The following is a 57,671-nucleotide window of genomic DNA, read 5'->3' as shown; positions in this document are numbered from 1 at the left end:
TGGGGTGGTCGAAGATCAGCGTGGCGGGCAGCCGCAGGCCGGTGGCGGCGGTGAGCCGGTTGCGCAGGTCCACGGCGGTCAGCGAGTCGAACCCGAGGTCCTTGAACGCCCGGTCGGGGTCGACCTGGTCGGCGTCGGCGTGGCCGAGCACCGCGGCGACCTCGGCGCGGACCAGCCGGGACAGCAACCGGGCCCGCTCGGCGGGGTCCAGCCCGGCCAGCCTGCCGGTCAGGCCGGTGGCGTCGGTGCTGGTCGCCGCGCTGCGCCGGGGCCGGGAGGGGCGCAGCGCGGGCACGCTCCGCGCGTCGAGGTCGGCGGCCACCAGCACTGGCCGCCCGTCCGCCAGCGCGGCGTCGAGCAGGGCGAGGCCCGCCGCGTCGGTCAGCGGCCGTACGCCGTGCCGGGCGGCCCGCGACCGGTCCCGCGCGTCGAGGTGCCGGGTGATCCCGGTCTCCCGCTCCCACAGTCCCCACGCGACAGAGGTGCCGGGGCGTCCCCGCGCCGCGCGGTGCTGGGCCAGGGCGTCGAGGTAGGCGTTCGCCGCCGCGTAGTTGCCCTGCCCGGCGCTGCCGAGCGTGCCGGCGACCGAGGAGTAGAGCACGAACGCGGCGAGCGGCAGGTCCGCGGTGGCCTGGTGCAGGTGCCACGCCCCGGCCACCTTCGGTGCCAGCACCCGGTCCAGCTGCGCTCCGCTGAGGGTGTGCAGCGGCGCGTCGTCGACCATGCCGGCGGTGTGGAAGACGGCGGTGAGGGGGTGCCCGGCGGAGATCCCGGCGAGCAGGGCGGTCACCGCCGCCGGGTCGGTGACGTCGCAGGCCGCCACGGTCACCTCGGCGCCGGTCTCGGCCAGCCGGGCGGCCAGCGCGTCGGCGCCGGGCGCCGCCGGGCCCTGCCGGCTGGCCAGCAGCAGCCGCCGGGCCCGCCCGGTCGCGGCGAGATGGCCGGCCAGCAGCGCGCCCAGTCCGCCCGTGCCGCCGGTGATCAGGACCGTACCCTCGGGGTCCAGGCCGGTGTCGGGACGCTCGCCGGGCAGCGTCCGGACGAGTCGCGGCCGCAGCGCGGCGCCCTCGCGCAGGGCCAGCTCCGGTTCGCCGCTGGCGACGGCGGCCGGCAGGGCGGCCCGGCTGGCCGGGGTGGCGTCCCAGTCGACGAGGACGAGGCGTCCCGGGTGCTCGGCCTGCGCCGCGCGGACCAGCCCCCGCGCGGCCGCGGCGGCCAGGTCGGCGACCTCGTCGTGCGGTGCCGCGGCGACCGCGCCGCTGGTCAGCACCACCAGGCGGCCGGCGGCGCACCGGTCGTCGGCCAGCCAGCGGCGCAGCAGCGCCAACGTCTCGGCGGTGAGCGCCGCGACGCCGTCGGGCCCGTCCGGGCCGCTGACGGCCAGGACGACGACCTCGTCGGGTGCGGCGTCCGCGGCGAGCAGCCGGTCGAGTCCCGCCGGGTCCAGGATCGGGTACGCCGGTGCCGCGCCGGCCGGGGTCACGTCGAGGGCGGCCCATTCCACCGTGAACAGGCCGGCCACGTCGCGGTGGCCGCCCTGCGGCAGCGGCCGGAGGGTGAGCGACTCGATGTCGATGACCGGCGCGCCGGCCGGGTCGGTGGCGTGCACGCTCACCACGTCGGCGCCGACCTGCCGGAACCGGACCCGCAGGGTGGTGGCGTCGGTGGCGTGCAGGGCGACGCCGGCCCAGGCGAACGGCAGGCGGGTCCCGCCGTCCCCGGCGGTGAGGGCGAGCGGGTGCAGGGCGGCGTCGAGGAGCGCGGGGTGGATGCCGTACCCGCTGCTGCTGACCTCGTCGGGGAGCCGGACCTCGGCGTGCACGGTGTCGCCGGCCCGCCACGCGGCGCGCAGACCCTGGAAGGCGGGCCCGTAGTCGACGCCCGCCTCGGCCAGCGTCGCGTACAGGTCGGAGACGTCCACGGCGGTGGCGTCGGCGGGCGGCCACGGCGCGGGCTCGCGCTCGGCGGCCGGTCCGCCCCGGGCGGTCAGGGTGCCGGTGGCGATCACCCGCCAGGTCGGGTCGGCGCCGTACCGGGTCCGGAAGGTGACGGCCCGCCGGTTGTCCCGGTCGGGGGCGTCGACGTGCACCTGTAGCGGTACGTGGCTGCCGGCGTCGAGGGCGAGCGGTGCCTCGATGGTGAGGTCGTCCAGGTACGGCTGTCCGGTCTCGTGCCCGGCGTGCAGGGCGAGGTCGACGAACGCGGTGCCGGGGAGCAGGACGGCGCCGGCGATGGCGTGGTCGCGCAGCCACGGATGGGCGTCGACGCTCAGCTGGGTGGTGTAGAGGTGGCCCTGGTCGTTGGGGAGTTCGATGGCGGCGCCGAGGAGCGGGTGCCCGGCCTGGCTCAACCCCAGGTCCGCCGCCTCGGTCGGGCCGGTCCCGTGGTGCAGCCAGTAGCGGCGGCGCTGGAACGGGTAGGTGGGCAGCGGTTCGGCCGGGGCGGGGGTGGCGGGGAGCAGCGGTGTCCAGTCGACGTCGACGCCGGTGGTGTGGGCGGTGGCGAGGGCGGTGAGCAGGGTGGTGGTGCCGTCGTGTCCGCGGTGTTGGGTGGGGATGGCGGTGCCGTCGGTGAGGGTTTCCCGGGTGAGGGTGCTCAGGGTGGCGTCGGGTCCGACTTCGAGGTAGTGGGTGACGCCGAGGGTGTGCAACGTTTCGGTGCCGGCGGCGTAGGCCACGGTGTCGCGGATGTGGCGTGCCCAGTAGTCGGGGTCGGCGAGTTGTTCGTCGGTGGCGAGTTGTCCGGTCAGGTTGGACACGATCGGCAGGGTCGCGGGCCGGTAGGTGAGCTGTGCTGCGGCGGTGCGGAAGTCGTCGAGGATCGCCTCGGTGTGCGCGGAGTGGAAGGCGTGCGCGACGTGCAGCTTGCGGGCCCGGATGCCCTCGTCGGCCAGTTGGGCGGCTAGTGCCTCGATGGTGTCGGTGTCGCCGGCCAGGACGAGTGAGGTGGGGCTGTTGTGTCCGGCGAGGCTCACGTCGGGGTGCGCGTCGAGCAGCGGTTGTATCCGGTCGACGGATGCGGTGATGGCGAGCATGGCGCCGGCCGGCATGGTGTTCATGAGCCGGGCCCGGGTGGTGACCAGCTTGGCGGCGTCGGGCAGGTCCAGCACCCCGGCGATGTGGGCGGCGCTCAGTTCCCCGATGGAGTGCCCGATCAGGTAGTCGGGTCGGATCCCGAAGCTGTCCAGCAGCCGCACCATGGCGACCTCGGCCGCGAACAGCGCCGGCTGGGTGTAGAGGGTCTGCCCGAGTAGGTCGGTGTGTGCGCCGGACATGACCTCGCGCAGCGGGTGGTCGAGGTGCGGGTCGAGGGCCGCGCACACCTCATCCAGCGCGGTCGCGTAGGCGGGGAAGCGGGCGGACAGGTCGGCGGTCATGCCGGGGTGTTGGGCGCCCTGGCCGGTGAACAGGAACGCCAGTTTCCCGTCCCGCACCGACCCCTGCACCAGGCCGGGGTGCGCCGCACCGGCCGCGAGGGCGTGCAGCGCGGCGATCAGGTCCGCCGTGGTGTGCGGTTCACCGTCCGGGTCGTCCACCGGCGGGATGATCGCCGCCCGGTGGTCGAACGCGGTCCGGGTGGTGGCCAGCGCGTGCGCGACCCGGGCCGGCGCCAGGTCCGGCCGCTCGTCCAGCACCTCCACCAGCCGGGCCGCCTGGTCGCGCAGCGCCGCCGGGGTCTTCGCCGACAGCAGCCAGGGCAGCGGCACGGCGGATTGGGCGTCGGTGGCGGACTCCGATCCGGCCGGCTCCTCCGGGGCCGGGTCCTGGCCGGCAGGGTCGGGGGCTTGTTCGATGATGACGTGGGCGTTGGTGCCGCTGATGCCGAAGGAGGAGACGGCGGCGCGGCGGGGTCGGTCGTGGTCGGGCCATGGGGTGGTGTGGGTCAGTAGGGAGACCGCGCCGGAGGTCCAGTCGACGTGGGTGGAGGGGGCGTCGACGTGCAGGGTTTTGGGCAGGGTGCCGTGGTGGATGGCTTGGACCATTTTGATGATGCCGGCGACGCCGGCGGCGGCCTGGGTGTGGCCGATGTTGGATTTGATCGAGCCGAGCCAGAGGGGCTGTGAGCGGTGCTGGCCGTAGGTGGCGAGCAGGGCCTGGGCTTCGATGGGGTCGCCGAGGGTGGTGCCGGTGCCGTGGGCTTCGACGGCGTCGACGTCGGTGGGGTTCAGGCGGGCGTTGGCGAGGGCTTGGCGGATGACGCGTTGTTGGGAGGGTCCGTTGGGGGCGGTGAGGCCGTTGCTGGCGCCGTCCTGGTTGACCGCGGAGCCGCGGATCACGGCGAGGACGGGGTGGCCGTTGCGTTGGGCGTCGGAGAGCCGCTCCAGCAGGATCAGACCGACCCCCTCGCCCCACCCGGTGCCGTCCGCCGACTCCGCGAACGACTTGCACCGCCCATCGGCGGACAGGCCCCGCTGCCGGGCGAACTCCACGAAGATCTTCGGGGTCGCCATCACCGTGGCGCCCCCGGCGAGCGCCAGCGTGCACTCGCCGTTGCGCAGCGCCTGCATGGCCAGGTGAGTGGCGACCAGCGACGACGAGCAGGCGGTGTCCACGGTCAGCGCCGGCCCCTCGAGGCCGAGCGCGTAGGCGAGCCGGCCCGACGCGACGCTGGTGGTGTTGCCGGTCAGCAGGTAGCCGGCGACCTCCGCGGGCGGCGCCAGAGTGGCCGGGGCGTACTCCTGGGAGACGACGCCCGCGAACACGCCGGTGGCCGTGCCGCGCAGCCGGGTGGGATCGATGCCGGCCCGCTCCAGGACCTCCCAGGCGGTCTCCAGCAGCAGCCGCTGCTGCGGGTCGGTCGCCAGCGCCTCCCGCGGGCTGATCCCGAAGAACTCGGCGTCGAACAGGCCGGCGTCGCCGAGGAAACCACCCTCCCGGGCGTACGTGGTGCCGGGCCGGTCGGGGTCGGGATCGTGCAGCGTCGCGAGGTCCCAGCCCCGGTCGGTGGGGAAACCGGCCATCGCGTCGACACCACCGCGGACCAGCTGCCACAGCCGCTCCGGCGAGTCGACGCCACCGGGGAACCGGCAGGCCATGCCGACGATGGCGATCGGCTCGTCGGCCACCGCCGGCACGGCGGTGGCCGGGGCCGGCGCGGGCGTCGCCGGCGCGGACAGGTGGGTGTCGAGGTGCCGGGCCAGCGCGAGCGGCGTCGGGTGGTCGAACACCAGCGTGGTGGGCAGCTTCCAGCCGGTCAGGGCGGTGAGCCGGTTGCGTAGCTCGACGGCGGTGACCGATTCGAGGCCCAGCTCCTTGAACGGCTGCTGCGCCGGCACGGCGGCGGCGTCGGCGTGCCCGAGCACGACGGCGACCTGGGCCCGGACCAGGTCCAGCAGGCGCGCGTGCCGCTCGTCAGCGGTCAGGCCGGCCAGCCGGTGCAGGAGCCCGGCCGCGCCGTCGAGGCCCGCCACCGGCCGGGCGGGCGCTGGGGCCAGGCCGCGCAGCAGCGCCGGCAGGGTGCCCGCCTCGGCCTGCGCGCGCAGCGCCGGACGGTGCCACCGCGTCGGTACGACGGTCGGGGCGGTCCCGGCGAGCGCGCGGTCCAGCATGGCCAGCGCCTCGCCGGTGGGCAGCGGCAGCAGCCCGGCCCGGGCCAGCCGCTCCCGGTCGGCGTCGCCGAGGTGCCCGGTCATGCCGCTGGCCTGCGCCCAGAAGCCCCAGGCCAGGCTGAGCGCGCGCCGGCCCTGCGCGACGCGGTGCTGGGCGAGCGCGTCGAGGAAACTGTTCGCCGCCGCGTAGTTGGCCTGCCCGGCGGCGCCGAGCGTGCCGGCGATCGACGAGTAGAGCACGAACGCGGACAGGTCGAGGTGCGCGGTGGCGCGGTGCAGGTGCCAGGCCGCGTCCACCTTGGGCCGGAGCACGGTGTGCACCTGCTCGGCGGCGAGACCGGTGAGCACCCCGTCGTCGAGGACGCCGGCGGTGTGGAACACGGCGGTGAGCGGACGCGCCGCCGGGATCCCGTCGACCAACGCGGCGACCGCCTCGGCGTCGGCGGTGTCGCACGCCACCACGGTGGCCTCGGCGCCCAACTCCCGCAGCCGGGCCACCAGCTCGGCCGCGCCCGGGGCGTCGGCGCCGCGCCGGCCGGCCAGCAGCAGGTGCCGGGCCTGCCCGGTGGTCGCCAGCTCGGTGGCGAGCAGGCCGCCCAGGGTCCCCGTACCCCCGGTGATGAGGACCGTGCCGTCCGGGTCGAGCGGCACCGCGGGGTGATCCGGCACCGGCGCGACCGGTGCCACGCGCGGGGCCAGCAGCCGGCCGTCGCGGAGCGCGAGCTGCGGTTCGCCGCAGCCCAGCGCGGCGGCGAGCGCGTCCTCGCTCGCCGCCGTCCCGTCGCTGTCGACCAGCACGAACCGGTCGGCGTGTTCGGTCTGGGCGGACCGCAGCAGCCCCCACAGCGCGGCGGCCGGCAGGTCGGTCACGTCCTCGCCGTCGCCGGCGGCGACCGCGTTGCGGGTGAGCACCACCAGGCGGCAGCCGTCGAGGTCGGGCTCGCGCAGCCAGCTCTGCAGGGTGGCCACCATCCGGGCCACCGCGTCGTGCGTACCGGCCACCGGATCGCCGCCCGTCGCCGGTGAGTAGACCACCACGTCGGGGGCGTTCATCGAGGTACGCAGCAGGTCGGCCAGCCCGTCGTCGTCGACCGCCTCGTACCCGTCGACAATGTCGGCGGTGGCCGCGACGGGCTCCCAGACCACCCGGTGCAACGGGGCGGCCCGCAGCGCGGCGACGTCCAGCGGCCGGGTGTCGAGCCGTTCGACGTCCAGGACCGGAACGCCCTGCGGCGTCGTGGCCCGTACGCTGACCGCCCCCGCGCCGGTGCGGGTCAGCGTGACGCGCAACGCGGTCGGCCCCGCGGCGTGCACCGTGACGCCCGCGAACGCGAACGGCACCTCCACGGTGTCCCCGGTACGCAGCGCGGCCCCGACGTGGAGCGCCGCGTCCAGCAGCGCCGGGTGGAGGCCGTAGCCGGCGGCGTCGACGTCCGGGTCCAGCGCGACGTCGGCGTGCACGGCCTCCCCGTCCCGCCACGCCCGGACCACGTTGCGGAACGCGGGGCCGTAGTGCAGGCCCAGGTCGTCCAGACCGGCGTAGAACGCCGCCACGTCGACCGGTTCCCCGGGGGGCGACGGCACCGGCGAGACCGGGCTGGGCGCCGGGCCCGGCGCGGCGGTGAGCAGGCCGCTGACGTGCCGGGTCCACGGCTCGTCCGGTTGTCCCTCCGGCCGGCTGCTGACGGTGATGGCGCTGCCGTCCTCCGCCGGCCGGCCCACCTCGACCCGCAGGTGCAGCGGCTCGGTCTCCGGCAGGGTCAGCGGCGCGTGGATGGTCAGCTCCCGCAGGTGCCGCCGGCCGGCGAAGGTGCCGCAGTGCAGGGCCAGGTCGACCAGGGCCGCAGCCGGCAGGATCGGCTGCCCGCCCACCGCGTGGTCGCTCGTCCACGGGTGACCGTCCACGGTGAGCCGGCCGGTGAAGACGTGCGTGCCGTCCTCGGTGGTGATCGTCGCGGCGAGCAGCGGATGCCCCGCCGGGCTTTGGCCGTGGTGGGCCGGCGTCGACGCCACCGGCACCGGGTCGAGCCAGTAGCGCTGGTGTTGGAAGGGATAGGTCGGCAGGGGCAGGTGTCGGGCCGGGGCGGGGAGGTGCCAGTTGATGGTGAGGCCGTGGGTGTGGGCGGTGGCGAGGGCGTGCAGGAACTGGCGGTGGCTGTCGTGGTCTCGCCTCAGGGTGGCGAGGGCGTGGGGCTCGTCGACGCCGTCCCAGGCCTCGAAGGTTTGTTGCAGGGTGGGGGTGAGGATCGGGTGGGGGGTGGCCTCGATGTAGGTGTGGTGCCCGTCGGTGAGCAGGGCTTGGGTGGCGGTGTGCAGTTGGACGGGTTGGCGGAGGTTGTCGTACCAGTAGTCGGCGGTGAGGTGGCTGGTGTCGATCTCGGTGCCGGTGACGGTGGAGTAGAAGGCCGTTGTCGAGGTTTGGGGGGTGATGGTGCCGAGGGTGGTGAGGAGCGCCTCGTGGAGGGGTTCGATGTGGGGGGTGTGGGAGGCGTAGTTGACGGCGATGAGGCGGGCGCGGATGTCGCGGGCCTGGAGGGTGTCGACCAGGGTCTGGACCTGGTCCGGGTTGCCGGCGATGACGGTGGTGGTGGGGCTGTTGTGGGCGGCGATGTGCAGGTCGGTGTGTTCGGTCAGCAGGGGGGTGACTTGGTCGGGGGGTAGGGGGATGGAGGCCATGGTGCCGGTGCCGTGCAGGGTGGTGATGGCGGTGGCGCGGGCGGTGGTGATGGTGATGGCGTCGTGGAGGCTGAGGGCGCCGGCGTGGTAGGCGGCGGCGATTTCGCCTTGGGAGTGGCCGAGGACGGCGTCGGGGGTGATGCCGTGGTGGTGCCAGAGGGTGGCGAGGCCGGTCATGACGGCGAAGAGGGTGATCTGGGTGATGTCGTCGCGGTCGAGCTCCCGGCCGTGGCGCAGGGTGTCTTCGATGGACCAGTCGAGGCCGAGGTTGGCGAGTTCGGTGTCGCAGGCGTGGATGTGGTCGGCGAAGACGGGATGGGTGAGCAGTTCCTTCGCCATGGCGGGGTGTTGGGAGCCTTGGCCGGCGAAGACGAGGGCGATGCGGCCGGGGTCGGTGGCGTGACCGGTGATCAGGTCGGGGTGTGGCTGGTCGCTCGCGAGGTGGTGGAGCGCGTCGAGGGCGTGCGCCGGGGAGTTGGTGATGATGACGGCGCGGTGGTCGAGGTGGGCGCGCTGGTGGGCCAGCGCCCCGGCGAGGTCGGCGAGCGCGAGGTCGGGGTGGGCGGTCAGGTGCGCGGCGAGGCGGGCGGCCTGCTGACGTAGCGCGCCGGCGGTCTTGCCGGACAGCAGCAACGGCACGGGGGCGGTGTCGGTGGCGTCCTCGGCTGGCGGGACGTCCGGTGCCTGGCGGGTGTGGTCCGTGCTTGCGGCTCGGGCCCTGGTTGCGCGCGCGGTGTCCATCCCGCTTCGGTCCGTGGAGGCGGCTGCGGTCGCGGCCCCGGGCTTGGCCCCGGCGTCGGTCCGGTTTGCGACGGTGGTGGCGGCGTCGGGGTGAGCGGCCCCGCCGGCTTCGCCCGTGGCGGCGGCACCGCCGGGCGCGGTGCTGTGGGTGGGTGCTTCTTCGAGGATGAGGTGGGCGTTGGTGCCGGAGAGGCCGAAGGAGGAGATGCCGGCGCGGCGGGGTCGGTCGGGGTGGGCGGGCCAGGGTTGGGCTTCGGTGAGTAGGGCGACGGCGGCCGGGTCCCAGGTGACGTGGCTGCTGGGGGTGTCGATGTGCAGGGTTTTGGGGAGTAGGTCGTGGTGCAGGGCTTGGATCATTTTGATGATGGCGGCGACGCCGGCGGCGGCTTGGGTGTGGCCGAGGTTGGATTTGATGGAGCCGAGCCAGAGGGGTTGGTGGTGGCGGTTGCGGCCGTAGGTGGCGTGGAGGGCTTGGGCTTCGATGGGGTCGCCGAGGGTGGTGCCGGTGCCGTGGGCTTCGACGGCGTCGATGTCGGTGGGGGTGAGGCCGGCGTTGGTGAGGGCGTGGCGGATGACGCGTTGTTGGGCGGGTCCGTTGGGGGCGGTGAGTTGGCTGCTGGCGCCGTCCTGGTTGATGGCGGATCCGGCGATGACGGCGTGGATGGGCAGGTGGTGTTGTTGGGCGTGGGACAGGCGGGTGAGGAGGAGCAGGCCGACGCCTTCGCCCCAGACGGTGCCGTCGGCCGAGTCCGCGAACGCCCGACACCGGCCACTCGGGGAGAGCGCCCGCTGCCGACTGAACTCCACGAAGGAGCCGGGGGTGGCCATCACGGTCGCGCCGCCGGCCAGGGCCATGTCGCACTCGCCCTTGCGCAGTGACTGGGCCGCCAGGTGCACCGCCACCAGGGACGACGAGCACGCCGTGTCGACGGTGATCGCCGGCCCTTCGAGGCCGAACGTGTAGGCCACCCGGCCCGAGGCGATGCTCGGCGCGCTGCCGCTGCCCACCAGGCCCTCGAAGCCGGCGGGGATGTCCGGGAGCAGGCGGAACCCGTAGTCCGCCACCATGATCCCGGCGAAGACGCCGGTGCTGCTGCCGCGTACCGCCGTCGGGTCGAGGCCGGCCCGCTCGAACGCCTCCCAGGCGGTCTCCAGCAGCAGCCGCTGCTGGGGGTCCATGGTCATCGCCTCGCGCGGGCTGATGCCGAACAGTTCCGGGTCGAACTCCCCGGCCGCGTCGACGAACCCGCCCTCGCGCACGTACGTGTGGCCGGCCGCGTCCGGGTCCGGGTCGTACAACGCCGCCACGTCCCAGCCCCGATCCGTCGGGAACTCCGAGATCGCGTCCCGACCCTCGGCCAGCAGCCGCCACAGCTCCTCCGGCGACCGCACCCCACCGGGCAACCGGCACGCCATGCCGACCACCGCGATCGGCTCCCGCGCCACCGCCTCCACATCGACCAGACGCTGCCGCGTCTGCTGCAACTCCGCGGTGGCCCGCCGCAGATACGCCCGCAGCCTTTCCTCATTCGCGGTACCGTTCGCCGGCGCGCCCTGGCTCATTGCGGGATCGCTCCTCACCGTTGGCGTCATGGAACGTCGATGTGCGGGGCGGGCGGGACATCGGGACCGCCGCCGCCGACAGCACGCCAACCTCGGACCCGACAATTTCTGTCGCAGCTAACGATCGCCTTATTCACCACTAAAGCTATTCGGGCGGACCGGGCGGCAACGGTCCCGATCGGCACGCTTCGGCCACCGGCCGGACCGGTCCGGGCACGACGGCCGGCCCGCCGGCGACGGGGCCGGCGGGCGCGCAGGTCGGGTCGGTCAGGCGGCCAGCTCCCGGGCGATGCTCATCACGTACCGGCCGTAGTTGGAGTTCGCCATCGTCGCGCCGAGCGCGTGGCAGGCCTCGGCGTCGATGAAGCCCATCCGCAGGGCGATCTCCTCCAGGCAGGCGATCCGGACGCCCTGGCGCTCCTCCAGCGTGCGCACGTACTGGCCGGCCTGCAGCAGCGCCTCCGGGGTGCCGGTGTCCAGCCAGGCGAAACCGCGCCCGAGGTCGACCAGCCGGGCCCGGCCCCGGCTCAGGTAGACGTTGTTGACGTCGGTGATCTCCAGCTCGCCCCGGCCCGAGGGGCGCAGGTTCTTGGCGATGTCCACCGCGTCGCGGTCGTAGAAGTACAGGCCGGTGATGGCCCGGTTGGAGCGGGGCTGGCTGGGCTTCTCGTCGATCGCGACCAGCCGGCCCTCGGCGTCGGTCACCCCGATGCCGTACCGCTGCGGGTCGTTGACCCGGTAGCCGAACAGGGTGCAGCCGGACAGCTGCCGCGACTCGCGGTGCAGCAGCTGGGAGAAGGCGTTGCCGTGGAAGATGTTGTCGCCCAGGATCAGGGCGCAGTCGTCGCCGTCGATGTGGCCGGCCCCGATGAGCAGCGCCTCGGCGATGCCGCGGGGCTGGGGCTGCTCGGCGTACGTGATGTGCATGCCCCACTGCGCGCCGTCGTGCAGCAGGGTCCGGAACATCGGCAGGTCCGCCGGGCGGGCGATCACCAGCACCTCCCGGATGCCGGCGAACATCAGCACCGACAGCGGGTAGTAGATCATCGGCTTGTCGCCGACCGGGAGCAACTGCTTGGAGACCGGGATGGTGATCGGGTGCAGCCGGGTCCCGGAGCCGCCGGCCAGGATGATCCCCTTCACGACGGTGTCCGGTGTTCGGCGGGAACAGCAAACCGCATGGCATCCCCCGGGGCGCTCGGGCCAGGTATGTTCACCCGGACCCTACCGACGAAAACGGTACGCGCAACCCCGCGCGACAATGGGCGGGGCGATTGTTTGGAGCCTCTTTAGGGCTGCCTTGTAATTGCTTCAGAGAATCGCCGGGAAATGTCACCGAATCGATTCTTCCGGGGCGTGGAAAGCGTAGCGGCCGGTAGGATGCGGGGCATGACGAGGATGCTGGTCACCGGCGGCGCCGGCTTCATCGGGGCGAACTTCGTCCACTACACCGTGCGGCACTATCCCGAGTACCGGATCCGGGTCCTCGACGCGCTGACCTACGCCGGCAACCGCGCCAGCCTGGCGCCGGTCGACGACCGGGTGGCGTTCGTGCCCGGCGACATCTGCGACGCGGCCCTGGTGGACTCACTGGTCGCCGACGCCGACGTGGTGGTGCACTTCGCCGCCGAGTCGCACGTGGACAACTCGCTGCGCGACCCGGAGCCGTTCGTCCGGACCAACCTGATCGGCACCTTCACCCTGCTGGAGGCGGTACGCCGGCACGGCGTCCGGTTTCACCACATCTCCACCGACGAGGTCTTCGGTGACCTGCCGCTGGACGCGACCGGGAAGTTCACCGAGCAGACCGCCTACGACCCGTCCAGCCCGTACTCCGCCACCAAGGCCGGCTCGGACCTGCTGGTGCGCGCCTGGGTGCGCTCGTACGGGGTGGCGGCCACGCTGTCCAACTGCGCCAACAACTACGGCCCGTTCCAGCACGTGGAGAAGTTCATCCCCCGTCAGGTCACCAACGTGCTGACCGGCGAGCGACCGAAGCTGTACGGCACGGGTGTCAACGTCCGCGAGTGGACGCACGTGGACGACCACAACGCGGCCGTGCACCTGATCCTGCGGCAGGGCCGGATCGGCGAGACGTACCTGATCGGCTCCGGCGACGAGCGCAGCAACCGCGAGATCGTCGAGCTGATCCTCGCCCTCATGGACCGGCCCACCGACGGGTACGACCACGTGCCGGACCGGCCCGGCCACGACCTGCGCTACGCCAACGACTCCACCAGGCTGCGCACCGAACTGGGCTGGCGGCCGCGGTTCGACTCCTTCCGGGACGGGCTCGCGGCCACCATCGACTGGTACCGGGCCAACGAGTGGTGGTGGAAGCCGCAGAAGCAGGCGACCGAGGAGAGCTACCGGCGCCTCGGCCGCTGACGCTCTCGCACGCCCGCCGAGCCGGCGGACGTCCCCACGGCGTCACGGTGAGCGGACTTCGCCTCGGCGGCCGGTGACGGGCGGTTGACGCGACCTCGGACAGGGTCGCAGCACGAGTCCCGCCCCGGCCGTCCGAGGAGACTTCATGATCAGGACGATGCTCCGGCTCCGTGTGCGTGCGGGGTGCGAACCCGCCGTGACGGCCGCCTGGCGGGCGCACGCCGGGCAGCTCGCGGCGGCGGCCGGCAGCCTGCGCCAGGAACTGCTGCACGACGCCACCGATCCGCGGACGTTCGTCCTGATCACCGAGTGGACCGACGAGGCGGCCGGGCGCCGGTACGCCCGGGGGCCGCTGGCGGCCGCGCTCGCCGACACGGTCCGCCCGCTCTGCGTGGCGTACCCGACCGACGGCCCCCGGCTGATGACCGACCGGCCGGGCGCCGCGACGCCGATCTTCGTCGACGTCGAGCTGACCGTGCCGGCCGAGCGCCGCGCCGAGTTCGACCGCGGCTACGTCGAGGTCCTCGCCCGGGTGGCGGCGGTCCCCGGCTACCTGCGGGAGGACCTGCTGCGCGAGCCCGGGACCGACGTGCACCACATCTTCGCCGAGTGGCGCAGCGCGGCGGAGTTCCACCGCTGGATCGGCGACCCGGCGCACGCCTCCCAGGAGGCCGGGCCGATCGCCCCGTTCCTGCTCGACATCCGCCGCCGGCTCTTCCACCCGGTGGCCGAGCCGGCAGAGCACCGACAACCGCGTACGGGCAGGGAGGCCGACGTGCACAGGACAACGGACGTACTCGTGGTCGGGGCGGGACCCACCGGGTTGACCGCCGCCGTCGAGTTGGCCCGGCGGGGCGTGGACTGCCGGGTGATCGACAAGCTGGACACCCCGGCCGGGCAGGCCGACAAGGCGATCGGCGTGCACTGCCGCACCATGGAACTCTGGGAGGAGCAGGGCATCGTCCGGGAGGCGATGGACACCGGCATCTGGCTGACCGGCAACATGGTCTTCGTCAACGGCCGGGAGACGCACCGGATGAGCTGGGAGCTGCCCGGCCTGCCCTACGCCCACCTCGGCCTGCCCCAGTACGAGACCGAGCGCCTGCTCACCCAGCGCCTGGCCACCCTGGGCGTACGCCCGCAGCGCGGCGCCGAGCTGGTCGGGTTCGACCAGGACGGCGACGGGGTCACCGCCACCGTGACGACCGCCGACGGCGGCACCGAGACCGTCCGGGCGAAGTACCTGGTGGGCTGCGACGGCGCGCACAGCCGGGTCCGGGAACTGCTCGGGTTGACCTTCACCGGCGGGCTGGGCCGCTTCCCGCAGCTGTTCATGCTCGGCGACGTGGACGTCGACTGGGACATGCCGGACGGCCACCTGCTGCGGTTCCTGCACGAGACCGACGGGCGGATGGACGGCATGCTGGTCTGCGTCCCGCTGCGCGGCGAGCGCCGGTACCGGATCGCCACCCTCGCGCCGCCCCGGTTCTTCGCCCAGACCGGCGGGCAGGACGCCCCGCCCGGGTTCAGCGAGGAACTCGCCGCGCCGACCCTGGCCGACGTCCAGGCCGCCCTGGACCACCTCGCCCCGCCCGGCACCCGGGCCTCGAACCTGCGCTGGTCGTCGGTCTTCCGGATCAGCCACGGCATCGTCGACCGGTACCGCGACGGCCGGGTCTTCGTGGCCGGCGACGCGGCCCACCTGCATCCGCCGGCCGGCGGGCAGGGCATGAACACCGGCATCCAGGACGCCTGGAACCTGGCCTGGAAGCTGGCGCTGGCCGCGCGCGGGCTCGCCGCCCCCGGCCTGCTGGACAGCTACGAGACCGAGCGGCGGCCGGAGGGCGAGGAGATCGTCGGGCGCGCGGTCCGGATGGCGTTCACCGACGAGCTGGACCGCGCCGACCTGGAACGCCAGTTCCGTCAGGAGATGTCCCTGCTGCTCAGCTACGCCGGCAGCCCGCTGGTCGGCGAGTCGGTCGCCGACCCCGACGCGCTGCGCGCCGGCCCCGGACCGGGCGACCGCGCCCCCGACGTGGCCGGCCTGGACCGGCCGGGCGTCGGGCACCCGCTGCGGTTGCGCGACCTCACCCGCGGCACCCGGCACACCCTGCTGGTGTACGCCGACGCCACGGCCGACGAGGCGGCGCTGGCCGCCGCGGCGCAGCTCTGCGCCGACGTCCGCCGGCAGGCCGGCGGGGAGCTCGACGCGTACCTGCTGCGCAGCCCGGACGCCGCGCCGTCGCGGCTGCTCGCGCCGCCGGTCGTGGTGGACGGCGGGAACGCCTTCCGGGACACCTACGGCGTCACCGGCAGCGCGCTGTACCTGATCCGCCCGGACGGGCACATCGGCTACCGCAGCCAGCCGATCGACGGCGACGGGCTGCGCAAGCACCTGCACCTGACCTTCGGCGGCGCCCGATGAGCCGGGTCCGGACCGTGCTGGCGATGCGTACCCGGGAGGGCTGCGAGCAACGGTTCGAGGCCGAGTGGCTCTCCGCCGCGGAGGAGATCAGCGCGCTGGACGGCTGCCTGCACCAGGACCTGGTCCGCGACGCCGACGACCCGCGCAGCTACCTGATCATCAGCGACTGGGCGGACCGGGAGCGGTTGGACGCGTTCGGCCGCAGCGAACACCGGGACCGGCTGCTGCGGATCATCCGCGACCTGCGCGAGTCCGCCCAGCGGCACACCTACCAGGTGCTGCACAGCGTCAGCAGCGTGCGGGAGGGAGCCCGATGACCCAGGACCCGGTGCCCGCGGCGCGGCTCTACACCGACGAGTTCGCCGCCGACCCCTACCCGAGCTTCGCCCGGCTGCGGGCCGACCGGCCGGTCTGCCCGGTGAGCGGCCGGTTCGACCAGTACCTGATCACCCGGTTCGAGGACGCGCGGACCGCGCTGACCGACCCGCGGCTGTCCAAGGACCTGTACGGGCCCGGCCAGCACTACCTGCGGATCTTCGGCCCGAACTCGGCCGGGCTGAACCAGAACATGCTCAACTCCGACCCGCCCGAGCACACCCGGCTGCGCCGGGTGGTGTCGCAGGCGTTCTCGCCGCGCCGGATCGAGGCGCTGCGCCCGCGCGTCGCCGAGATCGTCGACCACCTGATCGACAAGCTGATGCCGCAGGGCCAGGCCGAGCTGATGCACGACTTCGCGATCCCGCTGCCGATGACGGTGATCTGCGAGCTGCTCGGGGTGCCGCCGGCCGACCACGGCCGGGTGCTCGACTGGACCCAGGTGATCCGCACCTCCGGGTCGGCGCGCCGACCGCCGGAGGAGGAGCGCGCGGCGGTGCAGGAGGCCCAGTCGCGGCTGCACCGCTACCTGGCCGACCTGGTGCGGGCCAAGCGCGCCGACCGGGCCGACGACATCATCGGCGCGCTGATCGCCGCCTGCGACCGGGACCGTACGCTCACCGAGGCGGAACTGGTCACCACCACGTTCCTGCTGCTCTTCGCCGGGCACCAGACCACCGCCGACTTCCTCGGCAACGCGGTGCTGGCCCTGCTGACCCATCCGGAGCAACTGGAACTGCTGCGCGCCAGCCCGCAGCTGCTGCCGTCGGCGATCGAGGAACTGCTCCGCTTCGACGGCCCGCTGCCGGTGGCCAGCCCGCGGATCGCCACCGAGGACCTGGCGTACCGGGACGTGACCATTCCGCGCGGCGCGGTCGTCGGTGTGGTGCTCAACGCGGCGAACCACGACCCCGCGCACTTCGTCGACCCGGACCGGCTGGACCTGCGCCGGGTGCGCGGGCCGCACCTCGGCTTCGGCCACGGCGTCCACTACTGCCTCGGCGTCTCGCTGGCCCGGATGGAGGCGCAGCTGGGCCTCGGCGCGCTGCTGCGCCGGCTGCCCGGGCTGCGGCTGGCCGTGCCGGTGGCGGAGGTACGCCGGCTGCCGGCCGGGTCACCGTTCCGCGGCCTGCTCGAACTGCCCGTCACCTTCGCCGCCTGACCCTCGACACCCGTTCGTCACAACCCCACCAAGGAGCAGTCATGGTCTTCCGGAACGTGATCGTCTGCCACATGGTCCCCGGCAGCGAGGGCACCGTCGGCGACGTCTTCGGTTACTACGACCGGACCACCCGGCCCCAGGACCTGGGCGTCATCGGGCGGATCCTGCTGTCCCACCACGACCTCTACCTGCACGTCATCGAGCGCGAGCAGGACCCCAAGGTGTCCGGGCAGACCCGTGGCCTGCCCGCGTTCCAGAAGATCGCCGAGGCCATCGGCCCGTACGTGACCCCGTACCCGAGGTACTGGAAGAACCCGTCGGACTCGGTGGCCAAGGAGTTCTACCGCTGGGCGGCGGAGGACGCGGCGGCGCCCGTCGACACCACGTTGACCGTCGTCGTGCAGCGGATCAAGCCGGGCGCCGAGCCGGACGTGGCCCGGATCTTCGCCGAGTCCGACGCCGGGCCGCTCCCGGCCGAACTGGGCGTCGCGGCGCGCTTCCTCTACTCGATCGACGACGTGTTCGTGCACCTGATCGAGCAGGACGCCGCGATCGCCGAGCGGCTGCGGGACCGGCACGAACAGAAGCCGGCCTTCGGGAAGCTGATGACCGAACTCGCCCCGTACGTCGAGCCGTACCGGCCGGAGAGCTGGCACGGCCCGCAGGACTCGGTCGCCGCGCCGTTCTACCGCTGGCGTGCCGAGGACTGACCGGCCACCCGGCCCCGCCGCCTCGGGTCCGGGCCGGCCCCGGCGGCTGCTCAGCGTCGCCGGGGCCGGGGCGAGCCGGGGTGCGGCACGGCGGGGTCGCCGGGCGCCGTGGGCTGCGCTCCGATCGGCGCCGCGGTCAGCAGCGAGCGCCAGCGGCGGCGGCGGTCGAGCACCTCGACGGCGCCGAGCAGGCAGCGGTCGATGCGCCGTAGCCGGTCGTGTTCGGCCGCCGGATCGTCGAGCAGGGTGCGCACCCGGCGGCGCAGCGTGCCCAGGCAGGCCGGCGCGTCGTCCCGGCGGCACCAGTCGAGGAAGTCCGCGTAGGACAGGCAGCCGGGCCCGTCGGTCGCGGGTGGGGTGAGCCGCTCGCCCAGCTCGGTCTGCTCGAAGCGGAGGAACTGGAAGCCCGGGTGCCCGTTGGCGAAGGCCTTCGTCAGCGACTCGAACACGAGGTACACGCGCGGATGGTCGTGCTGCGCCATCTGCTGTCGGAGGATCTCCTGCCAGGCGAAGACCCGGGCCACCAGGTAGGCGGTGCTGTCGACGAAGTAGTCGGGCTCGTCGATGGCCTGGGCGTAGCGGTGGCCGTGCGCGCCGGTCGACGCGATCGCCGCCAGCCGGTCGTGCAGCTCGGCCAGCGCCCGGACGGCCGGGGCGCGGACGCCGGCCAGTTGCCGCTGCAGCTCCAGCTGCTGGGCGCGGCGGGCGGTGAGCCAGGCCGGGATCCAGTGCTCGCCGACGAACTTGACGACGCCCGCGGCGACCAGACCGCCGAGCACCGCCGCCGAGAAGGTCCCGCCCACCCGAGAACCATAAGCACGGCGAGGCCAGCCGGACGGGACCGACGTGCCGAAGGCACCGGAAAGCTGCCCGGGTGCCGGCCCCTACTCGTCGCCGACGGTCTCGCTCTCCCCGTCGTGTTCGAAGCGGACCGGCAGGTGCTCGTCGGGCTGCGGCGCCTCGGCCATCGTGTGGTGCGGGTCGCCGTCGGGGGAGTACAGCACGTCGTCGGTCTTCCTGGTCTTCTCCTGGTCCTCTTCGGGCTCCGTCACGTCCCCTCCTCGTCGGGCCGTCGGCGACCGCCCCGTCGTCCGGGGGCGCTTCCTGTCCCGGTGCCCAGCCTAGGTGGGGCGTACCCGGGTCGCAGGCGGTTGCGGGTGCGGGCCCGGACCGGGGTCGGGCGAAACCGCCCGGACGCGCCGGGGATGCGCCATGGTGGTGCTGTGGCCGGCCCGGGCGTGGAGGTCATCCGCGGCCGGGCGGTCGACGGCCGGTGGTGCGGGGGTGCGGGGTGCCGACGAGGGAGATCATCGAGAAGGTCGGCGCGCTGCTCGATCTGGCCGGGGTGCTGGTCATCGCGGCCGGCGTCACCCTCGCCACGGTGGTGTTCCTGGCCCGCTCGTGGCGCGACCGGCGGCTGGCCGACAGCTACCGTCCCTACCGGGAGGACGTCGGCAAGGCCATCCTGCTGGGGCTGGAGTTCCTGGTCGGCGGCGACATCATCCGTACCGTGGCGGTCTCGCCCACCTTCACCAGCGTGGGCGTGCTGGGTCTGATCGTGCTGGTCCGGACGTTCCTGAGCTTCTCCCTGGAGGTGGAGCTCGACGGCCGCTGGCCGTGGCAGGCCAGGCAGCCGGTGACGGGCCGGAGCGTCGGCGCCGCACCCCGCTGAGGGGTCAGATGTTGGCCGAGTCGGCGGGCACGCCGCGGGGCAGCGCGGGCGCGCCCGTCGGCCGCTCGCCGGCCGCGCAGCTCAACCCCAGGGTGTACGCGGTCATCGACAGCGAACCGTAGGCGTACCCGTCGACCAGCACCTCGGGGCGGCTCCCGTCCGCACCGGCCAGGCCGGCCAGGTAGAGCAGCGGGATGAAGTGGTCGGGGGTCGGCACGGCCAACTGGTAGTCGCGGTGGGCGTCGAGCCGGGCCGCCTCGGTCGGCGCGTCCCGGACGATCTCCCGGGCCGCGTCGTCGAAGCGGCGGGCCCAGTCGAAGCCGTCGTCGGGCAGGCGCCGGTCCACCCCGCCGAGGTTGTGCACCACGTTGCCGCTGGCCACCACGAGCACGCCGCGCTCGCGCAGCGGCGCGAGCCGGGCGCCGAGGTCCAGGTGGTAGTCCAGCGGCTTGAACGCGTTGATGCTCAACTGCACCACCGGGATGTCGGCGGCGGGGAACGCGTGGGTGAGCACCGACCAGGTGCCGTGGTCGATGCCCCACGAGTCCAGGTCGGCGCCGACCCAGGTGGGGTGCACCACGTCGCTGATCTCCTCGGCCAGCTCGGGCAGCCCGGGCGCGGGATAGCTGACGTCGAACAACTGCTGCGGGAAGCCGTAGAAGTCGTGGATGGTGCGGGGCCGGGGCATCGCGGTGACCGCGGTGGCGCCGATGTACCAGTGCGCGGAGACCACCAGGATCGCCCGGGGCCGGGGCGCCGCCCGGCCGAACTCCCGCCACGCGGCGGTGTACCGGTTGACCTCCAGGGCGTTCATCGGGTTGCCGTGGCCGAAGAACGCGGCCGGCATCGTCGTCCGCGTCGTCTGCTCGCTCATCCCGCTCCCGCCGCCGGCCGTGTCCCCGAGGCTAGCCCCGTCCGGCCGCCGCTGTCCGGTCGACGGTCGTCGGCGACGGCCTGCGCCGGCCCCGGTGGTCCCGTCCGCCGGTTGCCCCGGTTTGTGCCGCTCGCACACGAAAGGATGCCCTCGGATGGGGCGAGGGTCACCGTGACAGATACCCCCACGGGGTATATGGTCGTGGCGGAGGTGGAGTTCGATGGAACACGAACACCGGCACCACGGCGCGGCGCCCGCACCTGGCCCGCACGCCGACGACGGTGACCACGGCGACGGCGGCCCCGGAGGCGACGTTGGTCCCGGCGCGCACCGCGGCGAGCACGACAAGCGCGGCGGTGAGCACGACAAGCACGGCGGGCACGGCGATGGGCACGACAAGCACGGCGGGCACGGCGATGGGCACGACAAGCACGCCGGGCACGATCCGGAACAGTTCCGCCGGAAGTTCTGGCTGAGCCTGGCCCTGACCGTGCCGATCGTGCTCACCAGCCACATGGTGATGGACTGGTTCGGCTACCGGCTCGACCTGCCCGGCGTGCGCTGGGTCGGCCCGGTGCTCGGCTCGGTCGTCTTCTGGTACGGCGGCTGGCCGTTCCTGGTCGGCGGCGTCCGCGAGCTGCGGGACCGGGCGCCCGGGATGATGCTGCTGATCTCGATGGCGATCACCGTCGCGTACGCCGCCTCGGCCGCGACCAGCCTGGGCTGGTTCGACCTGGACTTCTGGTGGGAGCTGGCGGCGCTGGTCACCATCATGCTGCTCGGCCACTGGCAGGAGATGAAGGCGATCGGGCAGGCCCAGGGGGCGCTCGCCGCGCTGGCCGCGCTGCTGCCCGACGACGCCGAACGCCTCGACGAGGCCGGGCGGCCGCACCCGGTCTCCGTCGCCGACCTGCGCGTCGGTGACCTGGTGCTGGTCCGCACCGGCGGCCGGGTCCCAGCCGACGGGCGGATCGAGGAGGGCGCCGCCGAACTGGACGAGTCCATGATCACGGGGGAGTCCCGGCCGGTGCCGCGCGCCGTCGGGGACCGGGTGGTCGCCGGCACCGTGGCCACCGACTCCGCCCTGCGGGTCCGGGTCGACGCCGTCGGGGAGGACACCGCGCTGGCCGGCATCGGCCGGCTCGTCGCCCAGGCGCAGGCCTCCGGCGGGCGCGCCCAGGTGCTCGCCGACCGGTTCGCCGCGCTGCTGTTCTACGTCGCCGCGCTCGCCGGGCTGGCCACCTTCGTGGCCTGGCGCGTGCTGGGCGACACCGACCAGGCCGTGGTCCGCACCGTGACCGTCCTGGTGATCGCCTGCCCGCACGCCCTCGGGCTGGCCATCCCGCTGGTCGTGGCGCTCTCCACCGCGCTCTCCGCCCGTGCCGGCATCCTGGTCAAGGACCGGCTGGCGCTGGAGCGGATGCGTACCGTCGACGCGGTCCTGTTCGACAAGACCGGCACCCTCACCAGGGGCCGGCACACCCTCACCGGGGTGGCCGCCGCCGGCGGCCTCACCGAGGACGACGCCCTGCGGATCGCCGCCGCGGTCGAGGCGGACAGCGAACACCCGCTCGCCCGCGCCCTGGTCGCCGCCGCGCAGGACCGCGGCCTGCGGGCCGCGGCGCGCGACTTCCGGTCGCTGCCCGGCCGCGGCGTCCGCGCGGTCGTCGACGGTACCCAGTGGGCGGTCGGCGGTCCGGCCCTGCTGCGGGAACTGGGCGTCGACGTGCCGGCGGAGCTGACCCGCAGCGCGGCGGGCTGGTCGAAGCGGGGCGCGGGGGTGCTGCACCTGGTCCGCTCGCCGGAACCGGGCGCCGCGCGGGTGCTCGGGGCGTTCGCCCTCGAGGACGAGGTGCGCCCGGAGGCCCGCGCGGCGATCGCCGAGCTGCGCGCCCAGGGCATCCGGAAGATCGTGATGATCACCGGGGACGCCCGGCCGGTCGCCGAGGCGGTCGCCGCCGACCTGGGCTTCCGCCCCGGGGTGGACGAGGTCTTCGCCGAGGTGCTCCCCGCCGACAAGGACGCGGCGGTGCGCGAACTCCAGTCCCGGGGACTCACCGTGGCGATGGTCGGCGACGGGGTCAACGACGCCCCGGCCCTGGCCCGCGCCGACGTGGGGCTGGCCATCGGCGCCGGCACCGACGTGGCGATCGAGTCGGCCGGAGTGGTGCTGGCCAGCGACGACCCGCGCGGCGTGACCGGCGTGATCCGGCTGTCCCGGGCGTCGTACCGGAAGATGCGGCAGAACCTGGCCTGGGCCGCCGGCTACAACGTGCTGGCCATCCCGCTCGCCGCGGGGGTGCTGGCCTGGGCGGGCGTCGCGCTCAGCCCGGCCGTCGGCGCGGTGCTGATGTCGGCCTCCACCATCGTGGTGGCGGTCAACGCGCAGCTTCTCCGCCGGGTCCGCCTCACCCCGTCGGAGGACTGACCGCGAGTGCGGCGAGTATGGCGGGCCAGGCCTCGCTGTTGCGAGGCCCGGCCGCACTTCCCTCTGGCATCTGCGTAACGCTAGGGTGGCCGGGTGACGGTGTTCCGGATCGGCGAGGCCGCCGAACTGCTCGGCGTCAGCGCGGACACCGTCCGCCGCTGGATCGACGCCGGCCGGCTGACCGCCGGCCGCGACGAGCACGGCCACCGGGTCGTCGACGGCGTCGACCTGGCCGCCTTCGTCCGCGCCCCCGGGCACCCGGAGCTGTCGTCGGCCCGCAACCGGCTGCGCGGCATCGTCACCGCCGTCGTCAAGGACACCGTGATGGCCCAGGTCGACATCCAGGCCGGGCCGTTCCGGATCGTCTCGCTGATGAGCCGCGAGGCGGTCGACGACCTCGACCTCCAGGTCGGTTCCGTCGCCGTCGCCGTGATCAAGTCGACCACCGTCGTGGTGGAACGCGCCCCCGCGCCGAAGGGAAGGACCAACCCGTGACCGTACGGTGGATCCGGGCCGCCCTCGCCGCGACGGCCGCGCTCGCCCTGGGCCTGGCCGGCTGCGGCGGCGCCGGCGAGCCGGCCGCCGGGGACGCGGGCGGCCGGGTGACCGTGTTCGCCGCGGCCTCGCTCACCGAGTCCTTCACGAGGCTGGGCCGGGACTTCGAGGCCGCGCACCCCGGCACCACGGTGACCGTCAACTTCGCCGGCAGCTCCGCGCTGGCCACCCAGATCACCCAGGGCGCGCCGGCCGACGTCTTCGTCGCCGCCTCCCCGGCCACCATGAGGACCGTCACCGACGCGGGCGACGCCGCCGGCGAGCCGGTCGTCCTGGTCCGCAACCAGCTGGTCATCGCCGTGCCGGCGGGCAACCCGGGCCGGGTGGCCGGCCTCGCCGACCTGGCCGGCCCGGGAGTCAAGATCGCGCTCTGTGCCGAGCAGGTCCCCTGCGGGGCGGCGGCGCAGGCCGTGCTCGGCGCGGCCGGCGTCCGGCTCACCCCGGCCACCCTGGAACGGGACGTCAAGGGCGCGCTCGCCAAGGTCCGGCTCGGCGAGGCCGACGCCGCCCTGGTCTACCGCACCGACGCCCGCTCCGCCGCCGGCGACGTCGACGCCGTCGAGTTCCCCGAGTCCGCGCGGGCGGTCAACGACTACCCGGTCGTGGTGCTGAAGCACGCCGGCAACCCGGACGGCGCCCAGGCGTTCGTCGACCACGTCCGCTCCGCCGCCGGCCTGGCCGTGCTCACCGCCGCCGGGTTCCAGGCGCCGCAGGGCCGGTGAGCCGTCGCCGCCAGCGGGTGCCGCTGGCCCTGCTGCTCCCCGCCGGCCTCGGGCTGCTCTTCCTCGTCCTGCCGCTGGTCGGGCTGCTGGCCCGCGCGCCGTGGACCAGCCTGCCCCGGCGGCTGGCCGAGCCGGGCGTACGCACCGCGCTGCGGCTGTCGCTGGAGACCGCGACCGCCGCCACGGTGCTCTGCGTCGTGCTCGGCGTACCCCTGGCATGGCTGCTGGCCCGGGTCGAGTTCCCCGGCCGGCGGCTGGTCCGCGCCCTGATCACCGTGCCGCTGGTGCTGCCACCGGTGGTCGGTGGGGTGGCGCTGCTGCTGGTCTTCGGCCGGCGCGGGCTGCTCGGCTCCTGGCTGGACGCCACCTTCGGGGTCACCCTGCCGTTCACCACCGCCGGGGTGGTGCTCGCCGAGGCGTTCGTCGCCATGCCCTTCCTGGTCATCGCCGTCGAGGGCGCGCTGCGCGGCGCCGACCGCCGGTACGAGGAGGCGGCGGCGACCCTCGGCGCCGGCCGCTGGACCACCTTCACCCGGGTCACGCTGCCGCTGGTCGCCCCCGGCGTGGCGGCCGGCGCGGTGCTCTGCTGGGCGCGGGCGCTCGGCGAGTTCGGCGCGACCATCACCTTCGCCGGCAACTATCCGGGCCGCACCCAGACCATGCCGCTCGCCGTCTACCTGGCCCTGGAGACCGACCTCCAGGCGGCCATCGTGCTCAGCCTGATCCTGCTCACCGTCTCCGTGGCCATCCTCGCCGGGCTGCGCGACCGCTGGCTCGGCACCACGTGACCGCCCCGTCGCCGCTGCTCGACGCGCACCTGGTCGCCGACCGGGGCGCCTTCCACCTCGACGTCCGGCTGCGGATCGCCGCCGGCGAGGTGGTCGCCCTGCTCGGGCCGAACGGCGCCGGCAAGACCACCGCGCTGCGCGCCCTCGCCGGGCTGCACCCGCTCAGCGCCGGCCACCTCACCCTCGGCGGCACCGACCTGGACCACCCCGAGCGGCGGCGGTGGGTTCCGCCCGAGCGGCGGCCGGTGGGCGTGGTCTTCCAGGACTACCTGCTCTTCCCGCACCTCAGCGCGCTGGACAACGTGGCGTTCGGGCCCCGCCGGCGGGGCGCCGACCGGCGAGCCGCCCGGGCCCGGGCCCAGGCGTGGCTGGACCGGGTGGGGCTGGGCGGGCAGGCCCGGGACCGGCCGCGCCAGCTCTCCGGCGGGCAGGCCCAGCGGGTCGCCCTGGCCCGGGCCCTCGCCGTGGAGCCCACCCTGCTGCTGCTCGACGAGCCGCTGGCCGCGCTCGACGCCCGCACCCGGCTGGACACCCGCGCCGAACTCCAGCGCCACCTCGGCGCGCACGCCGGCGCCACCCTGCTGGTCACCCACGACCCGCTCGACGCGCTGGTGCTCGCCGACCGGCTGGTCATCGTCGAACAGGGGCGGGTCGTGCAGGAGGGCGACGCGGCGACCGTCACCGCCCGGCCGCGCACCGACTACGTGGCCCGGCTGGTCGGGCTGAACCTGCACCGGGGCCGCGCCGACGGGCGCTCGGTCACCGTCGGCGGGCTCACCCTCACCGCGGCGGACAGCGTGCACGGGGACGCCTTCGTCGCCTTCCCGCCGGCCGCCGTGGCGCTGCACCCCGGTCGCCCCGACGGCAGCCCGCGCAACGTCTGGCCGGCCACGGTGACCGGCGTGCAGCGGCACGGCGACAACCTCCGCGTCCAACTCGCCGGCCCGGTCGCGGTGGCCGCCGACGTCACCCCCGCCGCGGCCGCCCAGTTGCGGCTGCGCCCCGGGCAGCGGGTCTGGGCGGCGGTGAAGGCGGCCGAGACCCGGGCCTACCCGGCGTGACGCAGGTCGCTGGACGCTCGTTGGTAGGTGAGGAAGGTTTGACTCTGCCCCACCTGGTCAGTGAACAGGGGAGCGACGAGGAGAGGGGAACGGGGTGCCCGACACCACCCAGGTCCGGTCCAGCCAGGAGGCTGTGCTCCCGGACGACGTGACCGACCCGCTGCTCTGGCGGACGGCGTACGACGTGGCCGCCGCCCACCAGCCGGACGAGACGGGCCACTGTCCCAGCCTGCTCTGCGGCGGCCAGGACGCGCCCTGCGACACCCTGACCGACGCCCGCCGCGCGATGGACCTGGCCCGCTCCGGCGCCCCGGCCGAGGAGCCCGTCCCCGCCGCGGCCCCGCGCCCCCGCTCCCGCCGCCGTCGCAAGGCCGCCTGAGCACCCGCCGCCGGGTCAGTGGCCCGGGGCGGGGCCGAACGCGGTGAGGAAGCGGTCCCGGAAGGTGTCCATCCGCCACGCCGGGGTCTGCGGGCCGGGCCGCAGCCCGTCCTGCCAGCCCCAACCGGCGATCCGGTCCAGCACCTTCGGATCCCCGGCCACCACCGTGATCGGTACGTCCCGGCTGGCCCCCGCGCCGGTGACCGTCGTGGTGGGCTGGTGGTCGCCGAGGAAGACCAGCACGAGATCGTCCCCGCCGTAGGTCAGCAGGTACGAGATCAGCGTGCCGACCGAGTACTCGATCGCGTGCGCGTAGTCGGCGCGGATCTGGTCGTTGCCGCGCTGGACCACGTCCCGGCCGCCCCCGGTGCGGGTCGCCGCCTCGTGGAAGATCGACCCGTCGCCGACCGCGTCCCACGGCACCGGCTTCGGGATCGCCGACCAGGGGGAGTGGCTGGACACCAGCGGGATCTCCGCCATCAGCGGCGGGTGCGGCCGGGACCGTTCGAGGCGCTGGAAGGTCGCCAGGGTGAACTGGTCGGGCATCGGCGCGTAGCTGAACGTCGGCCCCCGGTAGGCCAGCCGCGCGGCGTCGTAGTAGCGGTCGTAGCCGAAGAACCTGCCCTCCGGCCAGGGCTGGGTGGCCGCGGGCAGCACGCCGACGGTCTGCCAGCCGGCCCGGTGGAACGCCCCGTTGAGGGTGAGCCGGTTGCCGGCCAGCAGATCGCGGTGGCGCTGGTCGTTGTCGATCCACAGGCCGGAGAGCAGGGTGGCGTGGGCCAGCCAGCTTCCGCCGCCGAAGGTGGGTGAGGTGAGGTAGCCGGTGCGGGCGTCGAACCCGGCCGCGCGCAGTCGCCGGTAGCCGTCGTCGAGCACCGCCGTCACGCCCGGGGCGAGCGCCGGGTCGGTGACGGCGTCCCGGCCGTAGCTCTCCACGAACGCGACCAGCACGTCCTTGCCGCGCAGCCCGGTCAGCAACTGGTCGCCCGGCACGTTGCGGTACGCGTCGGTGGCCGCCTGCCCGGCGAACACCACCCGGTCCCGCAGCCCGGCGCGGACCTGCCCGACGTGCGCCGCGACCAGGGCGCTCGCCTGCCGGTCGGCGACCGGCACGTCGGGCCCGACCCGTACCCCGAGGGCCGCGCAGCCGAGCCAGAGCACCGCGAGGGCGGCCACCACCCGCGCCGACGTCCGCCGGCGCCGGGCCAGCAGCCGGGTCAGCCGCAGCGCCGCCAGGGTGACCAGGACGAGCAGGCCGGCGGTGAGCAGCACCGCACCGGCGGCGGCGGCGACCGCGGCGGCCCGGCCGGAGGAGTCGGTGAGGTAGCCGAACCCGTCGTCGAAGAGCGCCCAGTCGAGCAGCACGTCGAACGGCCGGTCCCGGGCCACGAAGAAGCCCATGTCCAGCAGTCGCAGCACGGTGAGCAGGCCGAGCAGCAGACCGGTCAGCGCGGCGACCGGCCGGCGGGCGCGGGCCGGCAGGGCGAGCAGCACCGCCACCGCCACCAGCGCCTCCACCGGGATGCGCAGCACCGCGGCCGGACCGATCCGGCTCAGCTGGTCGGGCAGCGCCAGCGCCGCCAGCACCAGCAGCGCGGCGAGCCCGGTGAGGACCGCGGCGGCGACCCGGCGGGCCCGCGACGGCGTCCCGGCCGACGCTGCGACCGCCGCCGGCTGCGCCGTTGTGGCCGGCGGTGGGGTCGGTGCCGGCTGTGGGCCGGGTGCGGCGGGGTCCGGGGCCGCCGGGTGCGGCGTGGGGTCGGTGACCGCGCCGGCGTCGATCGGCGGCGACCCGGTGCGGGCGTCCGGCGCGCCCGGGGTGTCGGCCGGCGGGCGGTCGGGGACGTCGGGCGCGTCGGTCGGCGGGCGCTCGGCGGGGCGGTCGGGGGTACGGGCGGCGGGCGCGTCGGCCGGCGGGCGCTCGGCCGGGCGGTCGGGGGTACGGGCGGCGGGAGCGTCGGTCGGCGGGCGCTCGGCGGGGCGGTCCGGGGCGGAGACGTCCGGGGCAGAGACGTCGGGGGCGGGGTCGGTGGGAGGGTCGGCCGGTGGGGTCGCGGCGGGGCGGTGGCGGCGGGCGGGACGTGACACGGCGGGGTCCTTCGGCGAGGGCGGGGAGGGCACGGGTGGCACGGGCTAGACGGGCTGGTGGGCGCGGGCCCGGACCGGCAGCGGCCGGGCCACCGGACCGGTCGGCCGGGCCGGCCGACCGGTGGGTTCGAGCACGATCCGGGCGGGCGGCGCGGCGGCGGGGGCACCCCGGGCCGGGCGGGCACCGAGGGTGCCGGCCGGGACGGCGGCCGGGGCACGGGCCGGGACGGCGGCCGAGACGGCGGCCAGGGCGGCGGCCGGGGCGGCGGCCGGGGCACGGGCCGGGACGGCGGCCGGGGCGCCGGAGGTGACCGGCCGGCGCCGCCACAGCCAGGCCACGTCGTGCCCGAACGACTCGACCAGCAGCGCCAGCGCGCCGGCGACCAGGACGACGGCGGCCACCGGGGGCAGCAACCCGCTCGCGACCACCACGAGCACCACGCCCTGCGCCGCCGCCGCCACCTTGCGCCAGAACCGGGGCGGCAGCGGTCGCCGCAGCCAGGGCAGCAGCCAGCCGGCCGCGACGAAGGCGTACCGCATCCCGCCGACGGCCAGCACCCAGCCGCCGACGGCCGGCACCAGGTGCGCGCTGAGCAGCAGGAGCAGGAACGCGTCGACCTCCATGTCGAAGCGGGCGCCCAGCGGGCTGGCCGTGCCGGTGCGGCGGGCCACCAGGCCGTCGACGGCGTCCAGGGCCAGCGCCACGGCGGTGAGCGGGACCAGCACCACCGCCGGCGCCGGGCCGGGGGTCAGCGCCAGCGCCAGCACCCCGCCGATCAGCAGGGCGCGGGTCAGCGTCACCCGGTCGGCCGGGCCGAGCCGGTCCGCGCCGGCGGCCCGCAGGCCGCGCCGCAGCAGCGCGCCGAGCACCCCGGCGTACGCGAGGCCGGCGAGCCAGCCCGCCACGCCGAGCCCCACCGTGCCGGCGAGGCCGGCCAGCAGGGCAGACTGGAGGATCAGCCCGAGCAACGGGCCCGTTCGAACGGTGGACACCCTGCCTCCGTGTCTATGATCGACAACCCTGTGCTCTCACTACGGGGAAACTGCCCGTTCGGTTCGGTCTGATGCGGAAAAGAGGAGAAAATCGTGACCGGCGTCGCCCGCGCCTTCTGGCTCCGCGCCCCCGGCCAGGGCGAGCTGCGTCCCGTCGAGCTGCCCGCGCCCGGCCCCGACGAGGTGCTGGTCCGCACCCGCTACTCGGGGGTCAGCCGGGGCACCGAGACGCTGGTCTTCACCGGACGGGTCCCCGCCGACCAGTACGCCACCATGCGCGCCCCGTTCCAGGAGGGCGACTTCCCGGCCCCGGTGAAGTACGGCTACCTCAGCGTCGGCACCGTCGAGCAGGGACCGGAGGAGCTGCGCGGGCGGACCGTCTTCTGCCTGCACCCGCACCAGACCGCGTACGTGGTGCCGGCCGCCGCCGTGGTGGTCGTACCCGAGCAGGTGCCGGCGGCCCGCGCGGTGCTGGCCGGCACCGTGGAGACCGCGGTGAACGCGCTCTGGGACGCCGCGCCCCTGGTCGGCGACCGGGTCACCGTGATCGGCGGCGGCATGGTCGGCTGCTCGGTGGCCGCCCTGCTGGCCCGGTTCCCGGGGGTACGGGTCCAGCTCGTCGACGCCGACCCGGCCCGGGCCCGGGTGGCCGCGGCGCTCGGCGTCGATTTCGCGCTGCCCGCCGACGCGACCGGCGACCGGGACCTGGTGGTGCACGCGAGCGCCACCGCCGAGGGGCTGCAACGCGGGCTGGACCTGCTCCGCCCGGAGGGGACGGTGCTGGAGTTGAGCTGGTACGGCGACCGCCCGGTCGCGCTCACCCTCGGCGGGGCCTTCCACGCCCGGCGGCTCGGCATCCGCAGCAGCCAGGTCGGCACCGTGTCGCCGCGGCGGGCCGACCGCAGCTACGCCGACCGGCTGGCGCTGGCCCTGGACCTGCTCGCCGACCCGGCGTTCGACGCGTTGCTCACCGGCCGGTCCCGCTTCGCCGACCTGCCCGACGTGCTCGACCGGCTCGCCTCGGGCCGGCTGCCCGCGCTCTGCCACCTCATCACCTACGACGAGGAGTGATCCGTGTTCAGCGTCACCGTCCGGGACCACATGATGGTCGCCCACAGTTTCCGCGGCGAGGTGTTCGGCCCCGCCCAGCGGTTGCACGGCGCCACGTTCGTCGTCGACGCCACCTTCCGCCGGCCGGACCTCGACGCCGACGGCGTCGTGGTCGACATCGGCCTGGCCACCGAGCAGCTCAAGGCCGTCCTCGGCGAGCTGACCTACCGCAACCTGGACGACGAGCCGGCCTTCGCCGGGGTGAACACCACCACCGAGGTGCTGGCCCGCACGGTGGCCGACCGGCTCGCCGAGGCGGTGCACGCGGGCCGGCTCGGCGTGGGCGCCCGCGGCCTCGCCGGGATCACCGTGACGCTGCACGAGTCGCACGTGGCCTGGGCCAGCTACGAGCGGACTCTGTAGCCGTCGATGACCGTCGTCCACGTGGTGCTGCCGGGCGACATCGACGACCCGGCCACCCCCAGCGGCGGCAACAGCTACGACCGGCGGGCCTGCCGGGGCCTGGCCGCGTTGGGCTGGACCGTGCGGGAGCACCCGGTGCCGGGCGGCTGGCCGTACCCGGGGGCGGGGGAGCGGGCCGCGCTCGCCGGCCTGCTCGCCGGGCTGCCGGCGGGGGCGCTGGTCCTGCTCGACGGGCTGGTCGCGTCCACCGTGCCGGAGGTGCTGGCCCCGCACGCGCGCCGGCTGCGCCTCGTGGTGCTGGTGCACCTGCCCCGCGACGACGACGTGGAGGCGCGCGCCCTGGCCGGCGCGACCGCCGTGGTGGCCACCAGCGAGTGGACCCGCCGCCGGCTGCTCGACCGGTACCCGCTGGCCGCCGCCCGGGTGACGGTCGCCGCCCCCGGCGTGGACCCGGCGCCGCTCGCGCCCGGTTCGCCCGACGGCGGCCGGCTGCTCTGCGTCGCCGCGGTCACCCCGGTCAAGGGCCACGACGTGCTCGCCGCCGCCCTCGCCGAGGTCGCCGACCTGCCGTGGCGCTGCGACTGGGTGGGCTCGCCCACCCGCGAGCCGGCCTTCGTGGCGCGGCTGGCCGGGCGGCTCGCCGGCACCGGCCTGGCCGACCGGGTCCGGCTGCCCGGCCCGCTCACCGGGGCGGCACTGGACGCCGCGTACGCCGCGGCGGACCTGCTGATTCTGCCGTCCCGGCAGGAGACGTACGGGATGGTGGTAACGGAGGCCCTGGCCCGCGGCGTGCCGGTGCTGGGCAGCGACACCGGCGGCCTGCCCGACACGCTCGGATGGGCCCCGGACGGCACCCGCCCGGGCCTGCTCGTGCCGGCCGGGGACCCGGCGGCCCTGGCCGCCGCGCTGCGCGCCTGGCTCACCGACCCGGCCCTGCGGGCCCGACTGCGGCGCGCGGCCCGGCACCGGCGGGACACCCTCACCGGCTGGACGGTCACCGCGCAACGGCTGGCGGCGGCCCTGAAGGAGGCGACAGCGGCATGACCACCCAGCTACCCCCGGACTTCGCCGACTGGCTGCGGCTGCGCGAGCCGGCGGACGCGGCCGCCCGGTCGGCCGACCTGGTGGACGCGGTCCGTCGCCGGCTGCCCGCCGGCCGGCCCGTCGTGGTGCACGACCTGGGCAGCGGCACCGGCTCGATGGCCCGCTGGCTGGCGCCCCGGCTGCCCGGCCCGCAGCGTTGGGTGCTGCACGAGCGGGACCCCGACCTGCTCGCGCTGGCCGCCGCCGAGCCGGTGCTCGCCGCCGACGGCGGCCCGGTCACCGTGCAGGCCCGGGGCTCCGACATCACCCGGCTGGCCGACGCCGACCTGGCCGACGCCCACCTGGTCACCGCCTCCGCCCTGCTGGACATGCTCACCGCCGGGGAGGTCGAACGGGTGGTGGCGGCCTGCGCCGGTCACCCCACCCTCTTCGCGCTCTCGGTGGTCGGCCGGGTGGAGTTCACCCCCGCCGACCCGCTCGACGCCGGGTTCACCGCCGCGTTCAACGCGCACCAGCGCCGCACCGTGGCCGGCCGCACCCTGCTCGGCCCGGACGCGGCGCGGGTCGCGGCGGCGGCCTTCCGCCGCCGGGGCATCGACGTGGCCGTCCGGTCCAGCCCGTGGCGGCTCGGCCCGGAGCAGGCGGCGCTGACCGCGGAATGGCTGGCCGGCTGGCTGGACGCGGCCGTCGAGGAGCGGCCGGACCTGGCAACGGCGGCCGAGGCGTACCGGCGGCGGCGGTTGGCGCAGGCGGCGGCCGGCGGGCTGCGGGTGGTGCTGCACCACGACGATCTCCTGGCGGGGTGAACCGCGCGGCGCTCTGACACGTGACATCGGGTGGACCCCGGGAGGACCACTTGTCACACGCCACCGTCGCCGTCCCCATCGGCACCGTCCCCGCCGTGGCCGGCCCGACGCGACCGGCGGGCGGGCCCGCGCCGGCCCGGTCGGCCTGGCCGTGGGTACGGCTGCTCGGCGGGCTCGCGGTCCTCGCCGCGCTGGTCTGGTCGGTGGGCGCCGGGCCGTTCCTGGCCGGGCTGCGGCTGATCGACCCGCCCGCGCTGGCCGCCGCGCTCGGCATCGGCGCGCTCACCACGGTCTGCTGCGCCTGGCGCTGGTCCCTGGTCGCCGGCGGGCTGGGCGTACGCCTGCCGCTGGCCACCGCGGTGGCGCACTGCTACCGGGCGGTCTTCCTCAACTCCACCCTCCCCGGCGGGGTGCTCGGCGACGTGCACCGGGCGGTGCGCCACGGCCGGGACGCCGGGGACGTCGCCCGGGGTGTCCGGGCCGTGCTCTGGGAACGGACCGCGGGGCAGGTGGTCCAGCTCGGCATCGCCCTCGCGCTGCTGGCCGTGCTGCCCTCCCCGGTCCGGCCGTACCTGCCGGCGCTGGCGGCCGCGCTGGGCGTGGCGGCGCTCGGGCTGGCGCTGCTGGTCCGGGTGGCCCCCCGCTCGGGGGCGTCCCGGTGGGCGCGCGCGGTGCGGACCGCGGTGTCGGACATCCGGGCCGGGCTGCTGGCCCGCCGCGCCTGGCTGGGCGTGCTGGTGGCCTCGGCGGTGGTGGTCGCCGGCCACCTGGCCACCTTCCTGGTCGCGGCGCGCACCGCGGGCGCGGACGCGCCGCTGTCCCGGCTGCTGCCGCTGACCCTGCTGGCATTGCTCGCCATGGGGCTGCCGGCGAACGTCGCCGGTTTCGGGCCGCGCGAGGGGGTCGCGGCGTGGGCGTTCGCCGCCGCCGGGCTCACCGCCGGCCAGGGGGTCGCCACCGGCACCGTGTACGGGGCCCTGGTCCTGGTCGCCAGCCTGCCCGGCGCGGCGATGCTGCTGGCCCGGCGGTGGCCCACCGTACGGTCCGGCGAGTGTCGGTGATCCGGAATACGGTGAGGAGGCGAGGTGTGCGTTGCCGGCCCGTCCGGCAGCCCCGGACGGAGGAGAACGGATGGACGAAACACTGCCCACGGCGACGATCCGGACCCAGGTGACGGTCCCGCTGCGCTTCCCCGACGGATACCTGACCAGCGCCCGGGTCTACACCTTCCACGGTCTGGTGGACGGCCGCGAGCACCTTGCGTTCGGGCTGGGCGACCGGGTGACCGCCGGGGACCGGCCGGCGGCCGACCTGCCCCCGCCGCTGGTCCGCCCGCACAGCGAGTGCCTGACCGGGGACGTCTTCGGCAGCCAGCGCTGCGACTGCGGCCCGCAGTTGCGCGAGGCGGTCGAGCGGATCGCCGAGGCCGGGGGCTACCTGCTCTACCTGCGCCAGGAGGGCCGCGGCATCGGCCTCTACGCCAAGCTCGACGCGTACGCCCTGCAGGACGGCGGGCTGGACACCTACGAGGCGAACGAGGCGCTGGGCCGGGGCGCCGACGAGCGCGACTACACGGTGGCCGCGCAGATGCTGGCGGCGCTGGGCGTGACCCGGGTGGCGCTGCTCAGCAACAACCCGGACAAGGCGGCGCAGCTGGACCTGCTGGGCGTGACGGTGGTCGACCGGGTGTCGACCGGGGTGCACCTGTCCCCGGCGAACGCGCACTACCTCGCGGCCAAGGTGACCCGCGCCGACCACGCCCTCGACCTGCCCTTCGTGCCGTGAGCGCGCGACCGTACGTGCTGCTCAGCTGCGCGATGTCGATCGACGGCTACATCGACGACGCGTCGACCGAGCGGCTGCTGCTCTCCAACGAGGCCGACCTGGACCGGGTCGACGACGTCCGCGCCGCCTGCGACGCGATCCTGGTCGGCGCCGCCACGGTCCGCCGGGACGATCCGCGGCTGCTGATCCGTGCCGAGCGGCGGCGGGCCGAGCGGGTGGCCCGCGGCCTGCCCCCGTCGCCGGCCAAGGTCACCGTCACCGGCAGCGGCGACCTCGACCCGACCGCCCGGTTCTTCACCTTCGGCGACGGGCCGAAGCTGGTCTACTGCCTCAGCGGGGTGGTGGAGAAGACCCACGAGCGGGTGGGTGACGTGGCCACCGTGGTCGACGCCGGTGACCCGGTCACCCCGGAGGCGGTCCTGGCCGACCTGGCCGCGCGGGGTGTCCGGCGGTTGATGGTGGAGGGAGGCGGCAGCCTGCACTGCCAGTTCCTGACCGCCGGCCTAGCCGACGAGTTGCACCTGGTGGTGGCGCCGTTCTTCGTCGGTGACCGGCGGGCGCCGCGCTTCGTCGGCGAGGGCAGCTATCCGTGGCACGCGGGCCGGCGCGCCCGGGTGCTCGAGGTGCGCCAGATCGACGACGTGGTGCTCACCCGCTACGCCCTCTCCGACCGCTGCGACGCCCGGCGTTGACGTCGAGCACGCTCGGAAAGCTAGCGTGCGCGGCATGACGACCACACTGATCACGGGCGCGAACAAGGGCCTGGGGCTGGAGACCGCCCGGCAACTGACGGCCGCCGGCCACACCGTCTACCTCGGCAGCCGGGACCTCGAGCGGGGACGGCTGGCTGCTGCGACGGTCGGCGCCCGGGTCGTGCGGGTGGATGTCACCGACGACGCCTCGGTAGCCGCCGCGGCGCGCTCCATCGCGGCCGACGGCGGCTTGGACGTCCTGGTCAACAACGCCGGGATCGCGCCGGAGTGGGGTGCGGACGGCACCGTCACGGATGCCTCGGGGGTGACGGCGGACCTGATGGCGCACACCTTCGCGACGAACGTCGTCGGCGTGGTGCGGATGCTCCACGCCTTTCTCCCGCTCCTCAGCCGGTCCGCGGCTCCCGTGGTGGTGAACGTGAGCAGCGGCCTCGCCTCGCTGTACCGCGCGACAACCCCGGGCGAGCCCGGCTACGCCTACCCGGGCGTGGCCTACCCGGCCTCCAAGACCGCGCTGAACATGGTCACCGTCCAGTTCGCGAAGGCGTACCCGACGATCAGGATCAACGCCGTCGAGCCCGGCTTCACCGCCACGGACCTCAACGGCTCGGCCGGACACCAGACGGTGGAGCAGGGTGCCCGGATCATCGCCCAGCTGGCGCAGCTCGGTCCCACCGGCCCGACGGGAGGCTTCTTCAGCGCCGCTGGTCGGCTGCCCTGGTGAGCAACAGCCCGGCGGCTGCCCCGCGCCCCTCCACCGTCGGGCCGGGGCGGCGCCACCCGTTCGTGTCGGCGGTCCTCCGTCCGCCCCGGTCGGCCGTCGTCCGTCCGGTCGGCCGGCGCCGGCGGCCGGGTGTTCGTCGTCGTCCGTACGGTGCCATTCTGCAATTGACGTCTTGACCGGAATGGATGTCGCAGATATTGGGTGTGCGCCATTATCGAGGGCCGCCCGGACGGGGCCGCGCTGATTTCGGCCGTCCTTGTCCGGTGCTGCCGCGCGGCGCAATTCCGGTTCGACCGTTCGGTGCCGCACGTGGGCCGTGAACGCCACTGGTCGGCGCCTTTTGTGGGGAGATGGGCGGATCGCTGCATCTGTTCGGTGACCGGTTCGTATCTGTGGGTTGTGGTGCGATGCCGGAATAGATTTTCGCCCTCACCTCTTGACCAGCTGATTCATCATTCGTCGCGCCGATTCTTCGCCTTTCCTCGGCATCCCGGTATAGTGCCTGCAATCCCCATTGGAGTGTGCCGGAAAGCGTCTTGATCTGCGTGATGACATCTGGGCCGGACAATGCGCCGGCAGGCCCCTGCTTCGCCGGGCGGCGACCACAGTTGGCGCGGGTCGCGAGCGCCCACGCAGCGGTGTTGGCCGGCGGCCGGCAACTGGCCTGTGAGGTGGTGGGGGAGCCGGGCATCGGCAAGACCCGGTTCGTCCACGAGGCGCTGAGGCGGTGCGTCCCGGCCGTCCCCCAGGTCGTCGGGAGCTGCGCTCCGGACGAGCGCGGAGTGCCCTTCCACGTGTTCCGGCACGCCCTCTCGGCGGGGCGTCCCCCGCGAACCGGGCCGGGCACCGGACGGCTGGCCCGGGAGGTCTGGGCCGAGCCGGAGGTGATGGTGCCGCCGGCGCCGGCGCGATCCTCGGACGCCCGTCGGTTCGGGATCTACCAGTCGGCGCGCCGACTGATCGGCCGGGCCGCCCGGGACGGGCTGGTGCTCATCCTCGACGACCTGCAGTGGGCCGACGCCTCCTCCACCGGCCTGATCGCCCACCTGCTGCGCTATCCGGTGCCCGCCCCGCTGCTGCTGGTGCTGGTCTACCGGCCCCGGCAGATGGCCACCCCGATGCCGTTCGGACCTCCCGACGAGCGCGCCGGGGCCGACCCGCGGGTACACGACCGGATCGAGCTCGGGCCGCTCAGCCTCGCCGAGACGGCCCGCCTGCGGCCGACCCGCGACCCGGCGGAGCTGGCGGCGCGGTACGACCTGACCGGCGGCAACCCCGGCTATCTGCTGGCGTTGCCGGGTGGCGATCCCGGCACCGGCCCGGATCGCGGCGACCCGATCCACGATCCCTCCGGCGGCCAGCTCGCCGCCCCGGCGATCGCGGCCCTGCGCCGGGAATGGGTGGATCTGCCGGCGGTCGACCTGGCCTGTCTGCGCGCCGCGGCCGTCTTCGACGTCCCGTTCGACGCGGACCTGCTCGCCCCGGTCGCGCAGGTGCCGGCCGCGTCGGCGGCCGAATCCGGTTGGCGGTTGGCCCGGCGCGACCTGATCCGCCGGGTACCGGGCGGCGGACGGTTCGCGTTCCGACACCCGGTGCTGCGGCTGGCGGTCGCCCAGGACACGGACCCGGCGTGGCGGGTGGCGGCCTACGGGCGGGCGCTCACCGCGCTGGTCGAGCGGGGGGCGCCGCCGGCGGACCGGGCCCGCTACGCGGAGCGGCTGCTGGACCTGCCGCACGGCGGCTGGGCCGAACGCTGCGTCGACGTGCTCTGCCGGGCCGCCCAGGAGATCTGCCGGGAGGCACCCGACCTGGCCATCCGCTGGCTGCGGGTGGCCCTGCGGGCGTTGCGTCCCACCACCGCCCCGACCCGGCGCCGGCAGGACGTCTCGCTGGCCCTGGCCCGGATCACCGGCGAGGCGGGCAACCTCGCCGAGAGCAGGGCGCTGCTCCAGGAGATCGTGCCGCTCTTCCCCGCCGACGGGGAGGGCCGACGGGCCCGGGCGGTCGCCCTGTGGGCCCGGGTGGAACGCCTGCTCGGCAACTACGCGGAGGCACAGGCGATCAGCCGGCGCGAGTTGGCCGCGCTACCGCCCGGCACGGGGGTCGCCGGCGGCTACCGGCTCGCCACCGAACTCGGCGCCGCCGGCATCCTGGCGGGGAACCCCGTGCCCCCGCCGGCCGGCGGGCTCATCGAGGACCCGGACGGACCACCCCCCGACGCGCTCACCGGCGACCCGAACGGATCGGGTGTGGACCGCGCCGGCCTGCTGGCCGTCCGGAGCCTGGCCGCCACGCACGACGGCGCACTCAACCTGGCCCGGGACCTGCTCGACGCCGGCAGCCGGATCGTCGACTCGCTGCCGGACCGGGACGTGCGGGACCACCCGGACTGTCTGGCCGCGCTCGGCCTGACCGAACTGCACCTCGAACGGCAGGCCGACGCGGTGCGGCACCTCGACCGGGGCCTGGCCCTCGTCCGCGCGGCCCACCGCGACGACGGCCTGTGCCAGCTGCTGCTCGGCCGCAGCCGGGTGGCCTACCACAGTGGCCAGCTCGCCAGCGCCATCGAGCTGGCCACCGAGGCGGGCATCGTCGCCCGGCGGATCGGCAGCCGTGACCTGCTGAGCGTCGCGCTGGCCAGCGAGGCGGAGGCGACCGCGTGGCGTGGCGGCCTGCGCGACGACGAACGGGCGGTGGCGCTGGCCCGCAGCGCCGTCGAGCTCACCGGCGACCGCGCCAGCTGGTCCGGTCGTACCGCCGCCACCGCGCTGGCGACCGCGGCGCTGCTGGCCGGGGACCCGGCGACCTGTGTGGAGCTGCTGCGCGGGGCGGGCGGCGACGCCCGGCTGACCGGCCTGCAGGCCACCCTCCGACCACTGTGGTACGAGCTGCTCTGCGCGGCCGCCCTCGCCGCCGGGGAGCCGGCCGACGCCGAGCGGCAGGCGCGGCTGGCGATGGCCGAGGCGGAGCGGCTCGGCCTGCCCGGACAGCGGGGCTTCGCCGAGTCGGCGTACGGGGAGGTGCTGCTCGCCCGCGGTGAGGTGGTGGCGGCGCTGCCCCGCCTGGAGGCGGCGGTCGACCTCTTCCGCGCCGGTGGGCTGGTGCTGCGGCGCAGCCTGGCGCTGGCCTCGCTGACCCGCGCCGCCGAGGCCGCCGACCGGGCCGGGCCGGCCGCCCGCGCCCGTCGGCAGGCGCTGGAACTGGCCGTCCGGTGCGGGACCGAACGGGTCGGCCTGCGACTGGCCCGTCCGATCGGCCCGCGCGCGGTCGCCACCCTGACCGACCGGGAGTGGCACATCGCGCGGCTGACCGCGACCGGGGCGACCAGCCGGCTGATCGGCCGGCAGCTGAACATCAGCCCGCGCACGGTGGAGGCGCACCTGACCCGGATCTACCGCAAGGCGGGGGTGGCCTCCCGGTCGGGTCTGGTCGCCTGGGTGGCCCGGCTCGATGACACGGATCGGTGACGCCGACCCGAGCCGGATGTCGTCGTCGCGTGCAACGCCGACGGGCCGGACAGCACGAGGCCGCACCGCCACCGGCGGGACCCGACGTCGGCTCACATACTCGACGGCACCGGGCGCGAATCCCGCTACCGGCGATGGACGGAGGACGAGATGGTGGGCAGCAGGATCCCGCGAGATCTCGTGCCGGCCCGGCGGTCCGCGGCCACCGTGGCGGTGCTGCTCGCGCTGGCGGGCTGCGGCGGCCAGCCGGTCGACGCGGCCGCCCCGGCGCCCGGCGCGACGTCCGCCTTCGGTCCGGACCGGGCCGCCCTGGTGCTCACCGCCTTCGACCAGGCCGACTCCGCCGCCTCCGTCGCCGGGGACGTCGAGGCGTTGCGTACCCAGGAGGTGCCGCCCTCCCTGCAGCTCAGCATCGCCGCGGCCCGGCGGGCCGCCCACAACCAGCGCCCGCAGCCGGCGTTCCAGCACATCAACCCGGTCTTCGCGCTGCCGCCGGCCGAGCCGGGCTGCTTCCTCGCCACCGCCACGCTCCGGATCGCCGGTTCGGAGCTGGCACCCACCGACGTGAGCCAGTTCGTGCTCGGGCCGGACGGGCAGTGGAAGCTCAGCCACAACGTCCAGGTCGCCCAGCCCGCCCTGGTGACCGCACGGAGCATCGCCGGCCGACCGGCGACGTCCGGCGGCGCGGCACTGGACGAGACCAGCCGCCGGGCCCTCGCCGCCGAGGTGTTCGCCCGCAGCATCGGGTCGACGACGAGCAACCGCGCGCTGGTCGCGTCGAGCCCGCTGCTCGACAACCAGTTCGCCGGCGGCTGGGAGGTCTACGGGCAGCAGTTGGCCGGTGCCGGTGCGACGGTGAAACGGACGATGGACCGGGCGGAGTGGTCCGACTGCGCCGTCACGGTGCCGGCCGGCACGCTGGCCTTCCTGACCATCCACGCCACCGACACGCTGCGTCCCGCGCCCGGCGGCCCGGCCACCGTGCAGATGGTGCCGCAGAGCCCGGACCTGATCGCCACCGGGCAGCGCACGGCGTTGCGCGGGAAGACGATCCGGGTCACCCGGGTGGAGACCTTCCTGCTGCTCGTACCGGCGCAGACCACGGGCACCGCGGTGCTGGGGCTCAACGACACCGCGCTGACCGCCGTCGCCGGCTGACCGTGCCGTCCGCCGGCCGCCCCGGATGCCGACGGCAGAAACCGGTGGCATCAGGCGGGATCCCGACGCCGGAACGCGACGATGGGGAGCAGCCAGGACCAGGGCCGGTGCCGCCACCGCCCGGCCCGCCCGGCTCGGGAGGAAAACATGTGGCGTCCGCGATTCCGCTCCGACTACGTGCCGGTCCGGTTGCCCGACGGCCCGCTCGTCGTGCTCGGCGAGACCCGCAGCCTGCTGGTCGACGACCCGGTCGCCGCCGACCTGGCCGACCTGCTCGACGGCGCCGCCCCGCTGGCCGACGTGGTAGCCCGGCTGGCCGGCCGGCACCCGGTCGCCGCCGTCGCCGCGGCGCTGGCCCGGCTGCGTGACCACGGCCTGCTGGCGTCGGGCCCGGCGCACACGTCACCGGCCGAGGCCGCCGGCTGGGACGCCCGGGGGGTGCCGCCCGAGCGCGGCAGCCGGTGGATGGCCGAGGGCGCGGTCACCGTGGTGGACCTCGGCGCCCCCCGGCTCACCGAGACCACCGACGCGTTGCGGGCCCTGGGGCTCACCGTGACGGTGGTCGGGCCGGACGAGCCGGAGCCCGGCCCGGACACCGCCCCCGTGCTGGTGCTGGCGTCGTCGATGCTGGACCCCCGGCTGGCGCGAATCAACGACCGCCACCTGGCCGCCGGGCGCGGCTGGACGCTGGCCCGGCCGCACGGCAACGTCCTCCTCATCGGACCCCACCTGGTGCCGGGCCGCACCGGGTGCTGGGTGTGCCTGCGGCAACGCTGGCAGGAGAACGAGCAGGTGAACGCCTTCCTCGGCGGGCAGGACCTGACCGGTCCGGTGCCCCAGCCCGGCCGGGCGGTGCTGCCGGGACTGGCGACCGTGGTCGCCGGGCTGCTCGCCCCCGAACTCGCGGTGCTCGCCCTCCGGGGCTCGTCGCCGCGGCTCACCGGCCGGATGGTCGCGCTGGACACCCGCGACCTGAGCATGGAGAGCCACCAGCTCGTACGCCAGCCGCAGTGTGCCGCCTGCGGCGACCCGGACCTGGTCGGCAAGGCCGAGCCGCGGATCGACCTGCCGCCGAGTGGCGCGCAGCCCAGCCGGGCCGGCGACTCCCGCACCCGGGAACCCGCCGAGGCGTACGCCGCGCTCGCCCACCACGTGAGCCGCTATCTGGGCGTGGTGAGCCGACTGACCCCGCTGGAGGCGACCGACAACGGCGTCACCCACACCTACTCGGCCGGGCACAACTTCGCCCAGCCGCGGCAGCTCACCGGCCTGCGCCGCAACCTGCGCGGGCAGAGCGGCGGCAAGGGCCGGACCGACCTGCAGGCCCGGATGAGCGCGATCGGCGAGGCGGTGGAGCGCTACTGCGGGGTGTGGCGCGGCGACCGGCCGGTGCACCGGGCCAGCTACCGGCAGCTCGGTGCGGATCGGGCGGTGCACCTGCGTGAGCTGCTGCTCTTCTCCGAGCGGCAGTACGCCGACCGGGACCGGCTCAACCGCGACCTCGGCCACCTGCACCGGATTCCCCGCCGGCTGCCCGACGACGTGGAGCTGGACTGGACCACCGGCTGGTCGCTGACCCGGGAGACGAGCCGTGAGCTGCCGGCGGCCTACTGCTGGTACGGGCATCCGGAGCTGACCGGGCTGGGGGTGTGCTCGGCGGACTCCAACGGCTGCGCGGCCGGCGGCACCGTGTCCGAGGCGATCCTGCAGGGCTTCTGCGAACTCGTGGAGCGCGACAGCGTGGCCCTCTGGTGGTACCACCGCTCCCGGCTGCCCGGGGTGGACCTGGCCTCGTTCGCCGATCCCTGGCTGGCCGCCTGCGTCGAGCATCACGCCGGCGCGCTCGGCCGCGAGCTGTGGGCCCTCGACCTCACCGCCGACCTCGACATCCCCGCGTTCGCCGCGGTGTCCCGGCGGACCACCGGCGCGGCCGAGGACGTCCTGGTGGGCTTCGGCGCGCACCTGGACGCCCGGGTCGCGCTGAGCCGGGCGTGCGCCGAGGTGAACCAGTTCCTGCCCGCCGTGCCCGGTCCCACCTCCGGACGCAACCGGTACGGCCTCGACGACCCGGACAGCGCGCGCTGGTTCGGCACCGTGCGGATCGCCGACCAGCCCTGGCTGACCCCGGATCCCACCCGGCCGCCGCGAACCCTCGCCGACCACCCGCCGCTGACCACCGGCGACGTGGGGGACGACGTGCGCGGCTGCGTACGCCGGGCGGAGCGGGCCGGCCTGGAGGTGATCGTGGTCAACCAGTCGCGACCGGACCTCGACCTGGCGGTGGTCAAGGTCGTGGTGCCCGGCCTGCGGCACTTCTGGCGCCGGCTGGGCCCGGGCCGGTTGTGGGACGTGCCGGCCCGGCTCGGCCGCGGGCCGCTGGCCGCCGACGAGGCGTCCGCCAATCCGCTGAACGTGTTCTTCTAGCCGCCCGTCCCGGCGCCGCCGGGACCGGGGGAGGGATGTGGCGATGTCCACCGTGGTAGACCCGGTCGGTCGGGGGTCACCGTGACCGGCTCCGTCGGCGGTCCGCCGATCCAGGAGCTGTACCGGCTGCGCCGCGACGCGGAGCTGCACCTCGGCGAGGACGGCTCGCTGAGCCTGCGGCAGACCCGCTTCCAGCTCGGGCTGGAACAGCCGGGCATGGGCCGCCGGGCGCTGCTGCTGCGGCTGGCCGCCGACTGGATCAGCGACGTCGAGGTCGGCCGCCTGGTGATCGGCCTCGAGGGGGAGAGCCGGGTGCTGCCGGCACAGTTGCTGCTGCGCCGGCTGGTGGCCCACTCCTGGCTGGACCGCCGCGTCCAGGTCGCCGACCGGCCGCTGTTCGACCTGCTGCCCACCGGCCTCGGCCGGGGCAGCCTGCCGGAGACCCGCCCGCACCTGCCGGCGGCGCACTACCGGCTGTCCCGCTTCGCCACCCTCGCGCCCGACCAGGACCGGCTCGTCGCCGCCTCGTCGCTGAGCACGCTCACCGTCGGCTGCGCCGACGCCGCCCTCGGCGCCGTGCTGGCCGCCGCCGCGCGCGGGGTCGGCCCCGACACGGTGGCGCGCACGCTCGGCGTCCCGCCGGAGGCCGCCGCGCGGGTCCTCGACGAGCTGGTCACCGCCCGGATCCTGGTCACCGACGCCGAGTTCGCCGCCGAACACGACGACCCGCCGCTGGCGTACTGGTCGCCCGAGGAACTGCGGCTGCACCAGCGCTCCCGGGTGGGCCGGCACGTGCTGCCGGTGGGCGGCACCTACCGGCTGCGGGACCGCTTCGCGCCGCAGCCGCTGCGCCGCCCCTACGACGGGGGCCGGGCGGTCGAGCTGCCGATCCCGGACCCGGCGACGATCCTCAAGGCCGACCCGCCGTTCAGCCAGGTCGTCGCGGACCGGCGCAGCGTGCGTGCGCACGACGAGGCGGAGCCGCTGACGGTGGACCGGCTGGCGGAGTTCCTGTACCGGTCGCAGCACACCACCGCCACCGGGCAGGCCGGCGGGCAGGAGGTCGGCCACCGGCCCTACCCCGGCGGTGGCGGGGTGTACGAGCTGGAGATCTATCCGCTGGTCGCCCGCTGCGCCGGGCTCGACCGAGGGCTCTACCACTACGACCCGGTCGGGCACCGGCTGGAGCCGGTCGCCGGCTGGGGGCCGGCCGCCGACCGGCTGCTGGCGTACGCGCGGGGGGCCGGTGCCATGTCGCGGCCGCCGCAGACGGTCCTGGTGGTCACCGCCCGCGTGCAGCGGCTGATGTGGAAGTACGAAGGGATGAGCTACGCGATGATTCTCAAGGACGCCGGTGTGTTGACCCATCAGATGTATCTCGTGGCCACCGCCATGGGGCTCGCACCGTGCGCTCTCGGTGCCGGAGACTCGCACGCCTTCGCCGAGCTGTCCGGGCTCGATCCGCTGGTCGAGCCGAGTGTGGCCGACTTCCTGCTCGGCGCGGGGCGGGCCGCCGGCACCGCCGGGGCGGGGGGACCGTCGTGAAGTTCCGGCGGGCGGCGCTGCGCCAGCTCGAGGCGCCCGAACAACTGGACCGTGCGGTCCGGCTCACCACCGTGCCCAGCTGGCTGGCCACCACCGCGCTGATCATCGTGGTGGTGGCCGCGGGCGGGTGGTCGGTGCGTACCGTGGTGCCGCGGACCGTCGAGGCGGCCGGGGTGCTGATCCACTCCAACGGGATATCCGCCCTCGACGCGCTCGACAGCGGTCAGGTCACCAAGGTGTGGGCGTCGCCGCACCAGCGGGTGGCCAAGGGCACCCCGCTCTACAGCCTGCGCACCGCCGACGGCAAGGTGCGGGTGGAGACCGCGCCGGGGGACGCGTACGTGGTCACCTGGCTGGTCTCCGAGGGGGAGATCGTCACGCCGGGCAGTCACCTGGCCGACCTGGAACGGCTGGACACCGCGGGCGACGCGCTGCAGGCCGTCGTCTACGCCCCGGCCGTCGCCGCGCCGCTGGTGCAGCCCGGGGTGTCCGTCGAGGTGGCCGCCGCGGCGGCGCCCCGCAACGTGTTCGGCACCCTCGCCGGTCAGGTGACCGAGGTGGGCGCCTTTCCGGAGACCGAGGCGTCGCTGCGGGCCTTCCTCGGCGCGGGCCAGGACGTCCGGCGGCTGCTCGCGCACGGCAGCGTGGTCCGGGTGACGGTGGCGCTGGTGCCCGACCCGGCCGCGCCGGGCGGGCTGCGCTGGAGCAAGTCCCCACCGCCGTTCCAGCTCAACTCCGCCAGCGAGGTGACCGCCTGGTTCACGGTGGACCGGGAACACCCGATCGACTGGTTGCTGCGGCGATGAGCGCGCCCACGGCCGCCCCGGCGGCGCAGACCCCCAGGATCCGGCGGCGCCGGGTCCGCACCCCCACCCTGATCCAGATGGAGGCGGTGGAGTGCGGCGCGGCCGCGCTCGGCATCGTCCTCGGCCACCACGGCCGGCACGTGCCGCTTGAGGAGCTGCGCCGGGTGTGCGGCGTCAGCCGGGACGGCTCGACCGCGGCCACCGTGCTCAAGGGCGCCCGCCGGTACGGGATGGAGGCCAAGGGCTTCCAGATGGACCTGGCCGGCCTGGCCGGCGTGCCGCTGCCGGCGGTGCTGTTCTGGCGCTTCGAGCACTTCGTGGTGCTGGAGGGTCTCGGACGGAAGGTCTTCATCAACGATCCGGCCACCGGCCCGCGGGCGGTGAGCTGGGAGGAGTTCGACGGCGCGTTCACCGGCATCGTGCTCACCATGCGGCCCGGCCCGCAGTTCCGTCCCGGCGGCGCCCGCTACCGGCTGGTCCGGGCGCTGGCCGAGCGGTGGCGTGGCCCGGGCTCGGCGATCGCGCAGGTGTTGCTGCTGGGCCTGCTGATCGCCGTGGTCGGTCTGACCATTCCGGTGCTGGCCCGGGTCTTCGTCGACCGGGTGCTGTTGCAGGAGGACCGGGCCGCGTTCGCCGGCCTGGTCGCGGCGGTGGCGGTGGCCACCGTGCTGACCTTCCTGGCCAGCCTGCTCCAGCAGCGGCTGACCGTACGGGCGGAGACGACCCTCGCGCTGGCCAGCGCCGCCCGCTTCTTCCGACATCTGCTGCGGCTGCCGCCGGCCTTCTTCGACCAGCGCCAGGCCGCCGACCTGGGCCAGCGGGTCCGCAGCAACGACCTGGTCGCGGAGGTGCTCACCCGCCGGGCGGCGACCACCGTGGTGGACACCGCGCTGGTGCTGGCGTACGGCGCGCTGCTGTGCCAGTACGACCTGGTGCTGGGGGTGTGCGCGGTGGTTCTGGCCGGGCTGAACGTCAGCGTGCTGCGCTACGTGGCGTCGACCCGGTCGACGGCCGTCGCCGGCCTCCAGGCGGATCGCAGCAAGCTGGTGACCACCGTCTACACCACCGTCCAGATGATCGAGACGGTGAAGGCCGGCGGTGAGGAGGAACGCGCCGTGGCCCGGTTCGCGGCGCGCAACGCCACCGTCGCGAGCCGCCAGCAGCGGCTGGGGGTGCCGACCGCGGTGCTGTCCGTCCTGCCCGCGTTCCTCGCCGCCGGCACCACCGCGGTCCTGCTCGGCCTGGGCAGCCAGCGGGTGATCGCCGAGGCGATGAGCGTCGGCGTGCTGGTGGGCATGCAGGGCCTGGCCGCCGCGATGAACCGGCCGCTGGGCAACCTGACCGCGCTGGGCTCGCGGCTGCAGGACATGAGCGCCGACCTCAACCGGCTCCGGGACGTGGAGCGGTACCCGCTGCCGGCCGGCGACGGGTCGCCCGCCCGGCCGCCCGCGCCGCTGGAGGGCCACCTGCGCATCGAGGAGGTCACCTTCGGCTACCACCCGCTGGGCCGGCCGTTGCTGGAGAACTTCAGCCTCGACCTGCCGCCCGGTGCGCGGGTCGCCCTGGTCGGCCGCTCGGGCAGCGGCAAGTCGACGGTGGGCCGGCTGGTCGCCGGGCTGTACCGGCCGTGGACCGGCCGGATCACCGTCGACGGCGTGGCCCGCGCGGAGGCCGACGACGGTCTCTGGGCGGCCACGGTGGCCATGGTCGACCAGGACCAACGGCTGTTCGAGGGGACGGTCCGGGACAACGTCACCATGTGGGACCTCACCGTCGCCGACGACGACGTGGTGTCCGCGCTGACCGACGCCTGCCTGCACGGCGAGGTCGCGGCCCGCCCGGGTGGCCTGGCCAGCGCGGTACGGGAGAACGGCCGCAACTTCTCCGGCGGGCAGCGGCAGCGGCTGGAGATCGCCCGGGCGCTGGTGCGCAACCCGCGGGTGCTGGTGCTGGACGAGGCGACCAGCGCCCTGGACGCCGAGACCGAACGGCAGATCGACCTGCACCTGCGGCGGCGTGGGGCGACCTGCCTGATCGTGGCCCACCGCCTGTCCACGGTCCGCGACTGCGACCTGATCGTCGTGCTCGACGGCGGCCGGGAGGTGGAGCGCGGCACCCACGAGCAGTTGGTCGCCCGGGACGGCGCGTACGCGCGGCTGGTCCGGGACCACTGACCACGACCCGAGGAGAGGCTATGCGTGACCCGGTGGAGGACACTCCGTCCGGCGGCCTGACCGGCTTCTGCGGCGATCCGGTCCGCCAGGCCTGTCGGCTGGACGGACCGGTGGCCGGCTGGCTGGTGACCGGCGGCGAGGCTGACCTGTTCGCGGTGCGCCGGGCCGGCGTGCGCCCGTCGCGCCGGTATCACGTGGCCAGACTCCCGGCCGGGGGCCTGGTGCCGACGTCCACCGCGATCGGCGCCTGGCAGCTGATCCTCGTGCCGCTGCCCGGCACGGAGCTGCGCGGGCTCGCCCGGGACCAACTGGCCCTGCTGGAGCGGCACGTCCGCCTCGGCCGGGAGCCCGGCACGTCGGGGCGGGCCGGGGCCGCGGCGCGGGAACTGATCGCGGCCGTGGACGCGGTGCTGGTCGGCGTGGCCGACGCGCTGCGGCGCGGGCAGGCGCCCCGGGGCGCGTCCACCCTGCGCGGGCGGGAGATCGTCTCGCTGGCCGAGGGGAGCGCGCTGACCTCCACCGGCGGCGCCTGGTGGTTGCGCAGCGCGGGCGGCCAGTTGCGCCGCAACGACGGGGGCCCGGCGGAGATGTCGGGTGAGCGGGAGTTGCTGCTCGTGGTGGGCCGGGACTGGGTGGTGGCCGAGTCGGCCTGCGTGGTGGAGAGCCACAGCAGCGGGGACCTGCTTGCCACCGGTCAGCTCCGGTCGGCGGTCGATCAGCACGTGGCCCGGCTGCTGCGGATGGTGGAGTCCCGGATCGAGGAGGCGGACGGGGCGCTGCTGGACGCGGTGCGCCGGCGCCGGCAGATCGACGCGGCGATGCTCGCGGCGGCGGCCCGCCGGTCGATCGGCGTGCTCGGCGTGGGCGAGACGGTCACCGTCCCGGACCCTGAGCCCGGCTTCGACCGGTACGGGCGCGCGGCGGCGGTGGTCCGGGTGGTCACCGAGGGCACCGGGAGCCCGGTCAACGAACCCCCGGACCGCTCCCGGACGCCGCTGGACGACCGGGCCGCCGTGCACGCGGTGGCCCGGTCGTCCAGCCTGTACCTGCGGGAGGTGACCCTGCCGCAGCGGTGGTGGCGCCGGGACCTGGGGCCGCTGGTGGGGTGGCGGACGGGGGCCGACCCGGCGCACGCCGTCGCGGTGCCGCTGGTGTTCCGCCGGGGTCGCTACCACCACGTCGATCCGGACACCCGGGCGCTCGGCGCGGTGGACGCGGCGTCGGCCGCGGCGTACGCCGCCGAGGCGACCCAGGTGCAGGCGCCGCTGCCGCCGGCGGCCCGGATGCGGCACCTGCTGCGGGCCGGACTGGTCGGCGCGGCCCGGGACGTGCGGGGCCTGGTCCTCGCCGGCGCCTGCGTGGCGCTGCTGGGTCTCGGCGTGCCCCTGGCCACCGGCGCCGTGCTCGGCCGGCTGGCCCGGCAGGGCGAGGTCGACGGGCTGTTCGGCTTCCTGGCGCTGATGCTCGCCGCCGCGGTGGTGGCCGGGCTGGTCGGCGTGGTGCAGAACCTGCGGCTGCTGCGGCTGGACGGCCGGTTGCAGTCCGGCGCCCAGTTGGCGATCTGGGACCGGCTGATGCGGCTGCCGGCCCGGTTCTTCACCGGCCGCAGCAGCGGGGAGATCGCCAACTCGATGCTGGGTATCTCGTTCGTCGGCGAGGCGTTGAGCGCGCTGCTGCCGCAGATCGTCTCGGCGGGGGCGACCGTCGTGGTGACGCTCGGGATGCTGCTCGTGGTCGAGCCGGTGCTCGGCTGGTGGGCAGCCGGGATCGTCGCCGGCACCGCGCTCGGGTTCGCGGGTTTCGCCGTGCTGATCGCCGGTCAGCAGCGGGTCGCGCTGCGCGCCGAGCACCGGGCCGCGGCGTTGACGAACCAACTGCTCGGCGGCGTCGTCAAGATCAAGCTGGCGGCCGCCGAGGCGCGCGCGCACGCCCGCTGGTCCGAGGTGGCCGCCGCCGCCCGGGCGGCGCTGCAACGGGTCCGGCAGAGCCAGGCGGGCCTGGTCGCCTTCGCCACCGTGCTGCCGGTCGCCGGCCAACTGGTCCTGTTCGCCGTGTTGATGGGGCCGCTGGCCGGGCAGGTCGCGCCGGCCGACTTCTTCGTCCTCAACGTCGGCTTCGCGATGCTGCTCGGTGCGCTGCTGGTGCTGGTCTCGGCCGGCGTCGAGGTGATCGCGGCGGTGCCGCGGCTGGGCAGCCTGCGGGAGATCCTGCACGCCGATCCCGAGGCCCGGCCGGACCGGATCGACCCCGGCGAGCTGAGCGGCGAGATCGCGCTGCACCGGCTCACCTTCGCCTACCAGCCCGACGAGCCGCCGGTGCTCGTCGACATCGACCTGCGGGTACGCCCCGGTGAGTTCGTCGCGATCGTCGGTCCGAGCGGCTGCGGCAAGTCGACCCTGCTCCGGTTGCTGCTCGGCTTCGAACGCCAGCAGCAGGGCGCGGTGCTCTACGACGGTCAGGACCTCTCCGAGCTGGACGTGCACGCGGTGCGCCGGCAGTGCGGCGTGGTGCTGCAGGACGGCCAGCTGTTCGCCGGATCCGTGCGGGACAACATCTGCGGCGCCGGCAGCTTCCCGCTGGACCAGGTCTGGGAGGCGGCGCGGATGGCCGGTCTCGCCGACGACCTGGAGGCGTTGCCGATGGGGATGAGCACGATGGTGCCGTTCGGCGGGGGCACGCTCTCCGTGGGCCAGCGCCAGCGGGTGCTGATCGCCCGGGCGCTGGCGCCCCGGCCCCGGATCATCTTCTTCGACGAGGCGACGAGCGCCCTGGACAACCGGACCCAGGAGGTGGTCACCCGCAGCACCGCCGCGCTCGCCGCCACCCGCGTGATCATCGCGCACCGGCTGTCCACGGTCCGGGCGGCGGACACCATCGTGGTCCTCGACGGTGGGCGCATCGTGCAACGGGGGAGCTACGACGAGCTGATGGCGCAGCCCGACGGGCTGTTCCACCGGCTGGCGCGGCGGCAGCTGCTGGCGGACCCGGACCGGCCCGACGCCGAACGGCAGCCGGACGGCCAGCCGGCGACGGGCTGAGGCGCCGGTCAGCCGTTGTCGATGAGCGTGCTGTCCTCCAGGCACACGCCCGCGTCGAGGTGGTTCTCCAGCAGCTCGGCGACGTGCGCCTCGGCCTGGTTCTCCACCGCGAGCCGGAACGCCTCGGTGAGGATGCCCACCACGCCCTGGGTGAGCAGCAGTGTCTCCCGGTCCAGGTCGGACCAGGACGCCCGGGAGCCGCCGCGTACCGGCTCCGGCGACAGGGCCAGCATCCGCGCGGTGACGGCGGCGACCAGCTCGTCGGCGATCGGCCGGAGGCTGTCCAGCACCTCGCTGAGGGTCTGCAACGCCGGCACCGTGCCCATCCGCAGCCGGTGCAGCTCCAGCGCGGCGCGCAGCGGGCGGGGCCGGACCGTGCGGACGGTGCCGTCGGCGGCCCGTCCGATCACGCCGTGCCGGGTCAGCGCATGGGCCAGCGCGGGCCGGTCGGCGGCCAGCCGTTGCAGCATCGCGGTCAACCCGTCGGGCGCCTCGTCACCGGCCCGGACCCCGAGCATCGCCTCGATGGAGACCAGGTTGAAGCCCTGCCGTTGCAGGGCCAGGATCGCGTCCAACCGGCGGACGTGGGAGTCGTCGTAGAGCGCGACCCGGCCGCGCCGCACCGGCGGGGCGAGCAGCCGCCGGGCCTGGTGGGCGCGGATGTTGCGCGGCGACATGCCCACCTTGCGGGCGAGTTCCTCCACGGTGTAGCCGGCGGGACCGCCGGCCGGCGCCGCCGCGGTCGTCATCTGGTCGATGGTCACGGTGGCCTCCGGGAGCGCTCGGCGACGAACACGGCATCCCGTCCACCGCTTCCGGGTGGACGCCCCGTTGATCGCAGCGTATTGGCGGGCACCGGGCGGGTGACAGGCGGGGAATTACTACTTGTCCACCGCGACGCCGGTCATTAGAATCCTCGATCCGTCGAAGACGATGATTGCCAATTACCCCGCTTTCCCCGTGGCCCGACCGTTTCCCGGCCACATTCGATGAAATTCCCGTTCGCCGGCCGGGCCGCGTCCCCGGGTGGCCGACGATGAACCGGAACCGGGCGGCCGGAACCGACCGTGCCGCCCGCCGACGTCATCGCCCGATCGCGGGCGGTCGCATGCGGAAGGGAGCAGGGGTGATGACACCTGTCGATCGAGCGGTCTTCGTGGCCGCGTACAGCCGGCTGGTCGCCGACGTCTGGGCCGACCCGGCCAGGGAGCAGGCGCTCGACCGGGACCCGCGCGGTTTCCTCGCCGGCTACGGGCTCGCCCTGCCCGAGGAGGTGCAGGTCCGGGTGGTCCGGGACGCCGCGGACGTCGATCCTGACCTGGAGGTGCAGGTCGAGTCCTGGCAGTCGGCGACGACGACCGGGACCTTCCTGCTCTACGTGCCGTCGCTGCAGCCGGTGGCCGAGGCGGAACTGGCCGAGGACGAGTTGGACAGCGTGGTCGCCGGTCTGGACTCCAGCTGTGCCTGCTGCTGCCCGTGCTGCTGCACCTGACATCGATGTCTGCCGCCGGTCGGCCCGCGCGGCACATTCTGATGGCAGCCGGCAGAAATCCTTGATTGTCGAATCCCGAGCTTTCTAGCGTTCTCGCCACAGCAATTCACCCCGCCAGTTCCGCGGCGATCCCCGAGGGAAGGACCACACGATGAGCAATGACGAGCAGGAATACGGCGCGAGGTTCGTGACCAAGTACTCGGAACTGGTCACCGCGGTGTGGCGCAGCGACGAGGAGTTGGGGCGACTCCTCGCCGACCCGACCGGCTACGCGACGGCCGCCGGCCTGCCGGTGGCGCCCGGCGCGGTGGTCGAGGTCGACCGGGCCCAGCCGGCCACCCTCTACACCAAGGAGCAGATCGTCGCCGACTGGTCCGGCACGCCCGGGCGGCACGTGCTGCACGTGCCCGAGGTGCCGCTGGTCGACCTCAACGAGCTCACCGAGGCGGAGCTGGAGAGCGTCGCCGGCGGTGTGGCGGCGGTGGCGGACAACAACGTCAACGTCATCGCCGTCCTCATCGTCTGAGTTTCCCCCACCCCCCGCCGGGAGCCTCGATGACTGACCCGACCGAGACCATCGCGTTCCGCTCCGGGACCTACCGGACGGCCACCGTGGAGCAGACCTGGGAACGGGTCGGTGGCCTGCTCGACCGGTTCCGGATCACCCGGGTCGCCGACATCACCCGGCTCGACGAGATCGGCCTGCCGGTGCACGTCGCCTACCGGCCCGTCGGGGCCACCATGGCGGTGAGCGTCGGCACCGGCGCCACGGCGACGCAGTCCCGGGTCAGCGCGGTCATGGAGAGCATCGAGTCCTGGCATGCCGAGAACCTCCGGCCGGGGACCGTCGTCCGGTCCCCGGCCGAGGCGCTCGACCTGCCGTACGACGTGCGGTGGCTGCACCTGGCGGAGCGGTCACCGTTGACCCCCGCCGTCCAGCTCGACTGGGTGGCCGGCCGTGGTCTGGTGACCGGCGCCGAGTGCCTGGTGCCCCGCGCCACCATCGAGCTCGACTTCACCGTCCGGCGGGGCTGGGACCGCGCCCTGTTCACGCCGAGCAGCAACGGGCTGGCCACCGGGAACACCTTCGCCGAGGCGAGCCTGCACGCCCTGCTGGAGGTCGTCGAGCGGGACTGCATCGCGCCGTACTGCACGTCGGCGCTGGCCGAGCGGACCTACACCGACCCGGGCACCGCCACCAACCCGATGACCCGCACGGTGCACGAGGCGCTGGTCCGCGCCGGCTGCTGGGTGGAGGTCTGCGACATCACCAACGCCGTCGGCGTGCCGTGCTACGCCGCCTCGATCTGGTCGCCGGACCTGCCGGTCACCTTCGGGGGCTTCGGCTGCCACGTGGACCCGGAGATCGCCGTCGGCCGGGCCATGTCGGAGGCCGCCCAGTCGCGGCTGGTGATGGTCTCCGGAGCCCGGGACGACATCGACGCGACCGCGTACCACGACGTCGGCGCGCCGCCGGTGCCGCCACCCACCGTCGACCGGCCGCTGGCGCCGGTCCGCCGGGACGCCCCACCCGAGGGGGACGTGGCCCAGGTGCTGCGCGAGCTGGCGGCGCGGGTGCAGCGGATCACCGGTGTCGAACCGTTCAGCGTCGACCTGACCCACGACGACATCGGCATCGCGGTGAGCAAGGTGTTCGCCCCCGGCCTGCGGATGTTCGACGAGCGGGCCCTGAGTACCCGACCGGGAGTGCCCCGTGACTGACGTCGTCTTCATCGGTCCGAGCCTGCCGGCCGGCGAGGTCGTCCGGCTGCTGCCCGACGCGCTGGTGCTGCCGCCCGTCGCGCACGGCGACCTGCTCCGCCTCGACGTCGGCCCCGGCGACCGGGTCCTCATCGTCGACGGGTTCTTCCTGCAGCACCCGCCGGTCCGCCACCGGGAGATCCTCGACCTGCTCGACCGCGGGGTGACCGTGGCCGGCGCCGCCAGCATGGGCGCGCTGCGCGCCGCCGAACTGTGGCCGTTCGGGATGCGCGGCGTGGGCGAGGTGTTCCAGCTCTACCGCGACGGCGTCGTCACCGGCGACGACGAGGTGGCGGTGGTGCACGGGCCCGCCGAGGAGGGCCACCGCACGCTGAGCGAGCCGCTGGTGAACGTGCGGGTGGCGCTGCGCCGCGCCGTCGCCGCCGGCGTGCTCGACGACGCCGAGGCCACGCTGCTGCTGGAGATCGGCCGGGACCTGCCGTTCCGGCAGCGGTCGTACCGCGCGCTGGAGCGGACCGCGCCACCCGGGGCGACGGACGCGGTGCACCGGTTCCTCGCCTGGCACCGGCGCGACCCGTGGGACGCCAAGAGCGCCGACGCCCGACTGCTGCTGACCATGGCGGCGGCCGGCGCGCCCGAGCTGCGCCCCCGGTACGCCGGCGACCAGCCGATCGACAACCTGCACACCCGCTTCCTCGACAGCTGGCGGGCCCGGTTCGCCGGCACGCCGGCCGGCGGGCACTGGGTCAGCGACCGGGACCTGGCCGCGGTGCTGATGCTGCTGCACCCGGAGGCGCCGGCGTGGCACCGGCGCGGGGTCCTGGCCGGGCTGGCCGAGGTCGACCTCGCCGATCCCGCGGTCGAGGACCGCGCCGTCGAGGCCGCCCACCGGCGGGGACTCACCGGCCCGCCGCCGGACGGGTGGGACTGGCTGACCGCGGCGGAGCGCGGACTCGACGACCGCGAGGCGGTCCTGCGGGTGCTGGTGCGGGCCTTCGGGACCACGCCGTACCGCAGCCTGGCGCTGTGGATGGTCGCGGCGCCGCTGCGTACCCCCGCGCTGCGCGACGCCGCGCGGCAGGTCGCGGCGACCGCGGCGGCGCTGAACGAGACGCTCGTCCCGCGTACCACGGGGCACCGCCGTCCGGGTGGCCGGCTGCACTTCCGCACCGAGGTCGTCGACGCGTGCTTCGCGCGGCTGTGGGGCTGCGCCGCCGACGGGCTGGAAGCGGCGGCGTGGGACCGGGGCTTCGTCGACCTGGCGGCGTTCCGGTACGCCGCGGAACCCCTGGTGGCATACGTCAAGGCGGTCGGGGCCCTGCGGTTGCCGGCGGTGGCCGGGGACCGGATGCGCGAGAACACCCCGGCCGGTGCACCGGCCCGGGTCGGCTGAGGAGGGGTCGATGAGCGGCACGGTGAAGGCAGCACTGATCTACCCCCCGTTGACCGATCCCACCTCGGGCTACCACTCCCTGAACTACCTCGACTCGTACGCCCGGGCCCAGGGGCACCGGCCCGCGGAGATCATCGACGCGAACATCGAGGCGTTCCACCACTCGCACACCCCGGCGGCGTACCAGTGGCTGCGGCGGGAGCTGTCCCGGGTCTCGACCGACGACCTGCGCGGCCCGGACGCGCTGATGGCCCGGGCGAACCGGCTCGGCCTGCCCGACCCGGACCCGGAGCGGCTGCGCCGCTCGATCGGGGTGCTGCGGGATCCGACCCTCTTCTACGACTACCGGCACTACCAGGACGCCGTCGAGGGCGTCATCTCCTGGATGGACGCGCTCGGCGCGGTCGGCTTCCCCGGGCAGTTCCGGGCCGGCTTCCGGCTGCACCCACCGCCGATGGTCTCGATCGGCTCGGTGGCCGCGCTGACCGACGAGGCGGTGCTCGGCCGGCTCAACCGGCCCTTCCAGCCGTACTACGAGGACGTGTTGATCCCGCGGCTGGCGGCCGGCGGGCACCAGGTGATCGGCATCAGCGCGACCTACCAGTGGCAGTTGCCGTTCGCGCTCTGGATCGCCCGGCTCGTCCGCCGGGCCTGCCCGGACGTCTTCCTCGTCGCCGGTGGCACAGAGATCTCCGACGTCTGGAAGTGCGCCAGCAAACCCGAGTACGTCTTCCAGGTGCTGGCCGACTTCGACGCGATCGTGGTCGGCGAGGGGGAGAGCGCGTACACGGAGATCCTGGACGCGGTGGCGGCCGGGACCCTGCCGGCCGGGCACCCGAACGTCCGCCTGCATCCCCGGTACGGCCGCCAGCGGCAGTTGCCCCTGCGCTACGAGCGGCTGGGGGAGCTGCCCGTGCCGGACTTCTCCGGCCTGCCCTGGGACCTGTACCTGAGCCCGGAGCGGTTCGTCTACTACTCGCCGACCCGGGGCTGCTACTGGAACAAGTGCACGTTCTGCGACTACGGCCTGAACACCGACGGTCCCACCAGCCCGTGGCGGCAGGACACGGTGGACCGGATGGTCGCGGACGTCACCCAACTGTCCGCGTTCGCCAAGTTCATCTACTTCTCGGTGGACGTGCTCGCGCCCGCGACCATCCTGCGCTTCGCCGAGCAGGTCGTCGACCGGGGGCTGGACTTCCGGTGGGGCGCGGAGATCCGGCTGGAGAAGTACTGGTCGGACGAGCGCTGCGAGCTGTTGCGGCGCAGCGGCTGCGTGGCCGTCTCGGTCGGCTTCGAGTCCGGCAACCAGCGCATCCTCGACCTGATCGACAAGGGCACCAAGCCGGAGCAGGTGCGTCGCACCATGACCGCGATGACCAAGGCCAACATCGGGGTGCAGATGATGGGCTTCACCGGTTTCCCCACCGAGACCCGGGAGGAGGCGCTGGACAGCATCACCTTCCTGCGTGACAACCCCGACCTGTGGACGCTCGGCGGGCTCGGCGATTTCATGCTCACCCCGGGTGCCATCGTCGCCAAGGACCCGCAGCGCTTCGGGATCACCAACGTGCGACCGGTGGAGGGCTCGGACATCGTCCGGATGCTGCGGTACGACGAGCCGGTCACCGAGGCGGCGCAGGACGAGGTCGCCCGGGCCAAGGCCGACCTGAACCCGGGGCACTTCCACCGTCCGTGGCTGGGCAGCACCGACACCCCGCACACGTTCTTCTACCACGACCGCTACGGCACGGCGGTGCGCGGCGTGCTCGCCGCCGACCGGGTCCGGCTCGACGCCGACGACCGGACCGAGTTCCTCGCCAACGGCCGCTTCGTGGACGACGGCGACGAGCAGCTCCGGGAGGCGTACCGGCGGGTCCAGTCGGACGACCCGGACGGCGCCGGCGAGCTGCCGGCCGGCCGGCACCTGTTCCGGCGGGCCGACGGCCAGGTGTTCGCGCTCAACCGCAGCAGCCGGCTGTTCCTGGACCTGTTCGCCGAGCCGCTCACCCTCGCCGACGCGCAGCGCCGGCTCTGGGTCGTCGAGCCGACGGTGGCCGAGCGGGTCTGGCGTACCTTCATCGGGCAGCGGCTGATCCGCCGGCACCAGATCCCGGACCGGGCCGCGTCGGCGACCTGAGCCGCCGCGCCGGGCGGGGCCGACCTCGGCTCCGCCCTGCCCGGCCGCCGCGCGCCGGGTGACCGGGGCCGCCCTTTGATCGCCGCCGCTACCGTCGCCGTATGTCGCGGCCATGGAACATCCGTCGGCCCTACCCGAGAATCCCGCTCGCCCTCCTGCTGCCGTGCGCGCTCCTGGTGGTTCTCGGGATCTGGTCCGACCCGCGGCCGCCACGGCCACCGGCCGGCGTGCTCGTGCCGGCGGAGGTGCTCGACGGACCGGGCCTCGCCGGCGCGGTGCTGGTGCGGGTGGATCAGCCCGGGGACCTGCCGGTCCTGTGCGGGATCGAGCGGACCGTCTTTCCCGGCGGGCGCGTGCCGGCCGTGGGTTCCCGGATCACGGTCGACCGCACACCAACCGGCTGCGCGCTGCCGCCGGTGACCGAAGGTCAGGTCCCCGGCTGGGGGCTGAGCGTGGCCGGGCTGGTCGGGACGGCCCTGATGATCTTCTGGCTCTGGGCCGGCTCGGCGCGCGCCGCCCGGCGCCGACGCCGGCGGAGGGAGGCGCGGGCCGCAGTGGCGGCGCGGCTCAGCGCACCTGGGACAGGAACCGGCGCAGCCGCGGATGCTGCGGCGCCTCG

At 75.2% G+C, this 57,671-nt stretch carries 41 protein-coding genes (2 of these 41 cut by a window edge); 32 read left to right on the top strand and 9 right to left on the bottom strand.

What is annotated here, in order from left to right:
• Together ACIBPB_RS05505 and rfbA are read right to left on the bottom strand one after the other, a co-directional pair.
• Positions 1-10,528 carry the 5' end (the start) of an SDR family NAD(P)-dependent oxidoreductase gene (locus ACIBPB_RS05505; protein ID WP_396838357.1) on the bottom strand. It extends 11,015 nt beyond the left edge of the window, so 10,528 of the gene's 21,543 nt are visible here — the first part of the coding sequence; the start codon lies at positions 10,526-10,528; the stop codon falls past the left edge of the window.
• 267 nt (positions 10,529-10,795) lie between these two features.
• The gene (rfbA, locus tag ACIBPB_RS05500; protein WP_357326498.1) at positions 10,796-11,671 is read right to left on the bottom strand and encodes a glucose-1-phosphate thymidylyltransferase RfbA; all 876 of its coding nucleotides are present in this window, start codon (positions 11,669-11,671) and stop codon (positions 10,796-10,798) included.
• A 255-nt stretch (positions 11,672-11,926) separates the two neighbouring features.
• On the opposite strand from rfbA, the gene rfbB reads away from it, so the two are divergent.
• From rfbB to ACIBPB_RS05475, 5 genes are all read left to right on the top strand, one after another.
• Positions 11,927-12,916, top strand: a complete 990-nt coding sequence (rfbB, locus tag ACIBPB_RS05495; protein ID WP_396838827.1) for a dTDP-glucose 4,6-dehydratase — start codon at positions 11,927-11,929, stop codon at positions 12,914-12,916.
• Between the two features lie 145 nt (positions 12,917-13,061).
• Positions 13,062-15,341, top strand: coding sequence for an FAD-dependent oxidoreductase (locus tag ACIBPB_RS05490; RefSeq protein ID WP_396838356.1), 2,280 nt, complete (start codon positions 13,062-13,064; stop codon positions 15,339-15,341).
• Positions 15,338-15,658, top strand: coding sequence for a putative quinol monooxygenase (locus ACIBPB_RS05485; RefSeq protein WP_396838355.1), 321 nt, complete (start codon positions 15,338-15,340; stop codon positions 15,656-15,658). Before ACIBPB_RS05490 ends, ACIBPB_RS05485 begins: the two co-directional genes overlap by 4 nt.
• A complete protein-coding gene (locus ACIBPB_RS05480) occupies positions 15,655-16,878 on the top strand; it encodes a cytochrome P450 (protein WP_396838354.1) in 1,224 nt (407 codons plus the stop codon). Before ACIBPB_RS05485 ends, ACIBPB_RS05480 begins: the two co-directional genes overlap by 4 nt.
• Positions 16,879-16,919: 41 nt before the next feature.
• Positions 16,920-17,588, top strand: coding sequence for a TcmI family type II polyketide cyclase (locus ACIBPB_RS05475; protein ID WP_396838353.1), 669 nt, complete (start codon positions 16,920-16,922; stop codon positions 17,586-17,588).
• A 50-nt stretch (positions 17,589-17,638) separates the two neighbouring features.
• Here ACIBPB_RS05475 and ACIBPB_RS05470 read toward each other — a convergent pair whose 3' ends face one another.
• Positions 17,639-18,391: a hypothetical protein gene (locus ACIBPB_RS05470; RefSeq protein ID WP_396838352.1), complete on the bottom strand. Its 753-nt coding sequence runs from the start codon at positions 18,389-18,391 to the stop codon at positions 17,639-17,641.
• A gap of 81 nt (positions 18,392-18,472) precedes the next feature.
• Positions 18,473-18,640, bottom strand: coding sequence for a hypothetical protein (locus ACIBPB_RS05465; protein WP_197087838.1), 168 nt, complete (start codon positions 18,638-18,640; stop codon positions 18,473-18,475).
• Positions 18,641-18,879: 239 nt separating this feature from the next.
• Here ACIBPB_RS05465 and ACIBPB_RS05460 point away from each other — a divergent pair, with 239 nt between their 5' ends.
• On the top strand, positions 18,880-19,260 hold the full coding sequence (locus ACIBPB_RS05460) for a DUF1622 domain-containing protein (protein WP_396838351.1): 381 nt from the start codon (positions 18,880-18,882) through the stop codon (positions 19,258-19,260).
• A gap of 4 nt (positions 19,261-19,264) precedes the next feature.
• Here the strand turns inward: ACIBPB_RS05460 and ygiD are convergent, their stop codons facing one another.
• Positions 19,265-20,134, bottom strand: a complete 870-nt coding sequence (gene ygiD, locus ACIBPB_RS05455; protein WP_396838350.1) for a 4,5-DOPA dioxygenase extradiol — start codon at positions 20,132-20,134, stop codon at positions 19,265-19,267.
• A gap of 220 nt (positions 20,135-20,354) precedes the next feature.
• On the opposite strand from ygiD, the gene ACIBPB_RS05450 reads away from it, so the two are divergent.
• The 6 genes from ACIBPB_RS05450 to ACIBPB_RS05425 all read left to right on the top strand — a co-directional run bounded on the left by ACIBPB_RS05450 (position 20,355) and on the right by ACIBPB_RS05425 (position 26,067).
• Entirely contained in the window at positions 20,355-22,562 is a 2,208-nt protein-coding gene (locus ACIBPB_RS05450) for a heavy metal translocating P-type ATPase (protein WP_396838349.1), read from the top strand.
• Positions 22,563-22,655: 93 nt separating this feature from the next.
• Positions 22,656-23,057 carry a TOBE domain-containing protein gene (locus ACIBPB_RS05445; protein ID WP_357326527.1) on the top strand — a complete coding sequence of 134 codons (402 nt, stop codon included), beginning with the start codon at positions 22,656-22,658 and terminating at the stop codon, positions 23,055-23,057.
• Between the two features lie 11 nt (positions 23,058-23,068).
• Positions 23,069-23,839: a molybdate ABC transporter substrate-binding protein gene (gene modA / locus ACIBPB_RS05440; RefSeq protein WP_396838825.1), complete on the top strand. Its 771-nt coding sequence runs from the start codon at positions 23,069-23,071 to the stop codon at positions 23,837-23,839.
• Positions 23,836-24,627 carry an ABC transporter permease gene (locus ACIBPB_RS05435; protein ID WP_396838348.1) on the top strand — a complete coding sequence of 264 codons (792 nt, stop codon included), beginning with the start codon at positions 23,836-23,838 and terminating at the stop codon, positions 24,625-24,627. Before modA ends, ACIBPB_RS05435 begins: the two co-directional genes overlap by 4 nt.
• A complete protein-coding gene (locus ACIBPB_RS05430; RefSeq protein WP_396838823.1) occupies positions 24,609-25,688 on the top strand; it encodes an ABC transporter ATP-binding protein in 1,080 nt (359 codons plus the stop codon). Before ACIBPB_RS05435 ends, ACIBPB_RS05430 begins: the two co-directional genes overlap by 19 nt.
• A gap of 94 nt (positions 25,689-25,782) precedes the next feature.
• Positions 25,783-26,067 carry a hypothetical protein gene (locus ACIBPB_RS05425; RefSeq protein ID WP_396838347.1) on the top strand — a complete coding sequence of 95 codons (285 nt, stop codon included), beginning with the start codon at positions 25,783-25,785 and terminating at the stop codon, positions 26,065-26,067.
• A 15-nt stretch (positions 26,068-26,082) separates the two neighbouring features.
• Here the strand turns inward: ACIBPB_RS05425 and ACIBPB_RS05420 are convergent, their stop codons facing one another.
• Both ACIBPB_RS05420 and ACIBPB_RS05415 read right to left on the bottom strand, forming a co-directional pair.
• A complete protein-coding gene (locus ACIBPB_RS05420) occupies positions 26,083-28,155 on the bottom strand; it encodes a sulfatase (RefSeq protein ID WP_396838346.1) in 2,073 nt (690 codons plus the stop codon).
• Positions 28,156-28,200: 45 nt separating this feature from the next.
• Positions 28,201-29,148 (bottom strand): CDP-alcohol phosphatidyltransferase family protein, encoded by a 948-nt coding sequence (locus tag ACIBPB_RS05415; RefSeq protein WP_396838345.1) that lies wholly within the window; start codon positions 29,146-29,148, stop codon positions 28,201-28,203.
• A 93-nt stretch (positions 29,149-29,241) separates the two neighbouring features.
• On the opposite strand from ACIBPB_RS05415, the gene ACIBPB_RS05410 reads away from it, so the two are divergent.
• The 15 genes from ACIBPB_RS05410 to ACIBPB_RS05340 all read left to right on the top strand — a co-directional run bounded on the left by ACIBPB_RS05410 (position 29,242) and on the right by ACIBPB_RS05340 (position 50,305).
• Positions 29,242-30,219 carry a dehydrogenase gene (locus ACIBPB_RS05410; protein WP_396838344.1) on the top strand — a complete coding sequence of 326 codons (978 nt, stop codon included), beginning with the start codon at positions 29,242-29,244 and terminating at the stop codon, positions 30,217-30,219.
• Between the two features lie 3 nt (positions 30,220-30,222).
• Positions 30,223-30,621 carry a 6-pyruvoyl trahydropterin synthase family protein gene (locus tag ACIBPB_RS05405; protein ID WP_396838343.1) on the top strand — a complete coding sequence of 133 codons (399 nt, stop codon included), beginning with the start codon at positions 30,223-30,225 and terminating at the stop codon, positions 30,619-30,621.
• A gap of 6 nt (positions 30,622-30,627) precedes the next feature.
• Positions 30,628-31,665 carry a glycosyltransferase family 4 protein gene (locus tag ACIBPB_RS05400; protein WP_396838342.1) on the top strand — a complete coding sequence of 346 codons (1,038 nt, stop codon included), beginning with the start codon at positions 30,628-30,630 and terminating at the stop codon, positions 31,663-31,665.
• Complete coding sequence (locus tag ACIBPB_RS05395; RefSeq protein WP_396838341.1) at positions 31,662-32,471, top strand: SAM-dependent methyltransferase; 810 nt, start codon at positions 31,662-31,664, stop codon at positions 32,469-32,471. Before ACIBPB_RS05400 ends, ACIBPB_RS05395 begins: the two co-directional genes overlap by 4 nt.
• A 95-nt stretch (positions 32,472-32,566) precedes the next feature.
• Positions 32,567-33,532 carry a lysylphosphatidylglycerol synthase domain-containing protein gene (locus tag ACIBPB_RS05390; protein WP_396838821.1) on the top strand — a complete coding sequence of 322 codons (966 nt, stop codon included), beginning with the start codon at positions 32,567-32,569 and terminating at the stop codon, positions 33,530-33,532.
• Positions 33,533-33,602: 70 nt separating this feature from the next.
• Positions 33,603-34,256, top strand: coding sequence for a GTP cyclohydrolase II (gene ribA / locus ACIBPB_RS05385; RefSeq protein ID WP_396838340.1), 654 nt, complete (start codon positions 33,603-33,605; stop codon positions 34,254-34,256).
• On the top strand, positions 34,253-34,948 hold the full coding sequence (locus ACIBPB_RS05380; protein ID WP_357326554.1) for a dihydrofolate reductase family protein: 696 nt from the start codon (positions 34,253-34,255) through the stop codon (positions 34,946-34,948). The genes ribA and ACIBPB_RS05380 overlap by 4 nt, the downstream gene beginning before the upstream one ends.
• A gap of 34 nt (positions 34,949-34,982) precedes the next feature.
• Positions 34,983-35,693 (top strand): SDR family NAD(P)-dependent oxidoreductase, encoded by a 711-nt coding sequence (locus tag ACIBPB_RS05375; RefSeq protein ID WP_396838339.1) that lies wholly within the window; start codon positions 34,983-34,985, stop codon positions 35,691-35,693.
• Between the two features lie 548 nt (positions 35,694-36,241).
• Complete coding sequence (locus tag ACIBPB_RS05370; RefSeq protein WP_396838338.1) at positions 36,242-39,160, top strand: AAA family ATPase; 2,919 nt, start codon at positions 36,242-36,244, stop codon at positions 39,158-39,160.
• Between the two features lie 150 nt (positions 39,161-39,310).
• The gene (locus ACIBPB_RS05365; protein ID WP_396838337.1) at positions 39,311-40,318 is read left to right on the top strand and encodes a hypothetical protein; all 1,008 of its coding nucleotides are present in this window, start codon (positions 39,311-39,313) and stop codon (positions 40,316-40,318) included.
• 147 nt (positions 40,319-40,465) lie between these two features.
• A complete protein-coding gene (locus ACIBPB_RS05360; RefSeq protein ID WP_396838336.1) occupies positions 40,466-42,742 on the top strand; it encodes a TOMM precursor leader peptide-binding protein in 2,277 nt (758 codons plus the stop codon).
• Between the two features lie 81 nt (positions 42,743-42,823).
• Positions 42,824-44,287 (top strand): SagB family peptide dehydrogenase, encoded by a 1,464-nt coding sequence (locus tag ACIBPB_RS05355; RefSeq protein WP_396838335.1) that lies wholly within the window; start codon positions 42,824-42,826, stop codon positions 44,285-44,287.
• A complete protein-coding gene (locus ACIBPB_RS05350) occupies positions 44,284-45,093 on the top strand; it encodes a hypothetical protein (protein WP_396838334.1) in 810 nt (269 codons plus the stop codon). The genes ACIBPB_RS05355 and ACIBPB_RS05350 overlap by 4 nt, the downstream gene beginning before the upstream one ends.
• A complete protein-coding gene (locus tag ACIBPB_RS05345; protein WP_396838333.1) occupies positions 45,090-47,267 on the top strand; it encodes an NHLP family bacteriocin export ABC transporter peptidase/permease/ATPase subunit in 2,178 nt (725 codons plus the stop codon). The genes ACIBPB_RS05350 and ACIBPB_RS05345 overlap by 4 nt, the downstream gene beginning before the upstream one ends.
• Before the next feature lie 20 nt (positions 47,268-47,287).
• Positions 47,288-50,305 carry an ATP-binding cassette domain-containing protein gene (locus tag ACIBPB_RS05340; protein ID WP_396838332.1) on the top strand — a complete coding sequence of 1,006 codons (3,018 nt, stop codon included), beginning with the start codon at positions 47,288-47,290 and terminating at the stop codon, positions 50,303-50,305.
• Between the two features lie 8 nt (positions 50,306-50,313).
• Here the strand turns inward: ACIBPB_RS05340 and ACIBPB_RS05335 are convergent, their stop codons facing one another.
• Positions 50,314-51,069 (bottom strand): MerR family transcriptional regulator, encoded by a 756-nt coding sequence (locus tag ACIBPB_RS05335; protein ID WP_396838331.1) that lies wholly within the window; start codon positions 51,067-51,069, stop codon positions 50,314-50,316.
• A gap of 365 nt (positions 51,070-51,434) precedes the next feature.
• Between ACIBPB_RS05335 and ACIBPB_RS05330 the strand changes: the two genes are divergently transcribed.
• The 5 genes from ACIBPB_RS05330 (at position 51,435) to ACIBPB_RS05310 (ending at position 57,052) form a co-directional block, all read left to right on the top strand.
• Positions 51,435-51,797: a hypothetical protein gene (locus ACIBPB_RS05330; protein WP_156313155.1), complete on the top strand. Its 363-nt coding sequence runs from the start codon at positions 51,435-51,437 to the stop codon at positions 51,795-51,797.
• Between the two features lie 151 nt (positions 51,798-51,948).
• A complete protein-coding gene (locus ACIBPB_RS05325; protein ID WP_156313154.1) occupies positions 51,949-52,323 on the top strand; it encodes a hypothetical protein in 375 nt (124 codons plus the stop codon).
• A gap of 29 nt (positions 52,324-52,352) precedes the next feature.
• Positions 52,353-53,519, top strand: coding sequence for a YcaO-like family protein (locus tag ACIBPB_RS05320; RefSeq protein ID WP_396838330.1), 1,167 nt, complete (start codon positions 52,353-52,355; stop codon positions 53,517-53,519).
• Complete coding sequence (locus tag ACIBPB_RS05315) at positions 53,512-54,912, top strand: TfuA-like protein (RefSeq protein ID WP_396838329.1); 1,401 nt, start codon at positions 53,512-53,514, stop codon at positions 54,910-54,912. The genes ACIBPB_RS05320 and ACIBPB_RS05315 overlap by 8 nt, the downstream gene beginning before the upstream one ends.
• A 10-nt stretch (positions 54,913-54,922) precedes the next feature.
• On the top strand, positions 54,923-57,052 hold the full coding sequence (locus tag ACIBPB_RS05310; protein ID WP_396838328.1) for a B12-binding domain-containing radical SAM protein: 2,130 nt from the start codon (positions 54,923-54,925) through the stop codon (positions 57,050-57,052).
• Between the two features lie 567 nt (positions 57,053-57,619).
• Here ACIBPB_RS05310 and ACIBPB_RS05305 read toward each other — a convergent pair.
• Positions 57,620-57,671, bottom strand: partial view of an amino acid ABC transporter ATP-binding protein gene (locus tag ACIBPB_RS05305; RefSeq protein ID WP_396838327.1) — the end only. The gene runs 704 nt beyond the window's last position; only the last 52 of its 756 coding nucleotides appear in the window; the start codon falls outside the window, past its right edge; the stop codon is at positions 57,620-57,622.

Origin of the sequence: Micromonospora sp. NPDC049836 (assembly GCF_044465125.1) — a bacterium.
Classification (GTDB): domain Bacteria; phylum Actinomycetota; class Actinomycetes; order Mycobacteriales; family Micromonosporaceae; genus Micromonospora.
Note: the sequence above shows the minus strand (reverse complement) of the source record. Positions and strands in the feature narration are given on the sequence as shown.

Coding starts and splice junctions, on each gene's coding strand:
- ACIBPB_RS05395 (WP_396838341.1), top strand. CDS start 31,662: ATGACCACCCAGCTACCCCCGGACTTCGCCGACTGGCTGCGGCTGCGC.
- ACIBPB_RS05310 (WP_396838328.1), top strand. CDS start 54,923: ATGAGCGGCACGGTGAAGGCAGCACTGATCTACCCCCCGTTGACCGAT.
- ribA (WP_396838340.1), top strand. CDS start 33,603: ATGGACGAAACACTGCCCACGGCGACGATCCGGACCCAGGTGACGGTC.
- ACIBPB_RS05490 (WP_396838356.1), top strand. CDS start 13,062: ATGATCAGGACGATGCTCCGGCTCCGTGTGCGTGCGGGGTGCGAACCC.
- ACIBPB_RS05475 (WP_396838353.1), top strand. CDS start 16,920: ATGGTCTTCCGGAACGTGATCGTCTGCCACATGGTCCCCGGCAGCGAG.
- ACIBPB_RS05320 (WP_396838330.1), top strand. CDS start 52,353: ATGACTGACCCGACCGAGACCATCGCGTTCCGCTCCGGGACCTACCGG.
- ACIBPB_RS05330 (WP_156313155.1), top strand. CDS start 51,435: ATGACACCTGTCGATCGAGCGGTCTTCGTGGCCGCGTACAGCCGGCTG.
- ACIBPB_RS05375 (WP_396838339.1), top strand. CDS start 34,983: ATGACGACCACACTGATCACGGGCGCGAACAAGGGCCTGGGGCTGGAG.
- ACIBPB_RS05325 (WP_156313154.1), top strand. CDS start 51,949: ATGAGCAATGACGAGCAGGAATACGGCGCGAGGTTCGTGACCAAGTAC.
- ACIBPB_RS05345 (WP_396838333.1), top strand. CDS start 45,090: ATGAGCGCGCCCACGGCCGCCCCGGCGGCGCAGACCCCCAGGATCCGG.
- ACIBPB_RS05370 (WP_396838338.1), top strand. CDS start 36,242: ATGACATCTGGGCCGGACAATGCGCCGGCAGGCCCCTGCTTCGCCGGG.
- ACIBPB_RS05400 (WP_396838342.1), top strand. CDS start 30,628: ATGACCGTCGTCCACGTGGTGCTGCCGGGCGACATCGACGACCCGGCC.
- ACIBPB_RS05365 (WP_396838337.1), top strand. CDS start 39,311: ATGGTGGGCAGCAGGATCCCGCGAGATCTCGTGCCGGCCCGGCGGTCC.
- ACIBPB_RS05450 (WP_396838349.1), top strand. CDS start 20,355: ATGGAACACGAACACCGGCACCACGGCGCGGCGCCCGCACCTGGCCCG.
- ACIBPB_RS05480 (WP_396838354.1), top strand. CDS start 15,655: ATGACCCAGGACCCGGTGCCCGCGGCGCGGCTCTACACCGACGAGTTC.
- ACIBPB_RS05340 (WP_396838332.1), top strand. CDS start 47,288: ATGCGTGACCCGGTGGAGGACACTCCGTCCGGCGGCCTGACCGGCTTC.
- ACIBPB_RS05485 (WP_396838355.1), top strand. CDS start 15,338: ATGAGCCGGGTCCGGACCGTGCTGGCGATGCGTACCCGGGAGGGCTGC.
- rfbB (WP_396838827.1), top strand. CDS start 11,927: ATGCTGGTCACCGGCGGCGCCGGCTTCATCGGGGCGAACTTCGTCCAC.
- ACIBPB_RS05360 (WP_396838336.1), top strand. CDS start 40,466: ATGTGGCGTCCGCGATTCCGCTCCGACTACGTGCCGGTCCGGTTGCCC.
- ygiD (WP_396838350.1), bottom strand. CDS start 20,134: ATGAGCGAGCAGACGACGCGGACGACGATGCCGGCCGCGTTCTTCGGC.